This is a genomic window from Daejeonella sp., assembly GCF_017495225.1.
GTDB lineage: Bacteria > Bacteroidota > Bacteroidia > Sphingobacteriales > Sphingobacteriaceae > Daejeonella.
In genome coordinates, this window is sequence record NZ_JAFEIG010000023.1 from 57,672 (window position 1) to 115,342 (window position 57,671).

Consider the following 57,671-nt stretch of genomic DNA (forward strand, 5'->3'; position numbering starts at 1 on the left):
ATCCTTATAAGGGACTGATCCCCAGGTAGTTTTATAACCCTTAGCCGCTAATAAATCTTTTGCCCCAAAAGGAATTCCATGTAATATACCTTTGTATTTTCCGGCAGCAATTTCAGCATCAGCTTTTTTTGCATGAGCCATGGCTCGCTCCTCGGTGATTGTTACAGCAAACATTAATTTTGAATCATATTTTTTAATTCTTTCGATAAAAAATTTCGTTAATTCAATAGAAGATATTTGTTTAGTACGTATTAAATCTGCTAGCTGTACAACGGTATAAAATGCAAGATCATCCTTTACAGCAGGGAGTTTTGTAGTATTTGTTGAGTTTACTTTAAAATAATTGGATTTATCTGGAAATTCGTATCCCAGAGGAAGAGGATTAAAATTTAAAGCTGGAGATACCGAATTTGGTATGTTTAATTTACGAAGAGCAGCATAATTAGCACGTTGACCATCCAAATCTGTGAGCATGGAATCGATTTCAACATCCGTAAAATTAATACCAATAATTTTTTGTGCTGCTTTTACTAAAGCAATGCTAATCTTTTCTTCTTCTACCTTTTGTGAGATAAATCCACCTAAGGTAAAACTTAACAAACAAAGGATTGCGATTATACTATTTCTACGAGTAATGAGTTTCATATAAGCTTAATATTGATTTGAGCATAAATTTAATAAAAGAAACAGTAAATTAAGCCCATCGATAATTTTAATATGATACGTAAAATTTTTAGCCTTTTATTAATATTAAGTACAAGCATTAATTTAAGTGCTCAAACAACTAAAACTGGAGTTTTGGTTATTGGAAATAATTCGGCTTCAGTAGCAGCAGCCATTCAATCTGCACGCTCTGGTGTAAAAACCATATATCTTACTCAATCACAGTCTCTTAGTACCGTATTTGCTGAGCAGGATCTCGATTATTTGAAACGTATAAAAAATTATTATTCACTGAAAGAAAGAAGAAGATCAAAAAGTGCCGACTCCCTACTGGCGCTTCCTGTCAAATTGAATGAAGCTACAGAATTAATAAAAGGCATTAGCGATACCGTAAAAAATTTGACTCTCAACTTTAATAATGTTGTAGATGAGATTAAAAAAGATGGGAAAGATTGGGAAATCAGGCTGAAAGGCGGCCAAAAAATTAAAGCACAGGTAGTGGTTGATGCAACAGACAATCTTGCATTAGCAACCATGCTTAAAATAAACTTGACAAATACGATAAGTAGTCCTATTAACAGTCCCAATATTTTCGAAAATAAGGTGTACAGAAGTTCAGTAGCTCTAGGAAACCGTTCAGATGGGTCATTAGTAACCATTCCTATGGGAGCCCTCATTCCGCAAGAGCCTGAAAATTTTATCATTGTTCCCAAGCAAATAGAACAGATAAAGCTTATAAATATGTCGGCGGGACAGGCAGCCGGGACCATTGCAGCCTATTGCGCCTTCTTTAAAACTACCACTAAACTAATTAATCCGCGCGTAGTACAAGGTGAACTTTTAGCGTTTAATGGGGTATTGATTCCATACACTGATATTGACCAAAAGGATGCGAGTTTTCTTGCTTTTCAACGCCTCGCACTTAGTGGAATGATTAAACCAAAATTGAATGATGGAAAAATCTATTTTGATACTGCCGGGATTGTAAAATCAGAAGATATCAAATCACCAATGCGAGAGTTTTATACAAGAAGTCAGCTGTGGTTTGCCGACAATAAAAATGATACTTTAAGCATAAAAGATGTTATTGAACTCATAAAATTCAATGCCAATCGCGGGGAAGAACTAAACAAAGAAATTGAAGAAAGCTGGAAGACTAGCTTTAAATTAAATACGTCATTCGACCTACAAAGAAATATCAATCGACAAGAGTTTGGAATTTTGGCGGATAAATATTTACAACCTTTTAATATAAGAATTGACCCGTTGGGAAATCTACTTCGCTAACAATTTGAATTTTTTTCGTAAATTGTTGAACCTAAAATGAAAAATATGAAAGCATTAAATATTCTATTTGGATTGCTTTTAATTGGGCATTCAGCAATTTCACAAGGACTTAACAATGAGGTTATTAGGGCAAATATGCTCGTTGATTGGGAAAGAGCAAAAGTCTATACCAAGGAGTATCTCGATGCAATGCCTGAAAGTGGAATAAATTTTAAACCCAAGGCAGATATGCGCAGTTTCGCCGAACAAATGCTGCATATGTCGCAAAGCACCATGACTGTGATTTCTATTGCTACGGGCACAGAACCACTTTATCAGGATAAGGTATTAGAAAAAATGAAGGAGTATAAAAATAAAGCTGCATTAACTAAACTTGTTATGGAATCTTATGATTATGCTATTCAATCTATCGAAAAAATGGATGCCTCAAAAATGGATAGTTTAATTAGGCGTGGAAATTATGAAACCGACCAATTTGGTTGGTTAAATAAGGCTTTTGAGCATCAAACTCATCATCGTGCACAAACAACTATTTACCTCAGACTAAAAGGAATTAAAGCCCCGAACGAAAAATTATTTTGATTATTTATTTGTATTAATTTAGTGATGTTCATATTTGCTAAATTCCACCCTTAATTACTTAAAATTATAATCAATATATCCCAAAATAGCCTTAAAATATCATTTTTTGATTTTTGTATAGTTAACAAGCGCCATTGTTAAAGGAGTTCAATTTTGTAATTCCTTGATTGAAAACTCTTAATCAATCGCTTTCAATTCATTAGAAATATTAACTTGCATTAACAAATCCTACAAACATGCGTAAACTTTCCTTTTTACTAATCGGTTTATTTCTGATAAACACTGTTTTTGCACAAATTTCTCCTAAAGAACATTTCGGTTTCAACATTGGCGATGATTACCAATTAGCCAATTTTACACAAACGGAAGCCTATTTTAAAAAATTAGCAGCAAGCTCCGACCGTGTTAAACTATTAAGTATCGGTAAAACGGAGGAGGGTCGCGAGCAGCCAATGTTGATCATTTCTTCACCTGAAAACTTAAAGAAACTCGACTACTACAAAGAAATTTCGCAAAAATTAGCTCGTGTAGAAGGTTTAACTGATGAGGAGGCTAAAGCATTAGCAGAAAAAGGAAAAGCTATTGTTTGGATTGATGGAGGATTACATTCCACAGAGACTTTAGGAATCCACCAACTTATTGAAACTGCTTGGAACTTAGCAAGTCGTAAAGATACTGAGACCATAAAAATATTAGAAAATACAATCATTTTGATGACACATGCCAATCCTGATGGCCATGAATTGGTTAGCGATTGGTATATGCGTGAAAAAACCCCGGAAAAACGTTCATTAGAAAATTTGCCCCGTTTATATGAAAAATATGCTGGGCATGATAATAATCGTGATTTTTTCATGATGAATTTGAAAGAAACGCAAAATATAAGCAATCAATTGTTCTTAGAATGGTTACCGCAAATTATGTACAACCACCACCAAAGAGGTCCTGAGGGCTCTGTAGTGGCTGGAGCGCCTTATCGCGACCCATTTAACTATGTATTTGACCCAATTTTAATGTCAAGCCTTGATGCTTTAGGTGCTGCCATGAATAATCGTTTAAATACAGAGAATAAACCTGGATATACCCAAAAAAATGGCTCTGTTTTTTCAACTTGGTATAATGGCGGACTAAGAACCATCACTTATTTTCATAATATGGTTGGCTTGTTAACAGAAACCATTGGTGGTCCAACACCATCAGAAATTAGCCTGGTTCCAGAACGCTTAATTCCTAATGCAGGAACAGTTTTCCCCGTGACTCCACAAAAGTGGCATTTTAGACAATCCGTAGATTACTCTATTTCCATGAATTATGCGGTATTGAATTATGCTCAAAGGCATCGTGATGAATTGCTCTATAATATTTACTTGATGGGTAAAAATTCGGTGGAAAAGGGTAATAAAGATACTTGGGGACTATCCCCTAATAAAATTGAGGCCATAAAAGATGCGCATCAAAAAGATTTAGGAGGAGCTAGAACTTCTGGCAGAAATACCATCCCAACAAAATATTTTGATCAAGTAATGAAAGACCCTAGCAAGAGAGATGCTAGAGGATATATCATTCCAGCAGGTCAAGCAGATTTTCCAACGGCAGTAAAATTTGTAAATGCATTGATTCGCTCAGGCATTCTCATTCATAAAGCAAGTGAAGATTTTGTTGTTAACGATAAAAAATATTTAAAAGGTTCATTTATAGTAAAAGCAAATCAAGCCTTCAGACCCCATGTATTGGATATGTTTGAACCACAAGATCATCCCAATGATTTTAAATATGAGGGAGGTCCGCCAATTGCACCCTACGATGCAGCAGGATGGACTTTAGCTTATTTAATGCATGTAGAATTTGACCGCCTTCAAGATGATTTTAGTGGTCCTTTTCAGCGTATCCCATACGGTGAACTTCAAAAAGTTGAAGAAAAACCTGTAGCATTAGCAAAAGGATACTTAATTACTGCGGAATCAAATAATGCCTTTATCGCAGCAAATGAGCTCTTAAAAGCGAAAGAAAAGGTATTTAGAATTAATTCGGGAACTGATCAAGGTGATTTTTACATTCCCGCTAATGCAAAAGTCCAGAAAATATTGCAAGATTTGGTTGCTAATCCGGGTTTAGAGCTTAAAATTGCATCCGAAATTCCGACAAACATCACTAAAATTTCAGAGCTAAGAATTGCACTTTGGGATACTTATGGAGGCTCAATGCCTTCTGGTTGGGTACGTTTTTTGATGGAGCAATATCGCTTTAATGCGAAACTAATTTACCCTCAGGATATCGATGCAGGCAATTTAAACTCGAAATACGATGTTATTATTTTTGTATCGGGGGCTATACCTCCAGTTTCTAATCGCCCTAACAACAATAGAAATAATGAATCTGATTTAGAAACTATTCCTGCCGAATTTAAAGCTCAATTAGGCAGAATTAGTCAGGAAAAATCAATTCCTGAAATCAAAAAGTTTATTGAACAAGGTGGAAAAGTAATAAGCATCGGCAGCAGCACTAATTTGGCAAATCACTTAGGACTACCTGTTAGAAACGCGATTGTTGAGATGGGCAAAGATGGACAGGAAAGTCGATTGGCCGCAGAAAAATACTATGTACCTGGTAGTGTGTTAAGTGTGAGCGTCGACAATTCATTAGCTTCGGCATGGGGAATGAAGAAAAATGCAGATGTATATTTCAATAATAGTCCCGTTTTTAAAATTGCCACCGCCGACCTATTAAAAGGCGATATCAAACCGATTTTATGGTTTTCAAATTCAACACCATTACGCTCTGGCTGGGCATGGGGTCAAGGCTATTTAAGAGATGGTATTACCGCATTTGAAGCTAAATTTGGGAAAGGCAAACTTTATGCTTTCGGACCAGAAATTACTTTTAGAGCGCAAACACATGGTACATTCAAGCTACTTTTTAACCAATTATATGACGTCTCGGAAAAATAGAAAAGCTTAAATTTGGAGTATTTACGATAGATCACTATAAATTAATTTATTTCTGTAATTTAATCAGCTGAAAACAAGCGATTAAGTTCATGAAAAAATTTTCTAAAACCATCACTTTGATGATGGGACTATTTCTCTTCTATGGAGAAACAAATGCGCAAGATTATAGTAATCATGCGCAGGTATCCCAAAGGGTAAATGTGCTTTCTAAATCTTACCCCGGACTAGTTAAAGTAAAATCTTTAACTAAAACTTATGGTGGTAAAGATATCTGGATGCTGACTATTGGCACTGGCCAGACTGAGCAAAAACCGGCTATTGCGGTTGTTGGTGGCGTTGAAGGTTCACATCTTCTTGGAACAGAATTGGCTCTAGGGTTTGCTGAAAAACTATTAAATACATCAAATCAAGACAGCGTGAAGGCTATTTTATCAAAAAATACCTTTTATGTCTTCCCCAATATGAGTCCAGACGCTACTGAGCAATATTTCTCAGCCCTTCGTTATGCTCGTAGCGCCAATGCCCGCCCTACCGATGATGATCGTGATGGGAAAGTAAACGAGGATCCTTTCGAAGATATCAACAAAGACGGCAAAATAAGCTGGATTCGCGTGGAAGATCCCACAGGAAATTACAGATTAAACCCTGAAGATCCACGCTCCATGATTCTAGCTGATGCCACAAAAGGTGAAATTGGTAAATACCTTGTTTTTTCTGAAGGTATTGATAATGATAAAGATGGTAACCTTAACGAAGACGGTGAAGGCGGGGTTCATTTTAATAAAAATATGAGCTATGCTTACCCAAATTTTGTTCCGGGATCAGGAGAGCACATGGTATCAGAAAATGAGAACAGAGCGCTTCTAGATCATCTTTTCGAACAATTTAATATTCATACGGTCATTACTTTTGGCCCCTTCAATAATTTGTCTAGTCCAGCGACATTTAATCCACAAGCAATCTCAAAACGAATAATTACTGGCTATTTTGAGTCCGATGCAAAAACAAATGCTCATGTTTCTGAGCTTTATAATAAAATAACAGGCTTTAAAGATGCTCCTAAAACGAGCTCTGCGGGTGGCGATTTTGCCAATTGGGCCTATTTCCATTATGGCAGAAATAGCTTCAGTACACCAGGTTGGTGGGTGCCTAAAGCGAAAGCAGATACAGCTAAAAAGCAAAAAGACTTTAAAATCGAAGATCAAGTTGCCAATTATTTAAGATGGGCAGAAAGCGAAAAAATTGAAAATAACTTTGTTAGTTGGAAAAAAATTGATCACCCAGATTTCCCAGGTAAAAATGTAGAATTGGGTGGTGTAGATCCTTTTGTACTTTTAAACCCACCATTCAAAATGGTTGATGGATTGGTAAAAAAGCATTATGATTTCATTTTTAGTTTGAGTAAAAAATCACCTGCTATTGATATTATCAATGTGCAACAAGAAAAATTAGGTGATGGATTAACACGAATTACTGCTACCATAATGAATAATGGATTGATGGCCACACAAACGAAAGTTGGTGAACGCAGTTACTGGGTTAAAAAAATCAGCGTAAAGCTAAATCACACCGAAAATCAGAAAATTATCAGTGGTCGGAAAAACCAGGTTTTAGATGCCATTGAGGGTCAAGGGTATAAAACCCTAAGCTGGCTAATTAAGGGATCAGGAAAAATAAGCATCGATGCTGGGAGCCCTACAAGTGGCTCAAAAACTATTAATCTATCCCTTTAATATTTATAGATTTTTCACCTCCAATTAAGAGAGAATATGAAACTTAACATAAAAAAAATATTTCTTACTGTTCCTGCATTGGCTATGGCCCTTGCATTATTTGCACAGCAACCGGAGCAGATATTAAAAGCATCTGGAAGTCCGGCCAACCCCAAAGTTCAAATAAGCTGGAACCGCTATTATGATTATGCAGCCATTACAGAAATCTGCAAAAAATTGGCTAAAGCGCACCCCGATTTAGTAAAACTAGAGTCGATGGGTAAATCTCATTTAGGAAAAGATATTTGGGTAATGACTATTTCCGACTTTAAAACTGGTGATTCTTCCAAAAAGCCAGCTATGTACATTGATGGAAATATTCACTCCAATGAGATTCAAGGAAGTGAATTTGCATTGTACGCTGCCTGGTATCTCGCCGAATCCTTTGCAGATACCAAGCACATTCAGGAGCTTTTAGCGGATAAGACTTTTTATATCGCTCCAACGATTAATCCAGATGCGCGTGATAATTTTTTCCATAAACCAAACAACGCTAATTCGCCAAGATCAGGTATGATTCCTGTTGATAACGACCGTGATGGTGCTGTGAATGAAGATGGTTTTGATGATTTAGATGGTGATGGACATATTGTTTTTATGCGTAGAAAAAATCCTAATGGCCGACTTAAGATTGATCAGGATGATCCCCGAAGAATGATTAGTGTTGGAGTAGATCAACAAGGAGAATACGAATTATTAGGTTATGAGGGAATTGATAATGATGGCGATGGCGATGTAAATGAAGATGGTGAAGGTTTTTATGATCCTAATCGCGATTGGGCATGGAACTGGCAACCAAATTACATTCAAAGCGGTGCTTATAAATACCCTTTTTCATTACCTGAAAATCGCTCTGTTGCTGATTTTGTGATGAAGCACCCAAATATTGCTGCCGGACAATCATATCATAACAGTGGTGGTATGCTTTTGCGTGGACCTGGGGCGCTTGAAGATCTGAACACCTATAATGCTCAAGATGTTCAAGTGTACGATGCTCTTGGTAAAAAAGGCGAAGAGCTCATTCCAGGATATAGATATTTAGTGGTTTATAAGGATTTATATTCTGTGTTTGGGGGTGAGCTCGACTGGTTTTATGGAGGTAGAGGAATTTATACTTTTTCGAATGAACTCTGGACAAATTACCTCATGTATAATAAAGCAGAGGGTTCAAATTCACAAGCATCTCAATACACATTCGACCGCAATTTACTTTTTAACGATGCTTTTGTAGATTGGAAGCCTTTCAAGCATCCACAATATGGCGATATTGAAATTGGCGGTTTTAAAAAATCATTTGGACGTTTACACCCCGGATTTCTTTTAGAAAGTGATGCGCACCGCAATATGTCATTTACTCTTTATCATGCCTATCACACTCCAAAACTTTCTGTAGATGAGATTTCCGAAAAAGATTTGGGCGGTGGATTGAAAGAAATAACCGCAATAATTGCCAATAAACGAATGATACCGACCCATTCGAGCCAAGATTTAAAGTACAAAATTGAGGTTCCAGACATGGTTAGCATTGAGGGCACTAAGGTAATTGCAGGTATGATTGTTGAAAATAGAGACTTTAATATCACAAAAGAGCAAAAAAATAATCCCTCAACTATCCATGTAGCTAATATTCCTGGAAATGGTACTGTAACCGTACGTTGGATTGTTCAAAATGCTGGAAAATACACGATAAAAGTGGAAAGTAAAAAAGGTGGAATTGCCACAAAATCTAAAAATTAATCGAAATGAAGTTTATTAACATTACTTGTAGTTTATTATTTTTTAGCAACTTTTTATTTGCTCAAACTGACAAAGCATTTTTTAATGAATTAAAGTCGCTTGAAGGCAAAACCTTTTATGGGAAAGCCATTTACATGCCCGATACCACAAAAGCGAACGATTTTTGGGGTAAAGAACTAAAATTTACGGTCAATAAAGGCAAAAACTCTTTTTTACGTTTACCCTTCCAAGTTGGTGAAAATAAATCGCGTACCTGGGTGCTTACAAAAAGTAAGAACGGAATACAATTAAAGCATGATCATCGCCATGATGATGGTAGTCCGGATAGCATCACCAATTATGGTGGTAATTCAGACCCTAAAATTAGCACTGCACTCGCGCAATACTTTCCAGCAGATGCATTTACTGCTAAGCTCATCCCAGCTGCCTCAACAAACCGTTGGATCATGGAATTTAGTCCCGATAAAAAGAAATTTTACTATATCCTTCAAAGGGATAATGTGATGAGATTTAAAGCAGAATTTAATCTTGAAAACTAAAAACAACAACAATAAATCATGAAAAGAATTTTAATTTTTCTATTAATCTTTGGATATTTTTCAGCCAATGCTCAAGAGCTAGGCACACTTAGCGTAGATAAAATTATGCGCGACCCCAAATGGATGGGTGTATCACCAAGCAACATTCAATGGGACAATAACAGTCGTACTATTTATTTTAACTGGAACCCAGATAAAGTTAAGGAAGACCCTCTTTATCAAATCTCAATTGATAACCCTAAGCCACAGCAAACAGCCGAAAACCAAAAGAAATCACTAAACAAAGGGTCTTTAAGTTATTCGAAAGACCGCTCAAAAGTGCTTTTTGAGCGCAATGGCGATATTTTTGTTGGAAATGTAAGCACGGGTCAAGAAAATGCAATCACCAATACTCTTGACAGAGAAAGCAATCCTGTTTTCTCGATGGATGAAACTAAAGTCTTTTTTCAAAGAGGAGAGAACTTATTCAGCATGTCACTAAATGGAGGTTCAATTGTACAGTTGAGCAATTTTACTCGTACTAAAAAACGTCCTGAAAGTCCTTTGAGTAAGCAAGATCAATGGTTAAGACAAGATCAAATTAATGAGTTTGACATCATCCAAAAGAAAAAAGAAGAACGCGAGGATAGGCTAGCAAAAAGCAAAGCAAATGCGGTAAAAGAGCCTAAAGAGTTTTATTTAGATGATCGTAGTAGTTTGGTAAGTGTGAAAATGAGTCCCGATGAAAAATACATCGCTTTCCGCTTAATGAAACGCCCTGAGGGCAATAAAAACACAATTGTTCCAAACTATGTAACTGAAAGTGGCTATACTGAAGATCTGAATACACGTACAAAAGTTGGTAATGCATTAGCACAAAATGAGAGCTATGTCTATGATTTAAAGCGAGATACTATTTATGCCTTAATTACTAAAGACATTCCGGGAATTAAAGATTTACCAGATTATGTAAAAGATTATCCAAAACAGCTTGAGGAAAGAAAAAAGAAGAATGAAGATCGTCAGGTTTCGGTAAACGGACCATTTTGGAATGCCGATGGATCGCAAGCAGTGGTGGTTGTTTCAGCTTTAGACAATAAAGATCGTTGGATCATGAAATTGGATCAAGCAAGTGGAAAGTTAAGTCTGCTTGACCGTCAGCGTGATGAGGCATGGATTGGCGGACCAGGCATTGGTGGTGCTTATGGTGGTGGAAATATTGGCTGGACCGATCTAAACACTATTTACTTCCAAAGTGAGGCAACGGGATATTCTCATATCTATACCATGAACCTAAAAACGGGTGAGAAAAAACAAATCACTTCCGGCAAATATGAAGTCCAAACGCTACAATTATCAAATGATAAAAAAAGCTTTTACTTCACAGCAAATATGGAGCATCCTGGAATTACCCACTTTTATAAAATCCCGGTTGTAGGTGGATCATCTGCTAAAATAAGCACTATGACTGGCGGAAATGAAGTGAGTCTTTCGCCAGATGAAAAGTGGCTCGCTATCAGACATTCTACTTCAAACAAGCCTTGGGAACTTTATATTCAAGAAAATAAATCAGGCGCAAAAGCTGAGCAGATAACCAATTCAGTAAGTAATGAGTTTAAATCTTATGCTTGGAGAGAGCCAGAAATGGTAAAATTCAGCAATCGCCATGGCGATGATGTGTATGCTCGTGTTTACAAACCAGAAAATCCAGCTCCATCTAAGCCAGCTGTAGTTTTTGTTCATGGAGCAGGTTATCTACAAAACGTTCACTATTGGTGGAGTCAGTATTTTAGAGAATACATGTTCAATAATTTACTAGCTGATAATGGCTATACCGTAATTGATATCGACTATACCGCAAGCTCTGGTTATGGACGGGATCATCGCACCGGAATTTATCGCCACATGGGTGGTAAAGACCTTACAGACCAAGTGGATGGAGTGAAAATGTTGGTTGAAAAATATGGTGTGAATCCAGAAAATGTAGGACTTTATGGTGGTTCTTATGGTGGATTTATCACTTTAATGGGATTATTCACTACTCCAGATGTATTCAAATCGGGTGGAGCTTTACGCTCTGTAACCGATTGGGCTCATTATAATCATGGATATACTGCCAATATTTTAAATGAACCCATTAACGATGAGCTAGCTTATAAAAGAAGCTCACCAATTTATTTTGCTGAAGGATTCAAAGGCAATCTTTTAATGGCACATGGAATGGTGGACGTGAATGTTCATTTTCAAGATATCGTTCGATTATCGCAAAGACTAATTGAGCTTAAAAAGGATAATTGGGAACTTGCTGTTTATCCTATTGAAGATCATGGTTTTATTGAGCCTTCGAGCTGGACTGATGAGTATAAGCGAATTTTTAAATTGTTTGAAAGCACATTAAAAAATAAGTAAAAACACATGCATAGTTTATTAAAGAAAGAAATACCAGAATAAAATTGTGGAAAACTTATTTGATACAAATAGCGAAAATTTGTAAATTTATAAAATAAAGGTTAATCACAATAAGGCTGTTTATCTGACATTAGTCAAACTCCTTACAACCATGCAGCGATTGTACATTGTAAGAAGGTTAAAAGCTTTCAATTTCATTTTTAAACTGTAATTTTTGGGAAAGCGGTCAGATTTTAAAATCTGACCGCTTTTTTCATTTTAGAGCTTTTTAACTTAGCCCATCAAAAATATTCCTACCAAGTTTTTCACGCCTAATCCCACAAAAAGCATTCTTTTTCTTTATTTTCGGTTTTTATGATTAACCAATTATGAATTTTCGCCAATTAGGATTTTATATTCTTTTTCTTATTCCTTTTAGCGTTTCTGCGCAAACATCGCCGCAATTTAATTCGGCAGAGCTTAAACTGGGACTTAAAAAATTAAATGTACTCGGATCTGCACTATATATTGCTGCTCATCCAGATGATGAAAATACTCGTTTATTAGCCTACCTCGCCAAAGAGAAGAAATTTAGAACGGGCTATTTATCGCTTACTAGAGGTGATGGCGGACAAAACCTCATTGGGAATGAGCAATCGGAATTATTGGGTTTAATACGAACTCAAGAATTATTGGCTGCACGACGGACAGATGGTGCGGAGCAGTTTTTTTCAAGGGCTATCGACTTTGGATTTTCTAAAACCTCCGATGAAACCTTTCGCATTTGGAATAAAGAACAAATTTTGGCTGATGCCGTTTGGGTAATCCGAAATTTTAAACCTGATGTAATTATTACGCGCTTCCCTGAAGATGCACGCGCCGGTCATGGTCACCATGCCGCATCAGCTATCATCGCAAGAGAGGCATTTATAGCTGCTGCCGACCCAAATCGTTTTCCTGAACAATTGAAATTTGTTGAGGTATGGTCGGCAAAACGCCTTTTTTGGAATACCTTTAATTTTGGAGGGTTAAATACCACGTCTAACGACCAAATAAAATTAGATGTAGGTGCTTTCAATCCACTACTGGGCAAGGGCTACGGCGAAATAGCGGCCGACAGTCGCACAAACCACAAAAGCCAAGGTTTTGGCAGTGCAAAACAACGGGGACAATCATACGAGTATTTTTCACATACTACCGGTGTGTCAGCTAAAGCAGATATTTTAGAAGATATTAACTCCAATTGGGACCGCATCCCAGGCGGAACAGAAATTAGTCGCATGATTACTCTCGCCGATAAGAATTTCGATATCGATAATCCCTCAAAATCTGTCCCGAGCCTAATTAATATCCTAAACGCTCTCGAAAAACTACCCAATTCTTATTGGAAAGAACAAAAATCGCAGGAATTAAAAGTCCTTATCGCGGGAGCGGCAGGATTATGGTTCGAAAGTTACGCTAGCGAGCCCACACATGCCCTTGGCGACCAAATTAAGCTTCGCCACGATATTGTTGTTCAATCCGATGTATCGATTAACCTGAGTGCTATAAATGGGCAAAAACAGGAAATTGAACTTAAAAATGGTGTGCTCAAAAATATTGAAGGAATTGCTGCTGCAGAAGCCATAACTGAACCCTATTGGCTTTTAAACAATCATGAATTAGGCACCTTCCAAGTCAAGGATCAACACTTAATTGGGAAAGCTGAAAATCCAGCTCCCATAACTGTAAAATTCACATTTAATATTGCCGGGAAAGAAATTAGCTATGAACGTGCTGCGATGTATAAATCTACAGATTTAGTTAGAGGAGAAGTCTACCAACCTCTTGTTATTGCCCCAGCAATTACAGCAACTATCTCCGAAAAAGCCTTTGTATTCATTGGAAATACGCCCAAAAAAGTTCAAGTTCAATTAAAAAGCTTCCGCAATGCAAGCAAAGGAACTGTTATTCCGGAGGTCCCTCGTGGTTGGACAGTTAAGCCCCAAAAATTTATAATTGAACTCCTTAAAAAGGGTGATGAGAAAGCAATTGAATTTGAAATAATCCCAACAGAAGCTTCAGAAGCTGGGAATTTTGCAATCAATATCCAAACGGAACAGGGAATCTCTAACCGAGGAAATAAAGTGATTAACTATGAACATATTCCTCTTCAAAACTTATTCCCTATTGCAAAAGCAAAAATTGAACGAATCGAATTACAAACAAAAGGTAAAAAAATAGGCTATTTGGCGGGGGCTGGCGATTTAATTCCAGAGTCACTGCAACAAGTTGGTTTCCAGGTAAATACACTTAGCGAAGCCGATGTAATGAATGGAAATCTTTCGCAGTATGATGCCATCATTGCTGGAGTACGTGCCTATAACGTAAATGAACGATTAAGTTTAATGCAGCCAAAACTGATGGAATATGTAAAAAATGGCGGGACATATTTAGTTCAATATAACGTTAGTTCGCCACTTTTGGTTGATAATATCGGCCCTTATCCTTTTAAAATTTCTCGTGATCGCGTTACAGAAGAAAATTCCGCAGTAACATTTTTAGAAAAAGATCACCCAGTTTTAAACTATCCTAATAAAATTACGAGCAAAGATTTTGAAGCTTGGGTACAAGAAAGAGGTTTATACTTTTTAACATCATTAGACCCAAATTATAAGCGGATTTTAAGCATGAACGATCAGGGAGAATCGCCAAAAGATGGATCATTAATTATTACCGATTATGGTAAAGGCAGATTTGTTTATACTTCTTTGGCATTTTTTAGGGAATTACCTGCCGGCATACCCGGAGCATACAGATTATTTGTAAATTTGATCACTAAATAAGAATAAAATGAAAAGCGAAAACACCTCAATTTATTACATTGTTCCAGCGGTAGTTTGCGGTATTGCAACTGCATGCGTAGTGACCGGTTCTGTAGCTTATATGGTTTTAGGCGCAGTTTTGGGATTACTTTCTGCAGGTTTCTGGATGAATGTTGTTGTTCCAAAAGATGGAGAAGCCTAATCAGGATCCCATTCCATTTGTTAAGACTTGGAACCAGTTTTATATTCTATTGATTATTTGGCTGGTTCTATTGATTGCACTATTTTATCTGTTCACAAAGACTTTTGAATGAGCGGCATAGATTGGTTAGTACTTTTTTTGACCCTTTTTGTAATTGTCGCTTATGGCATTTATAAAAGTCGCGGTACCCAAAATATAGATGGTTTTCTCCTCGGAAATAAAGCTTTTCCTTGGTATAGTGTAACCCTTTCGGTAATGGCGACACAAGCTAGTGCCATTACTTTTCTTTCGGCACCCGGATTAGCATTCTCCTCAGGAATGTCTTTTGTGCAATTTTACTTCGGATTGCCGCTAGCCATGATTGTGCTCAGCATCACCTTTGTTCCCATATTTCATAAATTAAAAGTTTATACCGCCTACGAATTCCTCGAGAAACGATTCGACCTAAAAACTAGAGCTTTAACAGCCTTCTTATTTCTCGTGCAACGTGGTTTATCGACAGGAATTACCATCTATGCACCATCCATCATTCTCTCTACAATTTTAGATATTGATACTACTTATACCACATTGTTTATTGGTGGATTAGTGATCACTTATACCGTTTATGGTGGCACAAAGGCAGTTTCTTATACCCAAATGCTGCAAATGACGGTTATTTTTTCGGGATTATTAATTGCCGGAATACTAGTTGTGAAGCTCTTACCAGAAAGCATTGGATTTGGAAAAGCCTTGCAAATTGCAGGCAAAATGGGACGTACCAATGCCATTGATTTCTCTTTCGACTGGAATAATCAGTACACCGTTTGGAGCGGATTAATTGGCGGTTTCTTTCTGCAATTATCCTATTTTGGGACGGATCAAAGTCAGGTGGGTAGATATTTAACAGGTTCATCGATTGGACAAAGTCGCTTGGGTTTATTAATGAACGGATTAGTAAAAATCCCGATGCAATTTTTAATTCTGCTCATTGGGGTTCTCGTTTTTACCTTTTATCAATATCATCAGCCACCCGTTTTCTTCAATAGTTATGAGTTAGGGAAACTAGAAAAGAGTGCATACAGCGCTGATCTTCAAAAAATAAAGAATGATTATTCGAATGCATTTACCGAAAAACAAAAGGAAATAAACCGTTTAGAGCTCGCTTTAGATGCGAAAGATGAAAAGGCTATAAATACTCAAAGAACGATTCTAGCAGCCGCAGATAAGAAAACAAAAGAAATTAGGCAGCAGGCTGTTGATTTGATGAAGAAAAATGACCCCGAAGCCGAGACAAACGATAATAATTATGTTTTTCTGAGTTTTGTTACGAAATATCTTCCTCAGGGATTAATCGGTTTGCTCATCGCGATTATTTTCCTGGCCTCCATGGGATCCACGGCAAGTGCATTGAATTCATTAGCTTCAACTACGGTGGTTGATATTTATAAGCGATTAATTAATCAAGAGGCTTCCGATGAGAAATACCTCTCCGTTTCGCGTTGGCTAACTATTGCTTGGGGAATTTTAAGCGTTTTTATGGCATTATTTGCCAGTAAAATGGGAAATCTACTCGAGGCCGTTAATATTTTAGGTTCACTATTTTATGGAACCATTTTGGGTATCTTTTTAGTAGCTTTTTATTTCAAAAAGATTGGTGGTTCTGCTACATTTATTGCTGCCATAATCACCGAAATCATCATTTTCACCTGCTGGATGATGGATGCCATGGCTTTCCTTTGGCTAAATGTTGTGGGATGCGCTTTGGTGATTCTAATAGCCCTAATTTTACAACGATTCCAGAAGAAGGCTTTAGAAGAAGCAGCGTTTTAACAATTATAAATTGTGATCATTCTTTGATTTTATCCTTTTGCTGAAAAAAACATCAAAAAAGTAGAGCACAACAATTATATCTACAAAAACAAAGAGATTAATTAAAAAGCTGTAAGAACTACTATCAAGGGCAAATTGGGGAATGGTAAATTCAAACCAGTCTGTTTCTGACGACTGGCTCCACTCTATTTTAAAGAATAGGATTCCTAATACAAATAAGATTGCGGATAAAAAAAACACGGCGATACCATTGATAAACCATTTACCAAGCAATGATTTTTGAGGTACCGGGCTATGTTCTAACTGGATTTTTTCCATCAAATTACGACCAAAGCTCATAGATGGTTCATCGAGGTCGAGTGCAGAAATTTGAAGATGAATTGACTTTATTTCCTCAAAAAGTGAAAGAAACTCAGCATCTGACTTCAATAATTGCTCAATAAGTTTTTTTTCCTCAACAGAAACATGTCCATCAAGATAATTCCAGATTATTTGTTCAAAGTTGTTCATAATAAGTCCCTCACTTCCTGCTTTAATATTCCTTCAATTTTTTCTCTAAGTCGCTGTCTTGCTCGATGCAATTTTACTTTTACAGTATTTGATTCCATGCCCAGAGCCTGGGCAATCTCTTCTAGCGACTGCTCACCTTGATAAAAAAGGGTAATAATTGCCGCATCTATGGTCGATAATTGAGAAATCGCCAAATTCACAAATTGCATTTTCGATTTATGTTCGACATCAATTATTGTATGATCAGATGAATAAGCTTCTAATTGAATAAGGCTTGTTTCATCGTCAATAGATTGTGTATCAAGCCTTTTCTTTCTCAAGAAAGTCATTGTTGTAGTATAAACTATACTGTAGAGCCAAGTACTAAATTTAGAATTCTGCTTAAAGGTATGTAAAGCTCGAAAAGCCTTGATGAAACTATCCTGAGCGATTTCCTCGGCATCTTCACGGCATTTAGAAAACCTCAAAGCAAGCGTAAATACAAATCGCTGATGCTGCTTAATGATTTGGGCATAAGCCATCTTATCACCTTGCAGCACCTGGCTAATTAAGTCTATATCTGATTTATCGTCTCGCATTAATCATGTTGTGTGACGCCATTTAGGATCTTTAGGTTACATACTGTAGAAAATAAAAAAACAATAATGAGATGTAACCTCTTTGAAAAGCGAGTAGTCTTAGTTTATAGATTCGACGAATGCACAAATTTGTAAACAATAATTAAAATACATTAATATGAATGAAGAAATTTTTATACCCATTTTATTAGGTTTAGGCCTATTCGCAACAATTTTTGGAGTGAGATATCTCCAAAATCAAGAAAATATGTTAATGATACAAAGCGGGATGGATCCAGGGATACGCAGGCCTAAAGGACCAACCTTCATAGCTCTTAAAATAGGTTTATTATTAATTGGAGCTGGACTTGGGCTATTTACAGCATTTGTGCTTGATAATACCATTTTGAACTTTGATGAAAATGGAAATAACCCAGCAATTTATTTTGCCTTAATAGCTGTTTTTGGAGGACTAGGGCTCTTTATTTCTCATTTAATTGAGATGAAAGAAAACAAAGAGAAATAAAAATTATAAGTTAAATAATCCCAATAGAGAATTTATCTCTTTTGGGATTATTTTTATGTTTTCGGAATAATCGCAACAGTTAACCTACTCACGCAAGTCATTTTCCCACGCTGATCGTATAATTTTATACCCCAAACATGGTTTTTCCCGCCAATATGAATGGGGGTACAAATTCCAGTTACAAAACCTGATTTTACAGGCCTTAAGTGATTGGCATTGACTTCTAAACCTACTCCAATATATTTTTCAGAATTTACTACCAAATTGGAGGCTACACTTCCCAGCGTTTCGGCAAGAACTACCGAAGCACCACCATGTAAAATGCCATAAGGCTGTCTTGTTTTTTCATTTACAGGCATGCGCGCAGATAAAGAATCTGGCGTAATTTCAGTAAATTCAATTTCTAGCACCTCTCCGATATGGCCTTTTGGGCGTCCGTTTAAATCTTCTAGACTAAATTCTTTCGCCCAAATCATAAATATCTTTCTTTTAAGATTCTTTGGTGATGATTCACATGACCTGCTAAAATATAAATCAAAGCACGAACACTAATCGGTCTATCATTTGAAATTCCTGATTGATTTAACTCCAATTCATTAAAAGAATTTAGCAAATACATGGTTGATTTCCGAACTACAATAAACTCATCCACAAGACTTTGCAAAGAACGATCGGCAAAATGAGCGTATTTTACATAATCATTTTCATCAAATCCCGGCAATGCAGTGCTATCCTGACGAGCAAAACGTAATGCGCGATAAGACATAATTCGCTCTGTATCAATAACATGACCTATAACTTCTTTAATGGTCCATTTGCCTTCAGCATAGGCATAAGAAGCCTTTTCTTCCGAAACAGCATTTAAAAATTTAGGAAATGAGTCGAGTTGCTGTTCTAGCTCTGCCAAAACATCATCACCTACGGTATCAATATATCCCTTATAAAAAAGGGGGAATTCATCAGCTTGTGGTCGTTGGTTCATAAGTCATATTACTTTTTAAAACAATGCGGAAAGTGGTGCCCTTTCCAATTTCAGAGTCCTTCACAGAAACGCTTCCTTGGTGGTAATTCTCAACAATACGCTTGGTTAGTGAGAGCCCCAAACCCCATCCCCGTTTCCTCGTGGTATATCCAGGTTGGAAAACGGTATCGAAATCTTTTTTCGGTATTCCTGAGCCGGTATCAGTAATATCAATAAATACCTGTTCTTTTACTAAGTTCTCCTTAACCTCAATTTTGATAATACCTTCATTATCAATGGCATTCACGGCATTTTTTAGAATATTTTCAATCACCCAATCAAACAGGGGAACGTTTACCAAGGCTTCTACTTGTTTATCACCAATCAAAATAAATTGAATCTTATCACTTACTCTGACTTTGAAATAATTAACATACTCTTCAACCACATCATACACCACATGGTTGTGCAAAATAGGTTTGGAGCCAATTTTTGAAAATCGATCTGCAACAGTTTCTAAGCGCTTCACATCGTTTTCCATCTCCAAAATCATCGAGTCATCTGATAGGTTAAACTTCGATTTTAAGAGTTCTACCCAGGCCATTAAGGATGAGATTGGCGTTCCCAATTGATGGGCGGTTTCCTTAGCCAAACCCACCCACACTTGATCTTGTTCCGATTTACGCGACGAATTAAAAACGCCATAGGCAATCAATAAAAATATAGCAATAAGCGAAAGCTGAATGTAGGGAAAGACCTTTAACTGGGTAACTAAAATGGAATCTTTGTAGTACACAAACCACTTTTCATTACTTAGGTTATTAAGCTCCAGAATTATCGGTTCAGGATGCTGAGCCTTCATTGCCTTGAGCTGATTTTTAAAATATTTAGGATCGTATTTTTTCTTTGAGTCGGCCTCCAGGTCGAAATTGGTTTTTGTACTATCGAGTCCGCGCCAAGTAACAATATTTTCTGCCGAATCTACCACAATTGCAGGCACACTTAAGCTATCCCGAATGCTATAAATAAAGCTAATGTATTCGTCGTTTACATCCGGCATGGCGATAATACTTTGCGTACTTCTTGCCCATAATTCGGCCCTAGTACGCTCTGCAGTGGATATATTTCGAACGAGGTAATTGGTGTACCACAGTGATGCACCTGCAATTAGGATTGCAAAACCGAGCAAAATAAACTTCCAGCGACGTTTCCTTTGATATGGATTCATATTCTTCAGCAAATTACGAAAGGAAATGCAATTGTAAAGGCTAAATGATGGAAAATTTAGTTTAATCCAGCAAAAGCATACCTAATTGTGAAAGGATTAAGATCGTATAAGCAACAATGATAACATTATTTTATCTTTGCGCCATGCCTGATATCACTAAAAAAGTAAGAGTACGTTTCGCCCCAAGTCCTACGGGTGGTTTACACCTTGGAGGGGTAAGAACAGTTTTATTTAATTATTTATTTGCCCGCAAGCATGGTGGCGATTTTATCCTGAGAATTGAGGATACCGACCAAAGTCGCTATGTAGAGGGTGCAGAACAATATATTTTAGACTGCCTCGCTTGGTGCGGATTAAATCCGGATGAAGGTCCACAAAACGGCGGGCCCTTTGCTCCATACCGCCAAAGTGAGCGCAAAGCAAACTATAGAGTTTACGCCGAACAATTGGTGAAGGATGGTTATGCATATTATGCATTCGACACGCCAGAAGAACTAGATGCGCAAAGGCAAATAACGCCTAATTTCCGCTACGGGCATGAGAATCGTGGTTTTTTACGCAATTCTTTAAATCTCTCTGCCGAAGAAACTAAGTCGCTCCTTGACCAAGGTACAGCACATGTAATCCGCATTAAAGTACCAGCAGATGAGACGGTTCACTTTGTAGATATGATCCGTGGCGATGTGAGTTTCGATACCAATCTAGTGGATGATAAAGTACTTTTAAAGGCCGATGGTATGCCAACCTATCATTTAGCAGTGGTTGTTGACGATTATTTAATGAAAATTAGCCATGCCTTTAGGGGCGAAGAGTGGCTTCCTTCAGCCCCTGTTCATATTCTTTTATGGGAATATTTGGGTTGGAAAGCAGATATGCCACAATGGGTGCATTTACCCTTGATTTTAAAGCCTGATGGCAATGGTAAATTAAGTAAGCGCGATGGCGACAGGCTAGGATTTCCAGTTTATGCAATGAACTGGACTGATCCGAAGACTGGTGAGACAACCCGTGGTTTCCGTGAGATGGGTTACCTTCCTGAGGCATTCGTAAATATGCTTGCCCTGCTAGGATGGAATGATGGAACTGAGCAGGAAATTTTCAGCATGGATGAATTGATTGAAAAATTCAGCATTGAAAGGGTTAGTAAGGCAGGCGCAAAATTCGATTTTGAGAAAGCAAAATGGTTTAACCACGAATATATTAAGAAGGCTGAAATTGCTGATATTAAAGGACAGGTACTAACTATTCTTAAAGAAAAAGGTATTCAATTAGCTGATAATGAGTATTTTGAGAAGGTGTTGGCTGCAGTAAAAGAGCGTATGACTTTCCTTCAAGATTTCTGGGAACAAGCCTCTTTCTTTTTCGAAGCACCAGAAAGTTTCGATATCAATGCAGTAAAACCGAAATGGAGCGATGCTAAAACAGAATTTTTTAAGGAGCTTATCCAATGTTATGAAGCAGTAATTGCAGAAGGTGCTTGGGAAAGTGTAAACCTTGAAAATATCTTCAAATCATTAGCGGAAGAAAAAAACATCAAGGCAGGCGAATTAATGCTTCCCTTCCGAGTGATGTTGGTAGGTGGAAAATTCGGTCCCGCAGTATTTGATATATCCGTATTAATTGGTAAAGAAGAAACAATCAAAAGAATTAATAAAGCTTTAATTGCTTTCACAGAATAGAAATTCTTCTAATAAAAAAATGAAGGCTAATCATTGATTTGATTAGCCTTTTTTGTTTTGAATTGCTTTTGGGAAAATGATAAAGAGTGAAATAATAGAGAATGATTATAAAAAATAGCCTAAAGTTTATTCAAAGAGGAAATCGAGTAGAATTTAATTATCAAAAGGAATGAAAAAGATGCTTTACCGTTAAATAGAAAATTAAACACATTGAGAACTGTTTTTCCCTTTTTATCCTAATTTGATCATTAAAAAAATGACCAAATTCAATCCTAATAAACATCACCGTAGATCGATACGACATAAGGGTTACGACTACTCGCAATTAGGACTTTATTTCATAACGACAAATTGCCAAAATAACATTTATAGGTTTGGGGATGTTGAAAACGAAGAAATGAAATTGAACGAATATGGCAAAATTGCACATGAAGAATGGATAAAATTAGCCGATAGATTTCCAAATTTTGAATTGGATACATTTCAAATAATGCCAAATCATATGCATGGAATAATTTCATTAACGAATATAAATCCAGTCGTAGGGGCGGGGTTCACCCCCGCCCTTTCCAATAATAATTTTAATAATAGGGCAACCGCAATTAACGGCACAGGATTCACCCCCGCCATTTCGTTAAATCAAAATGATTTAAGGGCGACCGCGAGGGTCGCCCCTACGGCCACCGCAACAATAGGCGATATCATTTGTGCATATAAATCATTAGTTGCAAATGCCTGTTTAGACATCTATAAATCAAAAAATGAACAGATGGGAAAATTTTGGCAAAGAGATTATTATGACATCATTATTCGAAATGAACAATCTTATTTACAGATATCAAATTATATTGAAAACAATCCAAAAAATTGGAAAAAAGATAAATTTTATCGGAAATAAATTAAACAATTGAACATCGTCGAATCAACCGTAGGGGCGGGGTTCACCCCCGCCCTTTCCATTAATAATAATTTTAATTTTTTATATAGGGCAACCGCAATTGACGGCACAGGGTTCACCCCCGCCCTTTCCATTAATAATAATTTTAATTTTTATTAATGGGCGACCGCGAGGGTCGCCCCGACAACGACAACGACAACGACAACGACGATGACAACGACATCAAAGAATTAATATTTTAAACCTCCGATCTAAGCACCTCCAAAGGAGGTCTATTCAATATCCCTCTACTGTTAAATAGACCTATAATTACGGTTAATGAACAAATCAATAAAAACAGTAAAATTATTGGCAGCATTTCTGGCTGAAAGCTAGTTTCAAAACTAAATACTGCCAATGCCCAACTGGCTAAAAGCGATAAAATTATTCCCGCACCTGCTGCCAAAGCACCGAGGAAGAAATATTCTAATGCTGTAATAATTAATATTTGCTTGCGACTAGCGCCAATGGTTCGGAGTAATACACTTTCTCTAATTCGTTGATATTTACTGATTAAAACCGATGAAATCAGCACAATTAATCCCGTAATGATGCTAAAAGCAGCCATAAAACGAATTACAAAGCCCATTTTATCCAAAATTTCATCGAGAACACTCAAAACTAAGCCAAGGTCAATCATAGAAATATTTGGAAATGTACGAACTACCGCTTGTTGATATTTTGCAGAAACCTCATTACTAGGAACTTGCGTTAAAAGCACATGAAACTGAGGTGCAGCTTCAAGCACACCAGCAGGAAAAATTAAGAGAAAATTAGTCTGAATACGATTCCAATCCACCTTTCTAGTACTTCCAATAATCGCCTTCAAAGGCGCTCCCTGCACATTAAATTTAAGCTCATCACCTACCTTAACGCCAATTCGACGGGCATAGGCATCCTCAATCGACACATAAATTGGCTTTCCTGATTCCACTTTGCCAGTCCATTCACCTTCTATAATTTCTTCCGAATCGCTTAAGCTATCGCGATAGGTAACGCGGAATTCACGATCTAAAGCACGGATAGCAGCCTTATTTAAACTATCCTTCTTTAAGTCAGTAGCATTACGACCATTAATTTCAGTGATGCGCAGATTTACAATTGGAACCTGCTGAATAACAGGGAGATTCATGCTTTTGGTGAGATCTGCCACGGCCACTTTTTGATCAGTTTGAATATCAAAAAGCACCATATTGGGCTGATTTTTACTTGATGAAAGCGTGACACTATTGATTAAAATTCCCTGAACAAAAAACAAAGTGCTAATAAAGGCCGTCCCCAGACCGATTGAAACCACTAAAATTAAAGTCTGATTATTCGGTCTGAACAAGTTTGCGAATCCCTGACGCCATAAATAACTCCATGAACTAGGAAAAAAACGACGTGCTAACCACATCAAAGCATAAGCTAGCGCAGCCAAGACCAAAAATGCGAAAAAAACACCACCAGTAAAGAAAAAGGTCTGTTTCAGAGAGCTCATCTGCAAATAGCTAAAGCCGAAAACAAATAGCACAATTAAGAAATACACCAACCATTTGAGCGGATCTTTAAACAAGGATGTTTCCTGAAAAGATAGACGCAAAGTGTTTAACGGCGAAATATTCCGGACCGATACCAAGGGCAAAAGCGCAAACAAAATAGAGATGATTAGTCCCAAAATAATGCCCTGAGCAATGGCAAGCCAGGAAACGGTTGCAGTAATTTGGACCGGCAAAAAATCAGCTAAGACTGCCGGCAAAACCTGCTGAATAAGTGTTCCAAGTAAAGCACCCAATGTAGAACCAATAAATCCGATGCCAATAATTTGAATCAAATAGATGAAAAATGCTTGTTTCGAGCTAGCACCGAGGCATCGCAGAATAGCGATGGTATTTATCTTTTCGCGGATGTAAATATGAATAGCACTGGCAACACCAATACATCCCAAAAGAAGAGCGATGAAACCCACTAAAGCCAGAAATTCGGTAAGATCCTCAAAAGAACGCCCTGTATTCTCCTTGCGCGATTCAATCGTTTCATAGTCAAGCTCCGCTTTCTCGAATTGAGGTTCTAATTTTTTTGCTATTTTCTTAATATCAACACCTTCCGAAAATTTATAATAGTAATTATAAGTGATACGACTTCCCCTTTGTGAAAGCCCCGTTTGCTCTAAATAGCTCAAAGGAATATAAACGATGGGCGCTACGGAAGAAGCGAAACCCGTCTGACCTGGAGCTTTATTGAGTACACCTGCAATTTCAAAGCTAAGTTCACCCACTTTAATTGAATCACCCACTTGTGCATTAAATTGGAGCATGAGGGTCTTGTCAACGAGGGCTGTTTGGCTTTCACGAAAAGTGCGGCTGGCAGTCGCGGGACTAGTCTCAATTTCGCCATAGTAAGGATATTGACCAGAGAGTGCTTTTACACTAACTAATCGAGTTCCTCCACTCTTTGGGAAATAAATCATGGACGCAAAAGCGCGTTCTTCGGAACGTTCATCTCCTAATCCTTGGAGTAATTTTAAGGCATTGGGAGCTACTGCTTTATTGGTTTCTACAACTAAATCGGCACCCAAAAGACTTTTGGCCTGCGAATCGATGTCCTTTTTAAGATTGTACTCAAAAGAATAAATAGCAACTAAGGCCGCAATTCCGAGAATGATGGAAGAAATAAAAAGGAATAAACGGGAGCGGTTTCGGCGACTATCGCGCCAAGCCATAAGCAAAAGCCATTTGACATTCATAGCCGTGCTTTTTTCTGTAGTAGGACTCAAATTAAGCTCCGACATGATTCAAATTTTGACTGTTTGTACGTTCATCGGAAATTAAAGAACCACCTTTGATGCGGAGAATTCTTTGTGTTTTTGAGGCTAGATCTAAATCATGCGTTACTAAAACGAGCGTTGTTCCAGCCTCCTTATTGAGGTCGAAAAGCAATTTTACCACCTTTTCGCTGGTTTCCGCATCAAGATTTCCAGTTGGTTCATCAGCAAATAATATTTTAGGCGAATTGGAGAAAGCACGAGCTAAAGAAACACGCTGCTGCTCGCCACCTGAAAGCTGACTTGGGTAATGGTGGCCTCTATCTGCTAAACCAACCTTCTCGAGTAAAGCTTCCGCACGCGGACGGATATGCTTTTCGCCTCGAAGCTCCAAAGGAACCATTACATTTTCGAGGGCGGTAAGGGTGGGAAGAAGCTGAAAATTTTGGAAGATAAATCCCACATATTGATTACGCACATGTGCGCGCTCATCCTCATTCAGATGATCTAAACGAATATGGTTAAGCTCCACAATTCCTGAACTTGAACGGTCTAAACCAGCACAAAGACCGAGAAGAGTAGTTTTTCCACTACCTGAGGGACCAACAATGGCGCAGGTAGAACCCGCCTCAATAGCAAAATTAATATCATCTAAAACGCTAAGTGTTTTTCCGCCACTTTTATAGGTTTTACTTAGGTTTTGAATGTTTAGGATATTATCGACAGGCATAATTTTTATTTATTGATCAGCTTTTGCAAAATAAGCAAAATGAGGGGCTTGAAATGTAAAAATCATCTCATATTATTGAATGTGAGGGATGATGCAAATATTATGCCTGTGTAGGAATTTGGAATGGTCAAAGCCAGCATACCGTCATTTCGAACATGCCACACTAATCGCCCTATTAACTTTTAATGTCTGGCATGGAGAAATCTCATGCTATGAAACACCTAGCTTGAAACTAGCACAAATCAATAATGAGATTTGAAATCAAAATGAGATTTCTCCACTCATCACGATCACAGTAAAAAAAGATGTCTCTAGACGAGTGTTCGAAATGACGGCCATAATTCACATTATGAAGTAAAAGAATATCACCCTGAACTCGATTCAGGGCCTCCAATCAGCACGATTCTAGTTGAGAGTTCGAAATGACGGGTTAGCAATCCCCAAGCCCTACCTCCCCCAAAGCCCCCTCTTATTCAACCTAGCTTCACGTTGCAGCTTCACGAAATAATCAGCGTATTTTACGTTCGGCGGAATAGTCATAACCGAAGCATAGCCATTTTTGACTAAATGAGCATTTAAAAATGTGCCATCTTCTAAATAAACATAAGCCAAGGCTCTGCCATAACGGTCTTTGGGAGCAACATCATAAACCAATCTTACTCTTTTATTGCTGAGGAATTTTATAAGATAATTCTTTGCCTCTTTCCCGAAATATTCCACATCCTTACGATTCGTTTTACGTGATTCGGGTGCATTTACCCCAATTAATCTGATTTTTAGTCCCTTAGCCACTCCATTATCAATCCAAAAAGTATCTCCATCAACAATCTTTTTTATGCTATAAAGCTTGCTTTTATTTGGCTGCGAACTAGCAATTTCTGTATCAGGAATATTTGAACAAGCAATAAAAACTGGGGCGGTAAAAAGAAGGAAAAGGAGGAAGATTTTGGGGAAGATGGATTTCATGTAAGTTTAAAGATTTCTAAGCAATTGACAATGTAAATAAAAACAATTCAAATATCCTCCAATCTATCTCCAAGAATCAGCATTTGATTTCCATTATCCAATGTATAGTGAAACTCTGATAGGATTTCATGATAAGTAGAGTTAAATTTTTCAATTAGCATACCTTTTTGAAGATTTGACCTCCCGATGGGTGGAAGATTATCTGGCCAAATTAATGTGCTTTTATAAAGTTCAAAATTGCTTAAGAGCCATTCTTTCTCATTGAAAGGAGGAGAATTGATTTCTACGAGGGCTTGGAGGTATGGGGAGTCGTCGTGCATTGCTACCAAAAATAAAATATTTTAGAAGGGGTTTATATTCAGATGTAAGCAATCATCGCTTTCTCTAATTTCAAGACTAAGCCTTGGGTGCAGATGTACCTCATCAAAAAATTCATAATGCATCCAATTTTTATCTTTTGAATCAGGGTATATTAGTTCAAAATGCAATTTGCCAGTGGATGTTTTTCTTGAATTAGCAATTAATAAAACGGATTTATGTTATTTCAATTTCTTTTTATCCTTTGCAGGTGGTAAAAAGTTCTCGCCAGTTACCACACTTTTACCCGTGTTTGCTTCTAATTCTTTTCTTGCATTTTTGGCAACAGCACCTCCTTTTTTACTAGCAACAGCATTCTCCTCTAATCCTTTTGCCTTTTCGGTTTCTGCTATTTGCCTGGTAGAAAGTTCTGCCAAGGCTGTGAAAATAAGTTCGGCTTCACTCATATGATCTCTTAGGTTTTGAGATTTTAAACCTTTTAAATCCTTGTGTTTCTTTACGGTTAATCCTGTCCATTCTTGGTGAATGATATTGGTTAATGCCGCAAACTCATCTCCTTTTTTTACGCCACTTTCTTGCCAGTAATCGGTTAGCTTATTGCGTGTTTCCTGACCCGTCATTCGTTGCTGAATCCATTTTTCGCTTCTGCCTAGTTTTTGCCAGTTTTCTCTAGCTCTGTCTATGCTTTGGCTCGGGTCATTTATTTCTTGCATCCGCTCATAGCCTACTTTGGCAAGCCATTGCTTAAAGGGTTCGGCTTTGGGAGAAGGGATAGACTGGATGATGCGGAATATATCTTTAACTGTTCCGGCTAAGGTTTTTCTTATTTTACCATTGGTAAGCATTTCTACCTGGGGACAATTTGTCCCTATGTAGCTTCCCAATTCGGAATCTCGCTTTCTAAGCTTTTTTAAATAGTCAGTTGGGTTTACTGAATCTGTAAGTGCTTCAATAATATCAACAACCGAAAAATACCATTGTTCTTCTTTTTCGTTCCAAAGTGAACGAATCTTTTTTTCTTCAAATAATTTGATGGCGTTTTCCTTGTTCATATCTCGTGATTTTATGCGTTTTCCACAATCTTTATTTCCTCCTCCGTCAATTCATGTAAATCGTTAAGCCTTGAAACGATTTGAATTTTTTAAATTCTTTCAATTTTTCTTTTAAGATACGTTTTTCGAACGAAAACACGAGCAATTTGTGGCTAATTATTTGTTGATTTAGTAAGAACTAATTTCAAAAAATCAAAACATAAACCAATTGATTTATTTATCGGAAAAAGCTGTGCTTTTTTTATAAAGACTGCAATGTTTCATCCTAATTAATCCGTAGAGGAGCCTCAACTAGCGATTGTAAGGAGTCTGAAGAACTTATTATTGAATAATCCGTAGACAGCGCTGCGCTGAAGTCTACATACAGTGAATGATCTAATTTATTACTTTTAATTGCAATAAAGCTTAAATAAGATTATAAATAAAGTTCTTTACTATTTATTGCCCATCACTCCACATATTCAAAATAAGATGCTTTGAGTTCTTTATTATACAAAAGCTTAATTTTAATAATCTTGCCTTCTTCCAAATAAGCCCTCCAAGAAGTATCGGAAATAATTACGTATTGTTTATTAAATTCTTCCACTTGTGCATTTAATCCACCAACATTTTCCATAATCTGAATCATGTAATTAATTTGATGGGTTTCTTTGTCAAAATAATAAACATAAGTTCCGAAATCACCTTCAAAACTTGTGTATTTTGTGCCGCTATCGTTCAACTCAATTATAAATTTATCTTCGGGATACAATTCTTGTAATTCACTTAATCTTAATCCTAAATGAATTTGTGCATCACATAAAAAAGGTATAAAAAACAGAATTACAAAAAGTAGCTTTTTCATTTATTAGAATCTTTATTGTTTTTTTAAACAATTAATTACCTCACCCCACCAACCACCATCCCACAATCCCTAAAAACACCAATCCCCCAAGCGCTATAAAAACCTGCAAACCCACATAAGCACAGCGAATTCCAAAATCAATTGTTTCATACAGATCTTCCTCTGTCTTTGCAAATTTTAAATAGCCAAGAAATGCTCCAAGAGCAATCATTGGCATAAGTACCATAAACCAGATCATATTAAAAATTTATTGAACACCATCTTAATCCATGTTTATGCTTAAGAAGATATATAGAAAAATATTATATCATTAAGCTCTGATTTTAAAGCACATATACTCAGAAATATGGCTTTAAACACAAATAAATTGGATTGCACAAAAATCTTTTATTTTGAGTAGATATACTTACGGGAATCCGTAAAAGAAGAAATTGTTGATAATTTTCCCCGAAATTTGTATTTGCTAGGACTGGCAGGATTCAAAAAGAATAGGATAAACACCGAAAAAGCCATTTTGAGAAATAGACCTTTTGACAAATTTTTACAAAAAAAATTATGAGATTAAATTTAAGATAATTTTATATCACCCCAATATCCTTACAAAAAGCAATTAGCTGCTCATTATTATTAAAGCTTAAAACTTCCTTCATATAGTTTAAACGCTTCTCAACACTGCTTAGTCCGGAAGGTTTAATTTTCTTTGCCTTTAAATGAGTTGGAATATCTTTTTGTAAAACACCTTTAGATAGCAAACTTATTAATATGATATCAAACTCCTTAAATTCATAAGCATTACTGTATTGAATTGAGCGTCTCAATGAAGCACTTAAATAGGTTTTTTGATTGCAAATAGCATCAAATGCTTGCTTAAGTTCGGTTACGTCGCGGCGAGCTTTTCGCACAAATGCATTGATATTCAATTCTTTAAATAAATTATCAATGATAGCTCCTTTGCTCTCGGCAGAAAATACAAGTACCTTAATATTAGGCTGCAATTCTTTTACTGCCTTAATTAATTCAGTACCTGTACCAATTGTTTGAGGAATCTCATCTTCTTCAAAAGATAGGTCGGTTATGAGCAAATCATACTCATTACCTGTTTTTAAAGCATGATTGATACGCTTAAGTGCATCATCACAATAATAAACATGGTCATTATTCAAACAACCGAAATCCTCTAATGCTTTCCTAATCGAAATATTAGAACTTTCATGATCTTCAGCAATAAGAACCTTTTTGAACATAATTTTTAAACCTTGATAGGAATCATTAACTGCACGTTAAGTCCGCCACTTGTACTGGTTCCAAAATTAATATTACCATTTATGCTATTAATACGGTTTCCCGTATTTGATAAACCATTCTTAAATTTTATGCCATTGGAGATTCCAATGCCATTATCTGTGTAATAAATAAAAATTTTATTGCCTTTGAGTTCAAATCTGATGGCTACATGAGTCGCACGACTGTGTTTTCTCATGTTTACCATTAACTCTTGAAGCACCTGTTTTATCTCAAATTGATCTTCTGCTGGCATATATTTCCAGAGTTCATTCGTATTTCCAACAATCACCACTTTGGTTTCTTCAGAAGCAAATGAGACTAATAATTCGCGGATTGAGTTTTCAAAATTACTTTCATCAGCTGCTTTCGCTAAAACTTCATAAGAAATATCTCGGGAGCGCTCATAAAGCGATTCCATTTTATCAAGTATTTGTTCTTGGGCAATCTCTTTGCTGTTTTCAATCTCGGTCATTATTTGATAAATGCCATTGGCTACTACATCATGTACCTTTTTTGATGTTTTTAATTGGCCAGCTTGAATGGCATTTTGAGCTTCAAGCTCTAAACGTTTTGCACGTCTTTTATACCAAATAATGGATAGAAAAGCTCCTCCAATTAATAAAATGCTAAGCGAAACAATCCATATATTACGAATAGTGGCCTTTCGCTGTAATAATAAATTATCTGCCTTATGTCTTTCTGTTTCGTAGCGAATGAGGGCAAATTGGTTTTTGGCATTGTTTCTTAATGTTTGAATACTGTCTGACAATTGGCGGTATTGAGCAAAGTATCTCTTTGAATTTTGGTCATCACTTAATGAAACAAGCTTTTTAAGACATTCGAGAAGGTCATCTGGACTATCAAGACTGTATACCATTTGATGCCATTGTTTCGCAAAGTATAGAGCACTATCGGGACGAGTTTTAAGGTAAAAATCTGTAAGATGATCGTAGCTATTGTTTTCGCCCAATTTATCTTTTTCTTTAATTCGGATACTTAATCCTTGTCTAAGTTCTGTAGATGCATCGTAACTTGGGTTTTGAAGCCATTTGGCACTTGCATAGTTTGTAAGTATTCTAGCATAATCCACAGGATTTTTCTCCTGACTAATTATACTTTTAAAAATAGGAATTGCAACATCGTATTTGCCACTCTTTCGGTAATTATTAGCTATATTATTTTTAATTACCAATATAAATGTAGTATCTGCGGTGAACTCTAAACTCTTATTATAAAACTCTACTGCTTTATCATATTGCTTTAAACTTGAACTTATAATACCCAATGTATTGTAATTAGATAAGTTATAATTAAAGTGATCTGGGTTTTTATCATCTAAAAAGCTAGCTGCATTTAAAGCTAATTCTTGTGCCCCAAAAAAATCGCTCTTATCTGAAGCAATAATAGCCATATTGATCAAGCATACGGCCGCATTAACACTATCCTTTTCTTGAAGAAGTTCATCCTTAGCTTTATTATAGTAAATGAAAGCAGAATCTTTTTCACCACTATCACGAAATTTATATGCTTTTAGAAAAATTGGATTTTTAGATTTTTCTACTTTTTGAGGGTTGGAGCATGCGTAGCAAAATGTAATGAAAAGGATATATAAAAGGGAACGATACATATGAATAAAATTTTATCCAATTTATACAATTCGCCGTAGTTTTTTCAATTTGATATATTAATGATTTTTTAAACAAAAATGGGCGCATTAATTTTTATCAATGCGCCCTTTCTATTTAATTATTGTGGTGGAATTTGTTTGTCTCCTCCACCGGTATCCACTATCACATTATCGCTGCCTGTTTGAGCAGTTGTAGATTCACTTTCATTTGTACTAGCCGTAGGGCTTGACAATCCCAATAGGATTGCAATTAATAACTCAATCATTTCTTAAAAATTAATAGGTAAATAATCTGGCAGGGCCATCCAAACCTTTTCGAAAAGCTTGCTGCATGTTATTCAAGAGGCGCCTCTTAAAATTTTGGGAAGGATTGAGAATTGAAAAGCAGAATGGTATCGGTGCTTCCCAAGACACGTCAATTTTTCTACAATTCTTTTCTCGTGGAAACCGATATTGCCTAGGATCGTTTCGGCTTCCAGGAGTAAAATTGCTGCTAAGACATCTGCTTCATTGTATTTGATTCCAAGGATTCCATAAATTCCTATTGGAATTCCGGAAAAGCATGAAAATTCCTTAGATTCATAAAATTTTATTCAAAATTTCTGACAAATGTTCTCAGATTATAAAGTACAGGTTGTTGATTTTTATAAAAGAAATCGGGTGCTGGGAAAGCTGCCACTGAATTTAATTAATCCCACACCAGCTAAGCTAAAAAAGGAATGTCTATTAGTTGTTCAGTCTAGGGGCACTAAAGGAGATATTGCAATTATTCGTCAATTTTTTGGACATCGCGATGATGAAGATGGCTATCTAAAAGCCATAAAGAATATTGATACCGATAAGTTTAAGCCATTAGTTAATTTTTTAAAGGAACAAACTCAAGATACAGAAGATAAGAATATCGAATTATTGGCTTGGTTGGTAGATTATAACCCGAGGCCATATCAATTTAGTTTCGAAGGAAATACGACACCTAAAGGCGAGATCATAACTATTACAAATGAAATTGAGCCTAAATCAGAACCAATCATCATATTGGGATATGAAATCACATTACCGGCCAAAACTTGGTATCAAACAAAAAATCTAAGACTTTTACCTATTTTGCTGATAACAATAATTGCAATCTTTTCATTAAACCAGTACTTGAGCCCAAATTCTATTCTAAGTTTTGGAAAAAATAAAAATCAATGTATGTATTGGACAAACGAAGGTTATGCTTCAATAAATTGTGATGAAAAAATGCCACAAGTTCAAATCATTGCTTTGGATGAATCGAAACTTAAGTATTTCAAGAAGATTACTCGTCCTGATACCTTAACAATATCTGATATCAAAGGAGTTTGGTATTCTAAAATCAATAAGGTTGTTGAACTATATACTTCACCAGGCAACCACCCTGTGTATACGGACAAGCAGTTAAAGCCATTAACGAAATATATGTTTAATAAATATGTGATAACAGGGCAAATTGAAAAATAGATAAACATTATTTTTGTTTAAATCCCAATATTCCACCTTCCTAATAGGATCCAAATTCCGTATTTTCGTATAAAATAAAAGCCATGAATAAACTCAAAATATATACTTGTTTGATACTTATAGCACTAATTAGCGCTTGTACCAATGGAGAGGAGAATAAAAAGGAAATCGATAAAAATAATAAATCAGAAGAAAAAAATATAACTAAAAAGAAAAACATTCTTGTTTTTGGGGATAGTCTTACTGCCGGACTAGGTGTGGAGCCAGAAGAAGCATTTCCCGCATTATTGGGAAATAAAATTGATTCATTAGAGCTTGATTATGAGGTGATTAATGGGGGACTTAGTGGCGAAACTTCTGCAGCAGGAAAAGCACGCATCGATTGGCTCTTAAAGGATAAGGTTGATATTTTTGTGCTCGAGCTTGGCGCTAATGACGGTTTAAGGGGTATTCCTGTGCTTGAAACTCGTAAAAATTTACAAAGTATCATTGATCAAGTGAAGGCTAAATACCCAGACGCGAAATTTGTCATGGTGGGTATGGAAGTCCCGCCCAACATGGGTAAAACTTATGCCTCCGAATTCCGGACAATCTTCCCAGACCTCGCAAAAAAGAATGATATGACTTTGGTTCCTTTTTTATTGGATCGCGTAGGAGGTGTGCCTGAACTTAATCAAGCAGATGGTATTCACCCAACAGCTGCTGGGCATCAAATACTGGCGGATAATGTGTGGAAGGTTTTAAAAGATATTCTATAATTTTTAAAACAAAAAAATCCGGAAATTCCGGATTTTTTTGTTTGTAGCCCTTTATTAATTCCTCAATTTTTTAAGGGGCAATTCATATCTAACCAATTCAATTATAAGACGCAGGTAAAGCGAATTAGTTGCAAGAAAATGAAAATATTTATTTGGGAGAGAAAGGCTAAAGGCTGGTAAGATGACAACACCGAACAGAGGAGCGACCAGTTACATTTTTTGCGTCTTAGCGAGAATTAATCTTTTTGTGTCTCGCAGAGCCGCAAAGCCGCAAAGAAAGAAGGCAATAAAATATAGAAAAGACGGCTGATAAGGTTATAAAATCGACGAAAACCATTTTTATTGAAAAAACTTTGCGTCTCTGCGTCTTAGCCAGGGTTAATTAATGTTATTAAAATCAATATAAATGACGATAAATTGAAATGTAACAAATTTTCAACTGATTGATTTTATTTATTGCAATGGATTGAAATTCATTGCTACAAGATGGGTCGTCCCGATGGGACTGGTAAATAGTTCTATACTGGTAAATACATAAAAGAGCCATAGGCTCGACCCATATTTTAAGGCAGGAATTTATTCCTGTTCTGTAACCATGTGAACGGTAAATGGTTCGTCATTGAAAGGGTTAATTTATGTTATAAAAATCAATATAAATAGCCTTAAACTAGCAAAGACATAAATATCAACTGATTGATTATTAATGAATTATAAAAAACGTCAATGGTAGAATTAATTTTTTGTTTCTCAACTAGAAACAATGTCGCGGAAAAAGACATAAAAAAAGCCCAAAACGTTAATTTTGGGCTTCTCAAATCAAAATTTTTCGATTTATTGAACGTAGAAATTACCTTTCATCATACCACTATGACCAGGGAATGTACAGATGAATTCATAAACACCCTTTGCAGGTGCTACAAACTCAATTGTAACAGATTCACCACCACCAATTAATTTAGTGTTTGCCAATACTTCAGGAGCTCCAGCAGGGATGTAATCGGTGTCTTTTGCTTGCATTGCTTTAGTTGCAAAGTCAGAAACAATTGTCCCCTGGGCTAATAATACCCAATTATGACCCATAGCTTCTTTAGCTAATTTACCAGTATGGTTAAGTGTCAACTTAACAATCTGACCTTCCTTAACTGTAATTTCAGGCAGATCATATTTCATATCATCACCTGCATTAATGGTAATCGAAACTTCTTTTTCTACTGGCGCAGCTGCAGTTTCTTGACTTGTAGTTTCTGCACTTGTGGTTTCCGTAGTCTCTGTACCACCACCACAAGAACTCAAAGCAAATAATGCCGAAAAAGCAATTAAACTTAATTTTTTCATATGATTTATGTTTTTAAATTTTATATAATACTCAAAATTAAGGCCTGAAAAATGGAGAATAATCGGCAGATTGTCACATTTAACGAATACTGTTATTTATACTTTATTATGATAATTGGAATCTATTTGAGAAACAAATCGCTGTAAATGAAAGCTGGTTGTATGGTAACAGAAGATTAATATACTTATTTATAAATATGATTTGTTGTAATGTAGGGACAGGTCGCGACCTGTCCACTAACAGAATATTTTTTATTAAAAAAGGACAGGTCACGACCTGTCCCTACGCAAAACTAAACCTTTTCCAATAAATTCGCGGGGAAAGAAATACCAAATTGAGTACCCTTTTCTAAATCAGATTCTACAGAAATTATTATTTGATGATAATCGGCGATACTTTTAACAATAGATAATCCAAGTCCGTATCCACCCGAATCTTCTGATTTATTTGCCTTTTTAAAACGATTGAAAATAGTAGAAATTTCTTCTTCAGGAATACCTATCCCACTATCAATCAAGTCTATAGCATAAGTTCCATCTGCATTTAAGCGATCTTTAATATGTATAAATCCAGATTCTTTATTATAACGAATGGCATTGTTTATCAAATTATAAAACATTTGGAAAATAAGATCTCGGTTTATGTTTTTGAGTATGATATCCTTTGAAAGAGAAATTTCTAAACTGATATTTTTTTCGCTAAGTCGGTGACTAATTTCATCCGAAATATCTTCAAATAATTCAGAAACCTTTACTGATTCCTTCTTCGTAAATTGATCATTTTCAATTCTAGAAATCAGTAATAAAGAGTGCACAATACGCTTAAGTCGGTTCAAGGTTTTTTGCATGCCAATAAGGCGTTCTTGAACTAAATCGCCAATTTCGGACTCACCCATCAGGTTTTCAATTTTATTTTGCAAAATTCCGATTGGGGTCATCAATTCATGTGATGCATTGGCAGTAAATTCTCTTTCTTTCTCAAAAGCGACATGAATTTGTTCCATCAATTTGATTAATGAGTCGTCGAGGAAACGGAAATCGCTTGTGGTGGTTTTAATCGGGACCGTATTTTCATTGAATGGAAACTTCCTATTAATAATTTTGGTCTTAATGATTTTCACCAATGGCCTTAGAAGGAAACGGGTGTAAAAAAGATCAATAATCAAGGTAATTAGAATCAACCCAAGCAATACATAAGTTGCAATCCTTTGTAGTGGTCGCTTATATTGGTCGATGGTTTCGATGGTTTTCCCAACTTCCATCAAATAGGTTCCTATTTCAGTATCAAATGAATGAATAAGTACGCGATAGTTTAGAGTATCTTGCTCAATAATACGTTGATCGGTATAAATGGTATCAAGCTTAAATCCCTGTTCTACAGGCTCTAATGAGATGTATTCCTCTTTCAACATGGTATAACTACCATAGCTTTCTTCGCCTTGAAGATAAGAATCAACTCCATTTTTATTAACAACCTCTAGTACTTTCTTTTGTTGCTGTTGAAGGTAATAATCGGTATAGTTGCTAGCAATTTCCCCAATTAAATAGGGCAAAGTAAGCACGAATAGCAAAACTATAGCAAGCTTTGAGAGGGTAATAAAGAGCGTAAGTTTGCTAATTAATTTCAACTATTTTCTGATTTTATATCCTACACCTCTTACCGTTTCGAGCCATTCAACTGCACCGAAAGCTCCTAATTTTTTACGAATATTCTTGATATGAACGTCAATATAATTGGAATCATAATCATCATCAACAAAAGAGCCCCAAATATGCTCACTAAGCTGCATTCTGTTTAGCACCCTGTTTTTATGTAAAAGCAAGTAGCTAAGCAAGTCAAATTCCTTTCGGGTGAGGTCAATCTCATGCGATTGATGTTTAACCGTCCTATTTTGTAGGTCGATCATAAATTCACCCAATTCTATTTCTTGCGTATTGATATTAAATTTCCTTCTGGAGATTGCCTGCATACGCGATTGCAACTCTAAAAGTGAGAACGGTTTAGGAAGATAATCATCAGCCCCTAAATCAAGTCCCAAGATACGATCTTCAATATTTCCACGTGCTGTAAGAATGATATAAGCCGCATCAGGATTAAGCTTTTTTGCCTCTTGAAGCACTTTTAGTCCGTCGAGATCAGGTAATCCCAAATCCAATAAAACAAAATCATAGGGATTTACACCAAGCATTTCGAGTCCTTTTTTGGCGGTATGTGCCATATCGCAAAGGTAAAATGCCTTTTTCAGGAAGGCCTCTACTTCATAGGCCAAGGTTTTCTCATCTTCAATTAGCAGTACTTTCAAATCAGAATTGGTAATAGAAACTTAAATTAAAAAATGAACGTGGCTTTTGCTGTGTATCCGATACGTTTTTCCCTAGGCTAGAAACCTGCCAAGCACCCTCCAACAAATAATTCTTACGATTATAGCCAAGCAAGAAATTCATATTGTATGAAATCATGTTGAAGCTACTTGCATCCCTTGTGATGGTATAATTTTGATCTCTTGGAGGTGGATTGGGGTTATTAGGCATAGTATTCCTATCGCGCTTTACAATGTATTCTTCAAGATAATGCAAGGTGCCTCCTACAAGCTCTAAACCTGGCTCAAAAGAAATAAAATCCTTTTCCTTCGATATACTTCCAAGATTAATGGCCTTTGAAGCTGTAAAAGAAAGGAATAAATCGGTTTGTGTTCCAAAAGCGTAATAGGTATTGAAGCCTGTTTTAATAAAATTTAGATCATAAGCCAATGAAGCACTTATGGTATTTTCGTTTGCTGCACCTAATAATGGCGAATTTTTAGCAAAGAAAGATCGGCTATAAGCTATGGTTCCATTAAAATTTTTCGCAATCTGCTGTTCTAATCCAGCAGTTAAATCTAATTCAGAAATTAAGGGACCGCCAGCATTTATCAATTTGTAAGATCCTACAGAAAAGAAAAGTCCGTTTTTTAAACTCAGAGCCGCATTGTTTAGAAAATAAGGGAGTTTTTGCTCCGCTGTTTGTCCGTAATAATTGGCATTATTACCATAAATACCGGCTAGGATAATTGTATTTCTTTTAGGCTCCACTTCAGTAGAATCAACCTGCGAAAAGGCCCTTGAGGCTATAAAAAATATTAGTGTTAGAAAAATATACCCTCTATTCATATCTTAATTGGCAAATTTTAATGAAATCCTGAAAAGCCCTTTTTGGGGGTGCTCATTGGGATTCTTCTAATCGGAATGCGATCATTTAATGTTTTAGGTTTCAATTTTGGAATTGATCGTGGCACCTGTTTAATACCCGATTTTTGCCTAATTTTTTGATTATTCCTGTTAATTTCTTCAATGCGCTTGCTTTCTCCTGGTTTAAGCTCTCCTCCAGGACGCTCCCGATCGTTTTTTTCAGTAACTTTTTTTGCTGGTATTGAATCTAGGCTCAGGATTATAACATGCTCAAAATCAATCTTTTTAAGCGGTTTAGCTTCAATTTCCTTATCAAAGGCAAATAGATTGGCAAATGGCATGCCAAGCAAAGCAATAAGGATCATTGTAGTAAAAACTGCTCTCAATTTCATCTTTTGTAAAAATACGGAATTTTGGCTCTTTTGAGTTAAGCGATTATCATTCTAATCAGTATATCCTTAATCTTAGGATCAAAAAACATGGAGATCTTTAGGTAAATAATAATCTTGGCACAAATGTAGTACTCGAACATGAAGACTTGATGAATTTCTGCATAAAAAAACCCGATCGTTTATTGATCGGGTTTTTGCAGAAATATATTTTTATTTAAGCGAGTTGATATAAGCCGCTATTTTTAGGCCATCCTCCTTTTTAACCTGAGGCATTGGCGGCATCGGGGTTGGATAATCCGGCCAATTTTCTGGCTTAGGATTGTGGATAAGCTGTACAATTTTCTCAGGACTATACTTACGTTTTGCAATATCCTTAAATGCTGGTCCTACCATTTTTTTATCAGGATTATGGCAAGATAAACAAGTATATGATGCAAGCATTCCTTTCACTTCATCATAAGTAGGTGCCTTTGCAACTTGAACAGCAGGTGCCGCTTTAGGGGCTGCTGGCTTGACAGCTGGTGCCGGACTAGTCTTTTTTATTGCTGGAGCAACTGTTGGAGCTTTAGCAACAACTATAGAGGAGTTCTTAGTGCTTACTTCTGTCATTGAAAGTTTAGCACCTTCTGGAATATTATTTAATGTATAATATGCCGTAGGGTGTACCAATGAATAGAAATTATCACGCTCACGAAGTCCGTCAAGCTTAATAGTATGAATATAATATCTACGTAAATTGTCAACGATAATTCTCGCTTTTAAACCATCGGCGGATAATTTAACACCTTTAATCGCGTGATTTTCAGGGTTTACTGGCGGACTACCATAAACTGGTTGATATTTATAGATATAACTTTCTACCGAGTAAGAAGCTAAATCTTCGGCAGATTTTTGATCTACAGGAAGGGTAAACTCAATTTCAAATCCATCAGGCATCGCTCTAACCGCTTTCATTTCAAAAGGTGTTTTCTTATTCCAAACTAGGCGCTGTAAGCCTTCATTTGCCTCACCTGCTGAACCCCATCCACGGTTTGTTTCACCGATAAATAAGGAGCTATCACGTGCCCAAGACATTCTGAGTACTCCCGATCTAAATCCAGAACGGAACATAAAAGAAGCACCTTGATACTCGCCATTTACCTTTTCCATGAATACTCTAGAAAGAATGCTCATTCCCTGATCACCAACTAAAATTTGTCCTTCAAACGGTCCGAAATGCCCTTTCGGGATAGTTATAGGCTCCGAATTTGAAATTCCTAAAATTCCATAAGGAAGCCAAACGGCAGGTAAACGCAATTCAGGAAACTCCTTCTTCATATCGAAAAGGGTTTTAAATTCTTCATTCACCACATTTTCGGGTTTGATATAACGACCCTTTTCATTTTTCACCTTACGAGGATCAATTTTTGAATTAAATTGAGCTTCAGTCAATTTTAATGGAGAATTAGGCATTGCCGTCCATGCTAAGCCTGCTGGATGCCCTAAGAAATCACCTTTAGCTACCTGCCAAAGCGCACCAGAACCCATCCAATCGCCTTGATTATCGGTATAGAATAATTCATCATTTAAAAAGCCTAATCCGGCAGGAGAACGCATTCCAGTAGCCCAAGGCTCCATTTTACCGTCTTCAGTGATGCGCATAGTCCAGCCTCTCCATGGCACACGGCTCTCGCCTCTCCACCATTCTTCACTACCAAATGCAACATTGGCTGTTACGAAAAATGATCCATCAGGCGCAATCTTTGGTCCGAAGCTATATTCATGATAATGACCCGAAAGTGGCCATGAATAAATGGTTTCGTACACATCAGCCTTACCATCCTGATTATTATCTATTAATTTAGTTAGCTCACCACGTTGTGCACAGTAAAGTGCACCATCTTTATAAGCTAAACCTAATATTTCGTGTAAACCTGAGGCAAACTTTCTAAAATAGGGTCTGCTACTCGTTGGATTCTCTACAATAAAAACATCACCACGGCGGGTAGAAATAGCCAAATCGCCATTAGGCATATTTACCAAGCCTCCCACCTCCAGAATAATACCTTCCGGAGTGGCTACTTTCATTATTTTGGAGAAATCTTCTTCCTTAGGAGTTTCTTGTGCAAAAGCAGAAATACTAGCGAGTGCGAATACGCCTAAAAGGACTTTTTTATATATTTTATCGATGTTTTTCATGTCCTAATTAGAATAAAATTGAATAATTTAAGGTATTAAGGATTGGAATAAGCAACTCTTTACGACCCTTATTTTCACGGATAAATGCCTTTCCACCATCTTCTACTTTGAGATAATACGATTGATTATCAATTAAATATGAACCATCTGCTGATTGAACAATATTTTCAGCATCCGCCAAACGGAAATACAAATTATTCACAGGATTGCTAATGCTAATCTTACGAGAAATACCACGTCCTGAATCCAAAACTGTTAGCTGATCGCTAACCGAGGTTCCGTAAGTATGATATTTAAAAATTGGTAAACCTTGCTCATCAATCACATATCCCTTTGGCTTATAAGATGTACCTGTTGTATCACTAATCCATGTGGCATCAGTACTTGCCAATTGAGCAATACTTTGTTTAGGTTTTCCAAATCGTTGCACCATGCCTAATGGTCTTGAAGAACCATCTCCACGATCGTGCCACATTGGAGTTGCATTTAGGAAATCACCTCTCCAAACTTGAACTAACATGGCATTATCCATATCGTATGTATAATGAACCTTTGATGCGCTTCCCACAGAAACTGCATGAACTACACGTGGCGAACCAGGTATATCCATGAAACTTCTAAGAATGCTGTTTTCTGAGGCATCGATTAGAATTGGATCAACACCATTATCATTAGTACTTAATTTTTCTGTTGGTCTTGGGCGATCAAAAGAAGTAATTTTTATGTTTTTGAATGCAACAGCACCATGGTCTCCTTGGAAACGAAGCGGTGCTTTGGCAGCTTCTGCATTGCTAATAGAACCACGAGTAGGGCCGCTTAGCTCTACATTATCATGGATAACAACGCCATTTAACTCTACTCTACGCATAACTGCATTAGCAATTTTCTTACCCGATGCATCAAAACGTGGCGCTTGAAAAGAGATTTTAAATTTCTGCCATAAACCTGGGGCTTTGCTCGCATTTTGACGAGGGGCATAACCGGCATAACCCTGCTGTCCTTCTGGTTTGCTATCATCCCAACGCGGGTAAATTCCACCATTGGTATTGGATTTCGGACTTGGAGAACCCCATGTATCTTCCAATTGGATTTCGTAGCGTCCTTGTAGGTAAAGACCTGAATTTGCGCCTGAAGCCATCAAATATTCAAACTCCAAATCGATATCACCATATTCGGCTAGCGTAAAAAGATCTTCTCCCTTATTCTTTTTATCAGGGAAGTTTACAAGAATACCACTTCCATTGCCGAGGCTCAAAAAATTGGTTTTACTCAAATCTGCCTGAACAGAACCGGCAATTTGCCAAGATTTTGAAGGCGATTTAAAAGCAGAAAGGTCGCTTAAACCTAGCTGAGTAGGGCTTTGTGCATAGGCTGAACCTGTCATAAATATGACCAGAACCGCCGCAAAGCGCATAAAAATTGTTGAGGTAAATTTAAATGTTGAATTCATTTTTTTTGATTATGAATTGTGAAGATAATAATCAAAAATGAATATATTGAGTAGATAAAATTTTTGATTGGCAAAAATTGAACAAATTATTTTGCTTTAAGCTTAGATTTATTCTGCTCAACTCTAAATTTAACAATCCTAAAAATTAGATTCAAGGGAATTTCATCTTCTAGGGTAAATCTAATGGTACCTTTTGATAAATTATAAGGAGCCAATTCATCAACAAACGCTTTAATTGCAGAAGGGCCCGGATAAAATCCGATATGGGTTTTATAAGCAGCAAAATGGAGCAAATTTCCATTGAGTTTAAAAGTTGGCATTTGATAGCAAATTGCTTCGGTAGAATCTGGTGCAGCCTCTTGTATAGTTGATCTTAATATCTGAAGCTTATTCTTTAAATCTTGAGGGATTGAATCTAGATATTCATCAATATTTTGGTATTTTACCGTGTTTTTCATGAAAGCACTTCTTAATATTATTGTACAAAAATTACAATTATAAAATATTATTCTGGTTTAATTACTTGCGTTTCGATGGCAAAGGCCTTCCTAACTGGCCGAATAGGTGATTCGAAGGTATCGCTCAACACTTTTACAAAGCAGCCACCATAATAAAATATCATAGCAGAATAAAAAACAAAGAGCATGATGAGCACCATTGAACCAGATGCACCATAAATTGTACTGATATTACTTCCAATAAGCAGGTAACCTAAAATCCATTTCCCGATGGTAAATAAGATGGCGGTGAAAAAAGCGCCCATAAGACTAATTTTCCATTTCGGGCGACCAGCGGTTAAGAATCTAAATAAAAAGGCCAGCCAAATAGTTAGTGCAACAACGAATACGAGTTCATTAATTAAACGATTAAAAAACCAGCCTCCACCGCCCCAAACCTCGTCGATATAATTGCCCATAATTGCCTGAAAGCTTTCTAAGACTAAACCCACAAGGAATAAAGCACCTGCTAGAAAAATAATGACCAATGATCTTAAACGATATTTCAATCGGAATCCTATTCCCGGTTTAGGCATCACTCGAATATCCCAAATTTGGCCTAATGAATTTTTAATTACCTCGAAAAGAGTAGTTGCAACAAAAATTAAAAAGATAAATCCGAAAAATGTGATGTACCATTTGTGGCTTAATCCAGTCACGGCTACTAAAACACCCTCCACTTGTTGCGCACTACTTGTACCTAAAATATGACCTAGTCGATCAATCAATTCGGAGCTAAGTTCAGTAGGGTCGACAGCAAAACGGAAAAATTGAGTGAAAATAATCAAAATGGGAGGCAAGGCAAATGTGGCAAAAAAAGCCGTTGCAGCGCCCATCCGCAAAGGATCATTTAATTTCAATAAAGCGAAAGATGTCCGCATCATCGAAATGAAATTCGTTATTTGAGGAAATTGATTATTCTTTATTGCCAAGTCTAATTTTGATTTTCAAATGCAAATTTGCGAATATTTACTCTTAATTAAACTATTTAACAGTCATTTTAAGAAGTAATTCGGGTTCATTAGTTGTAATAAAGTCTATTTTTTGATCCAGAAAAAATTGCAATAATTTAGGATCATTAACGGTCCAAGCATTGATAGTCAAGCCTTTTTCTTTAGCCTGAGCAATCCAATCTGGATTTTTTTGAAATACACTTTGATTATAATCTAGTCCCCATAATTTATCTTTTGCTAATATCTCCGGCGATTTATCCCCATTCAAATAAGCTACCCTAGCATTTGGATCCATACGAAGCAGCTCCAAACAGATATCATAATCAAAACTGATATAGTCAATCCATGCTTGAGCTTTAAGTCGTTGCACCAACTCCATTACCTTATGACTAAGCTTTATCGCTCTTTCCCTTTTTACTGTTGGCTTAATCTCTAAGATTAATTTAGTCTTATTTTGGGTCATACCAGCCTTAATATAAGATTCCAGAGAAGGCATATTTTCACCGCTAGCCAATTTTAAACTAAGCAATTCAGACGCATTAGTATCGTGAATGGTTTTACCTTGGATAGTTGGATCATGATTCACTACCAATACCGAATCTGCAGACATGTGCACATCAAATTCTGAGCCTTGGCATCCCATAGCAATGGCAAATTCTAAAGCAGCAATTGAATTTTCGCTTGCTCCCGTATTTTTCCACGATCCGCGATGGGCGATAACCCTGTTTTTTATGAATTCATCATGCACCAATCTGAATGTTTGCTCTTGCTGTCCGGAAGATGTTAAAGCCCTGATTGTTAGATCATAATATTGAATATTCGGTTTAATAGCTTCATCTTCAATGTAAAGTTTATTGCCGTTTAACTTAAACAAATGAGCGTTTTGGCCAATTAGTTTAAACTTTGCCATTTTTCCAGGTAAGCTCACAATACCAATCAGATTATTATCTTTTGAAAAGCTATGATTACTTAAAATTGGCTGAGCACTTGATATTGAGAATGACATACTCAATAGAATTAGAAAAAAATTAAACTTTATAGAGTTAAACATGATAATAGAAATGAGTGCTATATATTCTCATAAAAATAGCACTTAACGGCCAAATTGGTCTGATATTTAAGGTATTTTACTGAATTATTATGAAAAAGGTATAATTTGGCACAAAATAAGCGTTAAGCTAAGCATGAAAAAATACCTTTTAATCTACATTATTACATTTTTAGCATCGGGCTGCGGTATATCCAGAAAAATAGATGTTCTTGGAAACTGTACTTATAATATTAAATCGGCAGATAATATTTACCTGGCCGGCAAAGACATGACTGAATTGTTTAAAAATAGAACATTTGATTTAAGTAGCGCTCCAGGTTTAGCTTTGGCGATGTTAAGAAAAAACATTCCTTTAAAAGCGAATGTTAATTTAAGTATTTATAATCCCACAAGTAAAAGTACAGTCATTAATCAGTTTGACTATATTGTTTTGGTAAAGGGCCAAGAGATTGCGAAAGGAATGGTAGACAAAAGGATAAATTTAGAAGCAGGTGCAACAAGCATTGTTCCAGTGCAAATAAATTCAAATATTTATTCCTTTTTATCGAATGGGGAAACGATGAAAGAGCTACTAGACTTTATGTCGGGAGCCAAGAATGGCCCTAAGGAGAAAAAAAGCACGGTAACCATTAAAATAAGGCCTAGTTTTATGTTGGGTAAAGAATTAATAAAATATCCTAGCTACATAATCATTAATAAAGAAATAAGTAGTAGAATTCTTTATTAGTTAGAGTAGTCAAAATTTTAACCTTCTTAAATCTAAATTGCAGCCTTATTTATTTACGAATAACATCAATCTTAATTTTCTTATCTTTCAAACCTGAATCAAACAATTCAATTGTAAAATGAAATTTTTAAAAATACTATTTGTACTCCTATTTATTAGTCACCTGAGTTTTTCTCAAAGTGTGATATCACTTATGAATCGTGCTGATCTGTTTTTCGAAACCATGAATCAGGGCAAGTTTCAAGAAGCGCACGATTTTATGGATGAAAGTGTAAAAAATCAGATTTCAGTAGACGAGCTTAAATTATTTTGGCTTAGACTTGAAAATAGTTTGGGAACTTACCAATCTGTAGATGGAGCTAAAAGTTCTGTTCAAGGTGAATATTTTCAAGTACTGCTTACATGTGGTTTTAGCAAGGGCTCCCAGCCATTTACCTTCGTATTTAATAAATCCGAAAAATTAGTGGGATTTTTTATTGCCCCTAAGCCTACAGAGTCTGCATATAAACTAGCAAGCTATGCTGATACAAGTCTTTACAAGGAAGAGGAGGTAAAAATTAAATTTGCAGAAGGTGAAATGGCGGGGGTTTACACTAGCCCTAAAAAAGTCTCGAATTTTCCAATTGTGATTATGGTTCATGGATCGGGGCCTGCCGACATGGATCAAACAGTAGGTTCAAATAAACCATTTAAAGACCTTGCAGCAGGTTTAGCAGCACAAGGAATAGCTAGCATTCGATATGTTAAGCGTTCAATGGTTTATCCTAACACCTTCAATAATGCATTTACCGTAAAAGAAGAGGTACTTGATGACGCATTAACCGCAATCACCTTAGCTGGCACACTTCCTGGAGTAAATAAGGCAGAAATTTATATTTTCGGGCATAGCCTTGGTGGGATGTTAGCCCCTAGAATTGCAAGTTTAGCACCTCATTTAAAAGGTATTATTTTAGCTGCAGCGCCAGCAAGAAAATTTGCGGATTTAATTACTGAGCAAAATGAATATCTATATAAAGCATCGGGAGATACTAGTGCAGCAGGGAAGCAGCAGTTTCTTGAATCAGCTATGGATATTGATAAGACTAGGCTATTAAAACTTGGTGCTATTGCACCCGACTCAGTAATTCTTGGTGCTCCAGCATCTTATTGGGTTGATTTAAATAATCATGATCAAGTAGCGACAGCCAAAAAACTTAAAAACCGCATTTTGGTAGTTCAGGGTGAGAAAGATTTTCAAGTTTCTGTGCGTGATTTTGAAATTTGGAAATCAGGATTGGCCGGAAATAAAAATTCCATGTTTAAGCTCTATCCAGATTTAAATCATCTTTTATCAGTACAAGAGGAAAAGGGAAATGGGACACAATATCGCTTGCCGGCAAATGTAGATATCAATTTAATTAAGGATATCGCAGTCTGGATAAAAGAAACTAATTAATAGTCTAAAAGAAAAATTTAAAGGAGATTAGTATTCTAATCTCCTTTTTTGTGAAAGCTTATTTCATGACTAAAATTATTCGAATCAACTCTTCCCAATATTGGGTAAAAATGCTGTAATCAGACCAATTAGAGGAAGATAGGCACAGATTTGATAAACATATTCGATGCTTGTACGATCGGCTAAACCGCCCAATAAAGCTGAACCTATACCTGCAAGACCGAAAGCATAGCCGAAAAAGAGACCTGAAATCATCCCCACCTTGCCGGGAAAAAGTTCTTGAGCATAAACTAGTATTGCAGAAAAAGCAGATGCTAGAATCACACCAATTGGAATCGTCAAAATAACAGTCCAGAATAAATTCATGTAAGGCAATAGCAAAGAGAAGGGTGCCACTCCTAAAATTGATCCCCAAATCACATACTTACGACCAATACGATCGCCTAATGGTCCTCCAATAATAGTCCCCACAGTTATAGCAAATAAGAAAATAAAGAGATATACCTGTGAATCTTGTACCGAAGCACCAAACTTTTGGATCATATAAAAAGTATAGTAACTAGTCATACTCACCAGATAAATATATTTTGAGAAGATTAAAATCATCAAAATACCGACCGAAATAAAAACCTTCTTTTTGGAAAGATTATGGAATACATTATGTTCAATGCTCGGCCTTCTTGCTTTAATTTTCACCTTCCTTTGATACCATTTTCCAATATTAAACAAAATGAAAATCGCCAAAATTGCGAGTGCCGAAAACCAAACAATATTTGATTGACCGTATGGAACGATGATAAGTGCAGCTAAAAGCGGACCAATAGCACTTCCGAAATTACCCCCTAATTGAAATACAGATTGTGCCATACCCCTCCTACCACCAGAAGCCATATGAGCGACTCTAGATGCCTCTGGGTGGAAAATTGATGAACCAATACCCACTAATCCGACAGAAAAAATTAGAAATTCAAAACTAGGTGCAATTGAAAGTAATATTAATCCGACAAGGGTAAATCCCATTCCAATCGCTAATGAAAATGGCTTTGGTTTACGATCGGTATAAAATCCTACAAAAGGCTGAAAAATAGACGCTGCAAGCTGAAAAGTGAGTGTAATTAGTCCGATTTGTGCAAAATTAAGACTAAAAGACTCCTTCACAACCGGGTAAATAGCTGGAATAATTGATTGCAATGTATCATTTAGCAGATGTGAAATACTTATTGCAATCAGAATTGGATAAACCGCTTTTCCAGCTTTACTTGAGTTTATACTTTTGGAGGGTATTTTAGGACTCTCGGCAATATCTTTTTCCATTGTTCATTTTCAATGGCGTAAATATCAGCCCAATTATTTAAAAAAGCGAGCAAAATAATAAATTCTAAACTGATCCTCTAGAATAAAATATCTCTCTTATTTGCCAAACAGCCTTACTTTTATCGGCAGTGTTTCCGATACGGATAATATCACATAAAGCGAGTAGTTTATAAAGTAAACGGTCTGTTAATATCGCTTTAGTTATATTGGGGTATAATGGCTGGATACTAGAGCCTTTTTCTTTACCCTGCAGATCAGGCCAAACTAATTTTTCTTCAGACGAAAAACTCAAATAAAGAGACGACTCTGAATGTGCTGTAAAATGGCCTTTTGTTAAAGAACCAAGCTTTGCAGGGAAAACATAGGGAAAACCATGCTCCAAAAACAATAAAAAAGCCTCTTTATTCACTGTCCTATTTAAAGGATCAATGAGTTTGGCAATTGCTGATCGATTTAATGATTCGCTTATTTCTGACGAACTGATGAAAAGTTTTGAAGAAAGATTTTTAATACGAAGATCCTGTTCAGAATCTATAATAAGTTTTAATAGAACCACAATGTCTTGTGGGCGCATACCCTTATGCTCTTTCATGCTTAAAATTCAATTTTAGATAATCATTTTGCGATATGCGAAAATAAATTAAATAATTAAATATTGCATTACAATTTACATTATTTTAAATTCTAAATGAGAAATAAATTATCACCTATGGGTGATAATCTATCTCTGATAAATCAAATAAAGAAATGTTTTATCGTTTAATTCTGTAGAATTCAACTTATTTTATTGAATCTGTAGTTAGTTTTGAACCCGCGCTACCTGTTAAAGGGGCACCAACTGCAAGATCACAACGGTGACCTGGCTTACCATGAGCTGGATTAATTTTTAAACCTGCAGGTGCAGCCTGACTAACCGGAGCAGATTTAACAGTTTGTGTTTGGGTAGTAGCTACTGCCTTGTTAGGTGCGGAGTTTAAAGGAGCACCAACAGAAATATCGCAACGGTGTCCAGGCTTACCATGCGCTGGATTTAGGGTCATACCAGCAGGTGCAGCTTGTGTAGTAGTATTTACTTGGCTAGTTGTAGCTGTGCTTGGAATAGCAGTTGTTGGCATTCCAGCAGAAGGAATTGCGGTTTTAGCATCACCAGTTAGTGGTGCACCAACTGCAAGATCACAACGGTGTCCTGGCTTACCATGAGCAGGATTAAGTGTTGGATTGCCTGAGGTATTTGCAGTACCTGAGGTATCCGCAGTCATTTGAGGTATTCCTTGACTAGAAAACGAAGGCTGAGCCTCTTTATTTCTTTCATTAACCATTAATCCAATAATGGCTGCACCAGAAAGTACAACTGCACCAACAATCACAATAGTTCTCATAATAATAGCTTGTTATTTTATGCTTTTATAGGAAAGCGAAATACAAAAATACAAAAATTTTAAATAATTAACCTTTACGATAAGAGCTTAGAATTAAAAATTCATTATTAGCTTAGCAAATTAAATTATCAATTTTGAGATATTTCGTACATATAGGCTATAAAGGAAGCAATTACTTCGGTTGGCAAAGACAGCCAGATAAGCTCAGTGTACAGGAAATAATCGAAGAAAAACTTGCTAAAATCTTTAAAAAGCCAATCACAATTTATGGTTGCGGTCGAACTGATGCCGGTGTTCATGCAAGCCAGTATTTTTTCCATATGGATATGGAGAAATCTTGGAATTTCGACCTCTTTTTTAGATTAAACCGCATCCTTCCAGATGATATTGCTCTATTTGACATTATTCCTGTAGATGGAGAACCACATGCTCGATTTGATGCTATCCAAAGATCTTACGACTATTTTATTCATACTTATAAAGACCCCTTTTTAAGTCAGAGTAGCTCTCTTTATCTAAGGAAAGAATTTGATTTAAATCAAATGAGAAAAGCAGTTAATCTACTGCCACAATATGAAGATTACCGGGCGTTTTGTAAATCACCTGATAAAAATGAACATACCATTTGTCGTGTTTCATCGGCTCAGCTTTTTGTGAATCAAGATGGAGATAGAATCCGATTTAGCATCTCTTCAAACCGGTTTTTAGGTCGTATGATACGAATTATTGCCCGAAAACTAATCGAAATTGGCGACAAAACACTCAGCGTAGACGAATTTGAAAGTCACCTAATATCAAGAAATATCCCTGATAAAATCTTACCAGCGCATCCTCAAGGACTATTCCTATCAAGGGTTAAATATCCATTTCTCGATATGGAGCCTAAAGCGAAGTTTTTAAATGCTGAAGATAGCGGGTATTGGAAAGAAATTATTGTAAGCCCTTAATCGTGCTTAATTTTGGGTTTTTACAATTTAGACACAAATATTCATCTTTAATCCGATAAATTAGACCATAATTTTTAACCTAAATAACATGAAAAAAATATTAGTTCTTTTAACTGCCGCATTATTAACTATGTTCTCTGAAAGTAGTTTTGCACAGCTTAAAATGCCGCAAGCAAGTAGCTCTCAAACAATTATTCAAGAATTTGGATTGGGTAAGGTAACTGTCAAATATTCACGCCCCAACATTAAGGGAAGAAGTGTAGAGAAAGATTTAGCTCCTTTTGGTGAAGTATGGCGTACAGGTGCAAATGATGCCACAGTGATCAGCTTTACGGATGCGGTTAGCATAGAAGGAAATGCCGTTCCAGCAGGCGAATATGCTATTTTTACTATCCCAGGAAAAGATGAATGGACTATTATTTTAAATAAGGAAACCAAGCAATGGGGCTCTTATCAGTATAAACAATCAGAAGATGTTTTACGATTTAAAGTGAAGCCTATTAAAATTAGTGAAAAGACAGAAACATTCAGTATTCAGTTTAGTAATGTGATGACTTCAAGTGCCAATCTTGATTTAGTTTGGGATAACTTTAAGGTTTCTATAAAAATGACTACAGATGTTGATGCGAAGGTAATGGCTAGTATTGAGGAAGCAATGAAAATGGATAAAAAACCATATTATCCTGCTGCAGTATATTATTTTGAAAATGGTAAAAATTTAAAAAAAGCACTAGAGTGGATTAGCATGGCAGAGGCTGCAGACCCTAAAGCACCTTGGTTCAAATATCAAAAAGCACGTATCCAGTTAAAATCAGGAGATAAAATTGGTGCAGCAGAAACTGCGAAAGCGGGTATAGAAGCAGCAAAAGCGGTTAATAATGTTGAATATATTCGCTTGAACCAAAACATACTTACTGAGGCAAGCCGCTAATTTTTGTTTTAAAATACTTACATAAAGCCTTCAAATTGAAGGCTTTATTTGTTAAATTAGATTTATTTCCAAAAGCAATAAATTATGAAATGGGCCTTCGCAATTCAACGGAAAATCAGATTAGCCATTGCGCTAGCCATTATGATGCTATTGATTATTTTGTTGAGCCTTTGGGAGAGCTATAACGTTAATAAAATCTCCAAATCATTCCGGTCCATTTATGAGGACCGATTAATTCCTGCCGTAGACCTATATTTAATTTCGGGGCATATCCAAAACAAACGTAATAAATTGGTATCCTTCCTTTTTACGGATAAAATAAGTGTTGAAGAAATCAAAAATGTGCTGTCCTTAGAAAACAAGCAATTAGATACACTGATTAATAAATATGAAAAAACTTATTTGGTTAAGGCTGAAACAAACCATCTTCAAAACCTCAAAAAAAATTTAAAAATTTTTGAACGGGATGAGCTTTTATTAATTAATGCAAGTTTAGATAATAAAGAATTCGCAAAAAATTTATATCTCAATACAACCATTAATTTCTATGAGAATATCGACCAAGATTTAATTTTACTTACCCAAGTACAAACACAGATAGGCAAAGAATTATTAGCCGAATCCAGTAAAAGTCAATCAAGTTCCAGTCTAATTTCTCAACTACAAATTGTAGTAGCAATCATACTTGGATTAATTATAATGATTCTAATTATTACCGATAAACAGGTGATTTTGAAACAAGAGAAATACACTCTTAATTAAATATCATAGCGATTTTAGTTCCGAGAATTGCAGTTAAACGACGAAATAGCACCTGTCATCCCGAACCTAGAGAGGGAAATATTGCAGGAAAGCAAAATTGTGCTAAGAAAACGAAGGTGCCTCACCTGCGGAAAGGCAGGTTATAATGACATCGTTTTTTAAAGGCCATGCCTTAAAATTCCCCAATATTATTTTGCTATCGATTAAAATTATTGATTCTATACTATATCAGTTTAAAAATTTATTTAAACAATTCATTATAAGATTATTGTCAAACATTTGATCGAACAAAAAATGCATTACATTATTCCTTAACTTTGCATTTAAGATCATTAATATTTTTAATCTAAAATTATTGTTCCTTCTTTTAATTTAAACAGAATGCACCTAATAAAATCATTCCTAATTTCCATCACATTCTTATTTGTTTTTTCTGCAAATAGTTTAGCACAAGAGAGTTATACTATAAATGGAGTGGTAAGAGATTCACTTTCTGGAGAAACCTTAATTGGTGTAAGCCTAAAATTTAATGGAAAAACTCAAGTAGGGACTAGTACAAATGCCTATGGATTTTTTTCATATAAATTAAATTCTGGGACTTATGATCTAAGCGTAAGTTATGTTGGTTATAAAACAATCTTAAAAAAAGTTACCATCAGCGCAGACACAAAACTGGACCTAAATATGGTTTCAGATAACTTAATTGATGAAATTGTAATCAGTGCTGAAAAAAGAAATGATAATGTGGTAAATGCGCAAATGGGCTTTGCCAAAATTAATCTGAGTGAAATTAGAAACGTACCCGTACTTTTTGGAGAGCGCGACATTTTAAAAACCCTACAATTATTGCCCGGAATAAAGTCGGCAGGTGAAGGAAATAGCGGTTTTTATGTTCGTGGTGGATCAACCGATCAAAATCTAATTTTATTGGATGAGGCACCAGTTTATAATGCATCACATCTTTTAGGTTTCTTCTCCACCTTTAACTCAGACGCTATTAAAGATGTAAGTGTATTTAAAGGTGGTATGCCCGCTCAATATGGCGGAAGATTATCATCTGTTTTAGACATTCGCATGAATGATGGAAATAAAAAGGAATATACCGCAGAGGGGGGAATTGGTTTAATTTCTTCCAGATTAAAGCTCGAGGGGCCTATCGTAAAAGATAAAGGTTCATTCATGATTAGTGGCAGAAGAACCTATGCAGATGCGTTTTTAGCATTTTCTGGTGATAGCTCCATCAAAAATAATACGCTTTATTTCTACGACCTGAATGCCAAGGCAAACTATCAAATTGATGATAAAAACACCCTTTACCTATCTGGATACTTTGGACGTGATGAACTTGGGCTGAGTGAAACCTTCGGATTTGGCTGGGGAAATACTACAGCAACTTTGAGATGGAATCATTTATACAGTAATCGATTGTTTTCAAACACCTCCCTAATTTACAGTAATTACAACTATGTAATTGAGAACTTTTTAGAAGAAAATAATTTCAAGGTAAACTCATCAATTAGAGATTTTAACCTAAAACAAGATTTTCAATTAGCGCTAAATAATAGCCATAACATTCGCTTTGGAGTTGACCTAATTCAACATACTATTTCTCCAGGTGATATCACGGCAAGTCAAACATCAAGCGTGAATGAGGTAACCGTTGAAAAACGTAGAGGCAATGAAATTGCAGCCTATATTTCTGATGAATGGGAAATGAATGATCGTATTAATGTAGTTTACGGACTAAGAGCTAGTTCATTTTTTCTCTTAGGTCCTGGAAGTTTTTCTAATTATGATCAGGATGGAAATATCTTAAGCACAAAGACATATTCAAGCGGAGATCTTGTTAAGACTTATATCAATCTTGAACCAAGAGTTTCGCTAAGCTATCAAATAAACCCTTTCTCGTCATTTAAAAGCTCATATACACGTAACACGCAGAATTTACACCTCATGTCTAATTCTACTGCTGGATCACCAACAGATCTTTATATTATGAGTAGTAATAATGTAAGACCAGAAATTGCTGATCAAGTAGCGCTAGGTTATTTCAGAAATTTAAAGGATGATAATTATGAGTTCTCTGCAGAAGTTTACTATAAACAAATGCAAGGTCAGATTGAGTACCGAAGCGGAACAGATCTACGCGGAAATAGAAATGTAGAAGCCGACCTGCTTTTCGGAGATGGTAGGGCTTATGGTATTGAATTATTTTTCAAAAAACGCTTCGGCAAAATAAATGGATGGATTGGTTATACACTTTCAAAAACTGAACGCCAGTTTAACGATATTAATAATGGAAAATGGTTTTTTGCAAAACAAGATCGTACACATGATTTATCCTTAGTTGGTATTTATAAGGCAAGTGAGCGCTGGACTTTCTCATCAACTTTCGTTTATAATACTGGAAATGCAGTAACTTTTCCTGCAGGAAAATACCAATTAAATGGAAATACCGTATTTTACTACCCAGAGCGCAACTCAAATCGAATGCCTGATTATCACCGACTTGATTTTTCTGCTACTTTAGAGGGAAAACCAGGTAAAAAACTTCAATCTAGCTGGTCTTTTGGTGTTTACAACCTTTACAATCGTAAAAATGCTTATTCAATCGACTTTAGAGACGACCCAGACGATAAGAGTAGAACGCAAGCCGTAAGAACAACCTTATTCGGCATTATCCCATCAATTACTTGGAACTTTAAGTTTTAACAATAGCAATTATGAATTTACATAAAAGTCTTTCGCCACTAACTCCTTCTTCAAAATTCAAAGCTTTACTAATGCTTTTGATAGGATTATCCATTTTTTCGTCTTGTGAAAAAGTAATCGACCTTGATCTAGAAAATGCAGAACCCAAAATTGTTATCGAAGGCAATGTGAGTGATCAGCTTGAAAATCAATATGTTAGGATCTCAAAAACCATCCCATTTAGTACTAACAATACATTCAATGGTTTTAAAGGTGCAAAAGTAACTTTGAGCACAACTAGCGGCTCTAGCATTAATTTTGCAGAAGTGTCAGATGGTTTGTATAAAAGTCAGCAATTTAAAGGAATACCAGGCACTAAATATAAGCTTGAAGTACTAGCCGATGGCAAAGTTTATACCGCAGAGTCCACCATGCCTTTTCCCGTAGTTCCAGATTCTATTGGCTTTAAAAAACTTAATTTTTTCGGAAATACAACCATTTATCCAACTGTTTTTTATAAAGATCCTGCGAACATTCAAAACCAGTATCGATACATCTTAAAAATCAATAATAAATTCCAATCTGATATTGTATTTGAAGACCGTTTTAATGATGGAAACGAAGTTTCAGATATCATCATTTATGATGGTGATGACATTAAATCAGGAGATACCATTGATATTGAAATGCAATCTATCGACAGAAAAGTGTTTAAATACTATTTCGCTATCAGTCAAATAGATGGGAATGGCGGTCCGCCAGTAGCACCCGCAAATCCCGACTCCAATTTTAATAATGGAGCACTAGGTATTTTTAGCGCTTATACTAAATCTAGCATTAGTGTTATACTGAAATAATTGACTCATAAATATAGCTTGCGAAGTAAAAAATGCAATAAATCATTTTCTTTCATAAAATAGAAAGATTCATTTTTGTATTTTGGCTTAAATTTCAAATATATCTATGCGTTTTAAGTCTACTTTGCTGGTTTTAGCGGGATTTAATATAATCCTTGCCTCTTGTTCAACAAATCCTTACGGTCCCACGAATAAGGTCTATAAAAAACAAACAAAAGAGCTTAGCAAAGTGATTCGGACTAAGCCAATTAACCCAGGTGGTGAGGACTTTGTAGGTACTACCAATTTCGGACTTAGAAAGCCTAACTATGTCATTATACACCACACCGCTCAAAAATCAACCGAGCAAACCCTTAAAACTTTCACATTGCCTAGAACACAAGTAAGTGCTCACTATGTTATTGGTAGAGATGGGAAGGTTTATCAGATGTTGCATGATCTTTTAAGAGCTTGGCATGGTGGAGCAGCAAAATGGGGTAATTTAACGGATATTAATTCTGGATCCATAGGTATTGAGCTCGACAATGATGGATTTGAAACCTTTTCGGAAGCGCAAATTAATAGTCTAATGGAGGTATTGGCAAAACTTAAAAAGTCGCACGGTATTCCTGCAGCCAATTTTATTGGTCACTCAGACATTGCACCAGGCAGAAAAGTAGATCCCAATATCAATTTCCCATGGAAAAAAC

At 36.1% G+C, this 57,671-nt stretch carries 52 protein-coding genes (2 of these 52 cut by a window edge); 23 read left to right on the top strand and 29 right to left on the bottom strand.

Annotated features, from left to right (window positions below):
- Positions 1–645: the 5' end (the start) of an amidase gene (locus QZ136_RS10250; RefSeq protein ID WP_291403122.1), read on the bottom strand. Its footprint begins 1,029 nt before the window's first position; only the first 645 of its 1,674 coding nucleotides appear in the window; it begins with the start codon at positions 643–645; the stop codon falls past the left edge of the window.
- Between the two features lie 72 nt (positions 646–717).
- Between QZ136_RS10250 and QZ136_RS10255 the strand changes: the two genes are divergently transcribed.
- The 10 genes from QZ136_RS10255 (at position 718) to QZ136_RS10300 (ending at position 16,713) form a co-directional block, all read left to right on the top strand.
- The gene (locus QZ136_RS10255; RefSeq protein ID WP_291403124.1) at positions 718–1,950 is read left to right on the top strand and encodes a hypothetical protein; all 1,233 of its coding nucleotides are present in this window, start codon (positions 718–720) and stop codon (positions 1,948–1,950) included.
- A gap of 45 nt (positions 1,951–1,995) precedes the next feature.
- Positions 1,996–2,532: a DinB family protein gene (locus QZ136_RS10260; protein ID WP_291403126.1), complete on the top strand. Its 537-nt coding sequence runs from the start codon at positions 1,996–1,998 to the stop codon at positions 2,530–2,532.
- Positions 2,533–2,768: 236 nt separating this feature from the next.
- Positions 2,769–5,480 (top strand): M14 metallopeptidase family protein, encoded by a 2,712-nt coding sequence (locus QZ136_RS10265; RefSeq protein WP_291403128.1) that lies wholly within the window; start codon positions 2,769–2,771, stop codon positions 5,478–5,480.
- An 89-nt stretch (positions 5,481–5,569) separates the two neighbouring features.
- Positions 5,570–7,213, top strand: coding sequence for a M14 family metallopeptidase (locus QZ136_RS10270; RefSeq protein ID WP_291403130.1), 1,644 nt, complete (start codon positions 5,570–5,572; stop codon positions 7,211–7,213).
- Between the two features lie 36 nt (positions 7,214–7,249).
- Positions 7,250–8,989 (top strand): M14 family metallopeptidase, encoded by a 1,740-nt coding sequence (locus tag QZ136_RS10275; RefSeq protein WP_291403132.1) that lies wholly within the window; start codon positions 7,250–7,252, stop codon positions 8,987–8,989.
- A 5-nt stretch (positions 8,990–8,994) separates the two neighbouring features.
- Positions 8,995–9,528, top strand: coding sequence for a hypothetical protein (locus QZ136_RS10280; protein ID WP_291403134.1), 534 nt, complete (start codon positions 8,995–8,997; stop codon positions 9,526–9,528).
- Positions 9,529–9,546: 18 nt separating this feature from the next.
- On the top strand, positions 9,547–11,916 hold the full coding sequence (locus tag QZ136_RS10285) for a prolyl oligopeptidase family serine peptidase (protein WP_291403136.1): 2,370 nt from the start codon (positions 9,547–9,549) through the stop codon (positions 11,914–11,916).
- 368 nt (positions 11,917–12,284) lie between these two features.
- Positions 12,285–14,720, top strand: a complete 2,436-nt coding sequence (locus QZ136_RS10290) for a PIG-L family deacetylase (protein WP_291403137.1) — start codon at positions 12,285–12,287, stop codon at positions 14,718–14,720.
- A 7-nt stretch (positions 14,721–14,727) separates the two neighbouring features.
- Complete coding sequence (locus QZ136_RS10295) at positions 14,728–14,901, top strand: hypothetical protein (protein WP_291403140.1); 174 nt, start codon at positions 14,728–14,730, stop codon at positions 14,899–14,901.
- Positions 14,902–15,009: 108 nt separating this feature from the next.
- On the top strand, positions 15,010–16,713 hold the full coding sequence (locus QZ136_RS10300) for a sodium:solute symporter (RefSeq protein ID WP_291403142.1): 1,704 nt from the start codon (positions 15,010–15,012) through the stop codon (positions 16,711–16,713).
- A 3-nt stretch (positions 16,714–16,716) separates the two neighbouring features.
- Here QZ136_RS10300 and QZ136_RS10305 read toward each other — a convergent pair whose 3' ends face one another.
- A complete protein-coding gene (locus QZ136_RS10305; RefSeq protein WP_291403143.1) occupies positions 16,717–17,223 on the bottom strand; it encodes a hypothetical protein in 507 nt (168 codons plus the stop codon).
- Positions 17,220–17,801 carry a sigma-70 family RNA polymerase sigma factor gene (locus QZ136_RS10310; protein WP_291403145.1) on the bottom strand — a complete coding sequence of 194 codons (582 nt, stop codon included), beginning with the start codon at positions 17,799–17,801 and terminating at the stop codon, positions 17,220–17,222. Before QZ136_RS10310 ends, QZ136_RS10305 begins: the two co-directional genes overlap by 4 nt.
- Before the next feature lie 157 nt (positions 17,802–17,958).
- Between QZ136_RS10310 and QZ136_RS10315 the strand changes: the two genes are divergently transcribed.
- On the top strand, positions 17,959–18,306 hold the full coding sequence (locus QZ136_RS10315) for a DUF6249 domain-containing protein (protein ID WP_291403148.1): 348 nt from the start codon (positions 17,959–17,961) through the stop codon (positions 18,304–18,306).
- A gap of 53 nt (positions 18,307–18,359) precedes the next feature.
- Here QZ136_RS10315 and QZ136_RS10320 read toward each other — a convergent pair whose 3' ends face one another.
- From QZ136_RS10320 to QZ136_RS10330, 3 genes are read right to left on the bottom strand one after another with little or no spacing between them, the layout of a single operon-like run.
- A complete protein-coding gene (locus tag QZ136_RS10320; RefSeq protein ID WP_291403150.1) occupies positions 18,360–18,782 on the bottom strand; it encodes a hotdog fold thioesterase in 423 nt (140 codons plus the stop codon).
- Positions 18,779–19,288, bottom strand: a complete 510-nt coding sequence (locus QZ136_RS10325; RefSeq protein ID WP_291403152.1) for a DinB family protein — start codon at positions 19,286–19,288, stop codon at positions 18,779–18,781. The genes QZ136_RS10320 and QZ136_RS10325 overlap by 4 nt, the downstream gene beginning before the upstream one ends.
- Positions 19,266–20,495: a HAMP domain-containing sensor histidine kinase gene (locus QZ136_RS10330; RefSeq protein ID WP_291403154.1), complete on the bottom strand. Its 1,230-nt coding sequence runs from the start codon at positions 20,493–20,495 to the stop codon at positions 19,266–19,268. Before QZ136_RS10330 ends, QZ136_RS10325 begins: the two co-directional genes overlap by 23 nt.
- Positions 20,496–20,611: 116 nt before the next feature.
- On the opposite strand from QZ136_RS10330, the gene gltX reads away from it, so the two are divergent.
- Positions 20,612–22,174, top strand: a complete 1,563-nt coding sequence (gene gltX, locus QZ136_RS10335) for a glutamate--tRNA ligase (RefSeq protein ID WP_291403156.1) — start codon at positions 20,612–20,614, stop codon at positions 22,172–22,174.
- A 397-nt stretch (positions 22,175–22,571) separates the two neighbouring features.
- The gene (locus QZ136_RS10340; RefSeq protein ID WP_291403158.1) at positions 22,572–23,072 is read left to right on the top strand and encodes a transposase; all 501 of its coding nucleotides are present in this window, start codon (positions 22,572–22,574) and stop codon (positions 23,070–23,072) included.
- Positions 23,073–23,310: 238 nt separating this feature from the next.
- Here the strand turns inward: QZ136_RS10340 and QZ136_RS10345 are convergent, their stop codons facing one another.
- The 10 genes from QZ136_RS10345 to QZ136_RS10390 form a co-directional block, all read right to left on the bottom strand.
- Positions 23,311–25,881, bottom strand: coding sequence for an FtsX-like permease family protein (locus QZ136_RS10345; RefSeq protein ID WP_291403159.1), 2,571 nt, complete (start codon positions 25,879–25,881; stop codon positions 23,311–23,313).
- On the bottom strand, positions 25,868–26,584 hold the full coding sequence (locus QZ136_RS10350) for an ABC transporter ATP-binding protein (RefSeq protein WP_291403161.1): 717 nt from the start codon (positions 26,582–26,584) through the stop codon (positions 25,868–25,870). Before QZ136_RS10350 ends, QZ136_RS10345 begins: the two co-directional genes overlap by 14 nt.
- A gap of 447 nt (positions 26,585–27,031) precedes the next feature.
- Positions 27,032–27,550 carry a thermonuclease family protein gene (locus tag QZ136_RS10355; protein ID WP_291403163.1) on the bottom strand — a complete coding sequence of 173 codons (519 nt, stop codon included), beginning with the start codon at positions 27,548–27,550 and terminating at the stop codon, positions 27,032–27,034.
- 47 nt (positions 27,551–27,597) lie between these two features.
- Positions 27,598–27,870 carry a hypothetical protein gene (locus tag QZ136_RS10360; RefSeq protein WP_291403165.1) on the bottom strand — a complete coding sequence of 91 codons (273 nt, stop codon included), beginning with the start codon at positions 27,868–27,870 and terminating at the stop codon, positions 27,598–27,600.
- 219 nt (positions 27,871–28,089) lie between these two features.
- Positions 28,090–28,920 carry a Bro-N domain-containing protein gene (locus QZ136_RS10365; protein ID WP_291403168.1) on the bottom strand — a complete coding sequence of 277 codons (831 nt, stop codon included), beginning with the start codon at positions 28,918–28,920 and terminating at the stop codon, positions 28,090–28,092.
- Between the two features lie 448 nt (positions 28,921–29,368).
- On the bottom strand, positions 29,369–29,764 hold the full coding sequence (locus tag QZ136_RS10370; RefSeq protein WP_291403170.1) for a hypothetical protein: 396 nt from the start codon (positions 29,762–29,764) through the stop codon (positions 29,369–29,371).
- Positions 29,765–29,804: 40 nt separating this feature from the next.
- Complete coding sequence (locus QZ136_RS10375) at positions 29,805–30,002, bottom strand: hypothetical protein (RefSeq protein ID WP_291403172.1); 198 nt, start codon at positions 30,000–30,002, stop codon at positions 29,805–29,807.
- 340 nt (positions 30,003–30,342) lie between these two features.
- Positions 30,343–31,008 carry a response regulator gene (locus QZ136_RS10380; RefSeq protein ID WP_291403174.1) on the bottom strand — a complete coding sequence of 222 codons (666 nt, stop codon included), beginning with the start codon at positions 31,006–31,008 and terminating at the stop codon, positions 30,343–30,345.
- A gap of 5 nt (positions 31,009–31,013) precedes the next feature.
- Entirely contained in the window at positions 31,014–32,675 is a 1,662-nt protein-coding gene (locus QZ136_RS10385; protein ID WP_291403176.1) for an ATP-binding protein, read from the bottom strand.
- Between the two features lie 119 nt (positions 32,676–32,794).
- Positions 32,795–32,941: a hypothetical protein gene (locus tag QZ136_RS10390; protein WP_291403178.1), complete on the bottom strand. Its 147-nt coding sequence runs from the start codon at positions 32,939–32,941 to the stop codon at positions 32,795–32,797.
- 343 nt (positions 32,942–33,284) lie between these two features.
- Between QZ136_RS10390 and QZ136_RS10395 the strand changes: the two genes are divergently transcribed.
- On the top strand, positions 33,285–34,157 hold the full coding sequence (locus QZ136_RS10395) for a hypothetical protein (RefSeq protein ID WP_291403180.1): 873 nt from the start codon (positions 33,285–33,287) through the stop codon (positions 34,155–34,157).
- Positions 34,158–34,240: 83 nt separating this feature from the next.
- Entirely contained in the window at positions 34,241–34,915 is a 675-nt protein-coding gene (locus QZ136_RS10400; RefSeq protein WP_291403182.1) for an arylesterase, read from the top strand.
- 831 nt (positions 34,916–35,746) lie between these two features.
- On the opposite strand, the gene azu is transcribed toward QZ136_RS10400, so the two are convergent.
- The 10 genes from azu to QZ136_RS10450 all read right to left on the bottom strand — a co-directional run bounded on the left by azu (position 35,747) and on the right by QZ136_RS10450 (position 45,894).
- Positions 35,747–36,250, bottom strand: coding sequence for an azurin (gene azu / locus QZ136_RS10405; RefSeq protein WP_291403184.1), 504 nt, complete (start codon positions 36,248–36,250; stop codon positions 35,747–35,749).
- Between the two features lie 293 nt (positions 36,251–36,543).
- Positions 36,544–37,878, bottom strand: coding sequence for a HAMP domain-containing sensor histidine kinase (locus QZ136_RS10410; protein WP_291403185.1), 1,335 nt, complete (start codon positions 37,876–37,878; stop codon positions 36,544–36,546).
- Positions 37,879–38,553 carry a response regulator transcription factor gene (locus QZ136_RS10415; RefSeq protein WP_291403187.1) on the bottom strand — a complete coding sequence of 225 codons (675 nt, stop codon included), beginning with the start codon at positions 38,551–38,553 and terminating at the stop codon, positions 37,879–37,881. It lies immediately after the preceding gene.
- Position 38,554: 1 nt separating this feature from the next.
- Positions 38,555–39,400, bottom strand: a complete 846-nt coding sequence (locus QZ136_RS10420) for a hypothetical protein (protein WP_291403189.1) — start codon at positions 39,398–39,400, stop codon at positions 38,555–38,557.
- 17 nt (positions 39,401–39,417) lie between these two features.
- A complete protein-coding gene (locus QZ136_RS10425) occupies positions 39,418–39,810 on the bottom strand; it encodes a hypothetical protein (protein ID WP_291403191.1) in 393 nt (130 codons plus the stop codon).
- Positions 39,811–40,020: 210 nt separating this feature from the next.
- On the bottom strand, positions 40,021–41,988 hold the full coding sequence (locus QZ136_RS10430) for a c-type cytochrome (protein WP_291403193.1): 1,968 nt from the start codon (positions 41,986–41,988) through the stop codon (positions 40,021–40,023).
- A gap of 7 nt (positions 41,989–41,995) precedes the next feature.
- Positions 41,996–43,438 (bottom strand): DUF1080 domain-containing protein, encoded by a 1,443-nt coding sequence (locus tag QZ136_RS10435; RefSeq protein ID WP_291403195.1) that lies wholly within the window; start codon positions 43,436–43,438, stop codon positions 41,996–41,998.
- Between the two features lie 86 nt (positions 43,439–43,524).
- Entirely contained in the window at positions 43,525–43,896 is a 372-nt protein-coding gene (locus QZ136_RS10440; RefSeq protein ID WP_291403197.1) for a DUF1801 domain-containing protein, read from the bottom strand.
- A gap of 47 nt (positions 43,897–43,943) precedes the next feature.
- Positions 43,944–44,819 carry a YihY/virulence factor BrkB family protein gene (locus QZ136_RS10445; protein ID WP_291403199.1) on the bottom strand — a complete coding sequence of 292 codons (876 nt, stop codon included), beginning with the start codon at positions 44,817–44,819 and terminating at the stop codon, positions 43,944–43,946.
- 100 nt (positions 44,820–44,919) lie between these two features.
- On the bottom strand, positions 44,920–45,894 hold the full coding sequence (locus QZ136_RS10450; protein ID WP_291403201.1) for a glycerophosphodiester phosphodiesterase family protein: 975 nt from the start codon (positions 45,892–45,894) through the stop codon (positions 44,920–44,922).
- Between the two features lie 178 nt (positions 45,895–46,072).
- On the opposite strand from QZ136_RS10450, the gene QZ136_RS10455 reads away from it, so the two are divergent.
- The gene (locus tag QZ136_RS10455) at positions 46,073–46,666 is read left to right on the top strand and encodes an LEA type 2 family protein (protein ID WP_291403204.1); all 594 of its coding nucleotides are present in this window, start codon (positions 46,073–46,075) and stop codon (positions 46,664–46,666) included.
- A gap of 118 nt (positions 46,667–46,784) precedes the next feature.
- Positions 46,785–48,101 (top strand): DUF3887 domain-containing protein, encoded by a 1,317-nt coding sequence (locus QZ136_RS10460; protein WP_291403206.1) that lies wholly within the window; start codon positions 46,785–46,787, stop codon positions 48,099–48,101.
- Between the two features lie 84 nt (positions 48,102–48,185).
- On the opposite strand, the gene QZ136_RS10465 is transcribed toward QZ136_RS10460, so the two are convergent.
- The 3 genes from QZ136_RS10465 to QZ136_RS10475 form a co-directional block, all read right to left on the bottom strand.
- Complete coding sequence (locus tag QZ136_RS10465; RefSeq protein WP_291403208.1) at positions 48,186–49,415, bottom strand: MFS transporter; 1,230 nt, start codon at positions 49,413–49,415, stop codon at positions 48,186–48,188.
- A 64-nt stretch (positions 49,416–49,479) separates the two neighbouring features.
- On the bottom strand, positions 49,480–50,007 hold the full coding sequence (locus QZ136_RS10470; protein ID WP_291403210.1) for a hypothetical protein: 528 nt from the start codon (positions 50,005–50,007) through the stop codon (positions 49,480–49,482).
- A 187-nt stretch (positions 50,008–50,194) separates the two neighbouring features.
- Positions 50,195–50,794 (bottom strand): hypothetical protein, encoded by a 600-nt coding sequence (locus QZ136_RS10475; RefSeq protein ID WP_291403212.1) that lies wholly within the window; start codon positions 50,792–50,794, stop codon positions 50,195–50,197.
- 134 nt (positions 50,795–50,928) lie between these two features.
- On the opposite strand from QZ136_RS10475, the gene truA reads away from it, so the two are divergent.
- From truA to QZ136_RS10505, 6 genes are all read left to right on the top strand, one after another.
- The gene (gene truA / locus QZ136_RS10480) at positions 50,929–51,741 is read left to right on the top strand and encodes a tRNA pseudouridine(38-40) synthase TruA (protein WP_291403214.1); all 813 of its coding nucleotides are present in this window, start codon (positions 50,929–50,931) and stop codon (positions 51,739–51,741) included.
- Positions 51,742–51,829: 88 nt separating this feature from the next.
- Positions 51,830–52,672, top strand: coding sequence for a DUF2911 domain-containing protein (locus QZ136_RS10485; RefSeq protein ID WP_291403217.1), 843 nt, complete (start codon positions 51,830–51,832; stop codon positions 52,670–52,672).
- A gap of 84 nt (positions 52,673–52,756) precedes the next feature.
- Positions 52,757–53,434: an MCP four helix bundle domain-containing protein gene (locus QZ136_RS10490; RefSeq protein ID WP_291403219.1), complete on the top strand. Its 678-nt coding sequence runs from the start codon at positions 52,757–52,759 to the stop codon at positions 53,432–53,434.
- A gap of 381 nt (positions 53,435–53,815) precedes the next feature.
- A complete protein-coding gene (locus QZ136_RS10495) occupies positions 53,816–56,146 on the top strand; it encodes a TonB-dependent receptor (protein ID WP_291403221.1) in 2,331 nt (776 codons plus the stop codon).
- 11 nt (positions 56,147–56,157) lie between these two features.
- Positions 56,158–56,982 (top strand): DUF4249 domain-containing protein, encoded by an 825-nt coding sequence (locus QZ136_RS10500; protein WP_291403223.1) that lies wholly within the window; start codon positions 56,158–56,160, stop codon positions 56,980–56,982.
- Positions 56,983–57,088: 106 nt separating this feature from the next.
- Positions 57,089–57,671, top strand: partial view of an N-acetylmuramoyl-L-alanine amidase gene (locus tag QZ136_RS10505; protein ID WP_291403225.1) — the 5' portion only. 224 nt of this gene lie beyond the right edge of the window; only the first 583 of its 807 coding nucleotides appear in the window; its start codon is at positions 57,089–57,091; its stop codon lies beyond the right edge, outside the window.

Coding starts and splice junctions, on each gene's coding strand:
- QZ136_RS10440 (WP_291403197.1), bottom strand. CDS start 43,896: ATGAAAAACACGGTAAAATACCAAAATATTGATGAATATCTAGATTCA.
- QZ136_RS10280 (WP_291403134.1), top strand. CDS start 8,995: ATGAAGTTTATTAACATTACTTGTAGTTTATTATTTTTTAGCAACTTT.
- QZ136_RS10270 (WP_291403130.1), top strand. CDS start 5,570: ATGAAAAAATTTTCTAAAACCATCACTTTGATGATGGGACTATTTCTC.
- QZ136_RS10490 (WP_291403219.1), top strand. CDS start 52,757: ATGAAATGGGCCTTCGCAATTCAACGGAAAATCAGATTAGCCATTGCG.
- QZ136_RS10305 (WP_291403143.1), bottom strand. CDS start 17,223: ATGAACAACTTTGAACAAATAATCTGGAATTATCTTGATGGACATGTT.
- QZ136_RS10320 (WP_291403150.1), bottom strand. CDS start 18,782: ATGATTTGGGCGAAAGAATTTAGTCTAGAAGATTTAAACGGACGCCCA.
- QZ136_RS10470 (WP_291403210.1), bottom strand. CDS start 50,007: ATGAAAGAGCATAAGGGTATGCGCCCACAAGACATTGTGGTTCTATTA.
- QZ136_RS10345 (WP_291403159.1), bottom strand. CDS start 25,881: ATGTCGGAGCTTAATTTGAGTCCTACTACAGAAAAAAGCACGGCTATG.
- QZ136_RS10325 (WP_291403152.1), bottom strand. CDS start 19,288: ATGAACCAACGACCACAAGCTGATGAATTCCCCCTTTTTTATAAGGGA.
- QZ136_RS10310 (WP_291403145.1), bottom strand. CDS start 17,801: ATGCGAGACGATAAATCAGATATAGACTTAATTAGCCAGGTGCTGCAA.
- QZ136_RS10460 (WP_291403206.1), top strand. CDS start 46,785: ATGAAATTTTTAAAAATACTATTTGTACTCCTATTTATTAGTCACCTG.
- QZ136_RS10315 (WP_291403148.1), top strand. CDS start 17,959: ATGAATGAAGAAATTTTTATACCCATTTTATTAGGTTTAGGCCTATTC.
- QZ136_RS10350 (WP_291403161.1), bottom strand. CDS start 26,584: ATGCCTGTCGATAATATCCTAAACATTCAAAACCTAAGTAAAACCTAT.
- QZ136_RS10495 (WP_291403221.1), top strand. CDS start 53,816: ATGCACCTAATAAAATCATTCCTAATTTCCATCACATTCTTATTTGTT.
- QZ136_RS10330 (WP_291403154.1), bottom strand. CDS start 20,495: ATGAATCCATATCAAAGGAAACGTCGCTGGAAGTTTATTTTGCTCGGT.
- QZ136_RS10340 (WP_291403158.1), top strand. CDS start 22,572: ATGAAATTGAACGAATATGGCAAAATTGCACATGAAGAATGGATAAAA.
- QZ136_RS10265 (WP_291403128.1), top strand. CDS start 2,769: ATGCGTAAACTTTCCTTTTTACTAATCGGTTTATTTCTGATAAACACT.
- QZ136_RS10450 (WP_291403201.1), bottom strand. CDS start 45,894: ATGTCATTCTCAATATCAAGTGCTCAGCCAATTTTAAGTAATCATAGC.
- QZ136_RS10285 (WP_291403136.1), top strand. CDS start 9,547: ATGAAAAGAATTTTAATTTTTCTATTAATCTTTGGATATTTTTCAGCC.
- QZ136_RS10430 (WP_291403193.1), bottom strand. CDS start 41,988: ATGAAAAACATCGATAAAATATATAAAAAAGTCCTTTTAGGCGTATTC.
- QZ136_RS10370 (WP_291403170.1), bottom strand. CDS start 29,764: ATGAAAAAGCTACTTTTTGTAATTCTGTTTTTTATACCTTTTTTATGT.
- QZ136_RS10255 (WP_291403124.1), top strand. CDS start 718: ATGATACGTAAAATTTTTAGCCTTTTATTAATATTAAGTACAAGCATT.
- QZ136_RS10465 (WP_291403208.1), bottom strand. CDS start 49,415: ATGGAAAAAGATATTGCCGAGAGTCCTAAAATACCCTCCAAAAGTATA.
- QZ136_RS10500 (WP_291403223.1), top strand. CDS start 56,158: ATGAATTTACATAAAAGTCTTTCGCCACTAACTCCTTCTTCAAAATTC.
- QZ136_RS10380 (WP_291403174.1), bottom strand. CDS start 31,008: ATGTTCAAAAAGGTTCTTATTGCTGAAGATCATGAAAGTTCTAATATT.
- QZ136_RS10420 (WP_291403189.1), bottom strand. CDS start 39,400: ATGAATAGAGGGTATATTTTTCTAACACTAATATTTTTTATAGCCTCA.
- QZ136_RS10360 (WP_291403165.1), bottom strand. CDS start 27,870: ATGCACGACGACTCCCCATACCTCCAAGCCCTCGTAGAAATCAATTCT.
- QZ136_RS10300 (WP_291403142.1), top strand. CDS start 15,010: ATGAGCGGCATAGATTGGTTAGTACTTTTTTTGACCCTTTTTGTAATT.
- QZ136_RS10365 (WP_291403168.1), bottom strand. CDS start 28,920: ATGAACAAGGAAAACGCCATCAAATTATTTGAAGAAAAAAAGATTCGT.
- QZ136_RS10375 (WP_291403172.1), bottom strand. CDS start 30,002: ATGATCTGGTTTATGGTACTTATGCCAATGATTGCTCTTGGAGCATTT.
- QZ136_RS10275 (WP_291403132.1), top strand. CDS start 7,250: ATGAAACTTAACATAAAAAAAATATTTCTTACTGTTCCTGCATTGGCT.
- QZ136_RS10475 (WP_291403212.1), bottom strand. CDS start 50,794: ATGAGAACTATTGTGATTGTTGGTGCAGTTGTACTTTCTGGTGCAGCC.
- QZ136_RS10485 (WP_291403217.1), top strand. CDS start 51,830: ATGAAAAAAATATTAGTTCTTTTAACTGCCGCATTATTAACTATGTTC.
- QZ136_RS10295 (WP_291403140.1), top strand. CDS start 14,728: ATGAAAAGCGAAAACACCTCAATTTATTACATTGTTCCAGCGGTAGTT.
- QZ136_RS10425 (WP_291403191.1), bottom strand. CDS start 39,810: ATGAAATTGAGAGCAGTTTTTACTACAATGATCCTTATTGCTTTGCTT.
- QZ136_RS10395 (WP_291403180.1), top strand. CDS start 33,285: ATGTTCTCAGATTATAAAGTACAGGTTGTTGATTTTTATAAAAGAAAT.
- azu (WP_291403184.1), bottom strand. CDS start 36,250: ATGAAAAAATTAAGTTTAATTGCTTTTTCGGCATTATTTGCTTTGAGT.
- QZ136_RS10260 (WP_291403126.1), top strand. CDS start 1,996: ATGAAAGCATTAAATATTCTATTTGGATTGCTTTTAATTGGGCATTCA.
- QZ136_RS10385 (WP_291403176.1), bottom strand. CDS start 32,675: ATGTATCGTTCCCTTTTATATATCCTTTTCATTACATTTTGCTACGCA.
- QZ136_RS10435 (WP_291403195.1), bottom strand. CDS start 43,438: ATGAATTCAACATTTAAATTTACCTCAACAATTTTTATGCGCTTTGCG.
- QZ136_RS10400 (WP_291403182.1), top strand. CDS start 34,241: ATGAATAAACTCAAAATATATACTTGTTTGATACTTATAGCACTAATT.
- QZ136_RS10355 (WP_291403163.1), bottom strand. CDS start 27,550: ATGAAATCCATCTTCCCCAAAATCTTCCTCCTTTTCCTTCTTTTTACC.
- gltX (WP_291403156.1), top strand. CDS start 20,612: ATGATAACATTATTTTATCTTTGCGCCATGCCTGATATCACTAAAAAA.
- QZ136_RS10290 (WP_291403137.1), top strand. CDS start 12,285: ATGAATTTTCGCCAATTAGGATTTTATATTCTTTTTCTTATTCCTTTT.
- QZ136_RS10390 (WP_291403178.1), bottom strand. CDS start 32,941: ATGATTGAGTTATTAATTGCAATCCTATTGGGATTGTCAAGCCCTACG.
- QZ136_RS10455 (WP_291403204.1), top strand. CDS start 46,073: ATGAAAAAATACCTTTTAATCTACATTATTACATTTTTAGCATCGGGC.
- QZ136_RS10445 (WP_291403199.1), bottom strand. CDS start 44,819: ATGATGCGGACATCTTTCGCTTTATTGAAATTAAATGATCCTTTGCGG.